Origin of the sequence: Bacillus paranthracis, from assembly GCF_001883995.1 — a bacterium.
Lineage (GTDB): Bacteria > Bacillota > Bacilli > Bacillales > Bacillaceae_G > Bacillus_A > Bacillus_A paranthracis.
The window spans coordinates 691,135-748,805 of the sequence record NZ_MACE01000018.1; the positions used below are offsets into that span (position 1 = coordinate 691,135).

Sequence of the window (57,671 nt, forward strand, 5' to 3'; positions counted from 1 at the left end):
ACCGTTATATTCACTGAACCTTCTATGGCATTTTCTAGTGGTACCACTGCATAATCTACATTTCCATTTGCAGCTGCATCCATACAATCTGGGATCGTTCGATACGGTACATGCTCTGCTTCCGGAAAAAAACGACTCACCGCCATATTTGTAAATGTTGCTTCTGGTCCTAAATATCCTACTCGAATCATCGTCTTTTCCCCTCTTTTTCGTTTTCTTACTGTTATACCATACTTTTTTATATTCTTCTATGTAAATTTCGAATATTAAAAAAAGACTAGCATTTGCTAGTCTAAATGTTTCCTATATTCTCTTTGAGCAAAAAAGAAATAAACGATGCATGCAACAATATAAAATAGAATAAACAAGCCTACTTTTCGTAATGAACCATCCATAAAGATTGTATTATGAAATGTATATAACGCAACCGCACTATGCATACTTCCTACTATAATTGGCGCAAAAAATAGCATACACAATTGCCAGCGAGAAATCTTCCACACTTCTTCTTTCGTCATTCCAAGCTTAGAAAGCGCCCCGTACTGCTTTCGATCCGATGCAATATTATGAAACCATTTAAAGTATACGATACTACACGATGTAAGGAAAAATAATATACTAATGAATGAGCCTACAAATAGAGTAATATCGCCGCCCTTTTTCATAGTTACATAAAATTCCATATTACTTCGAAATGCATGATCTTTATCTTGTTTCATATGTTTCCGTAAATCTTCATTTAATTCTTTCGTATTTTCGATACTTGGTAATGTATAGCCTATATATATCATTTTTTCAGAATCAGGAACCTGATTTGCTATACTGTCAAAGTCTTTATCATTCATGACGAAGAACAGACCGTTAATGTGCGAAGGATGATAGTTAAATTGGACCCCTTCCTTTTGACCGTTAAATACGAAGGAATAAGTTTGATTCATTACTTGTAGTTGAATCTCTTTTTGATCATATACATTCGGATGATTGTATTTATTATAATAAACAAGTGTGACTGTTCCTTTTTTAGGATGATACGTTTTCTGTTTTTGTTTTCTCGCCTCTTGATTGTATTCACTTTGTTTAATGAGTGGCGCTACTTCTGTTTCTCCCTTATTGGTCTGAAAAGATGCATACACTCCAACAAAACTCATAGATTGAAAGTCATCATATCTATATTGGTGCAGTAATTGTTCAACCGTACCTTCCTCAAAGACTTCATGGGTAGAAACACCTTTTTCTATGTATGAAAATGAGTGTGCGCCCCCATCTCGCCACATATCTTGCATGCTAGAAAAATATAAAAACACCGTACCTGTTGCTGTAACTACAAACGTCGTTGCCATAGACATCAGAAAGAAAAAGCGACCATTTTCCTTCATTCGATGTGACAATTGATTCACTATAAATAAATACGGATATGTATACATAATCTTTTTATTTCGTTTTATTATTTCTAATATTTGAGCAGTGCCGTGTGTAAAAGAAAAATACGTTCCGAAAGAGACAAGTATAGACACAGGGAAAAAATAGACCGCTATCGTTAGTATGGTCGCTTGTAACGCTAACGTATATCCTATACCTAAACAAATAAATCCAAATATACAAAGCCACATTGATGTTTTCTTCTCTTTTTTATCTGCTCGAAATTCTTTCAATAACCGAATGATTTTTATATTCCATATACGTAAAGCACTTATAAATGATAAGACAACAAATACGACCATATACGCAATAAATGTTCCCCCAATTGCTCTCAAGTCAAATATGACAGGGAGTTCTTTCGGAAGCCCCAGTAACATACTAAACACCATAAAGAAGAGCTTTAAAAAAATCATGCCAAGCCCAATACCAAAAATATTAGCAAATACCCCGATCAACATTTGCTCGGTCATAATTACGCCAATTACGTTAGATTTCGTTGCTCCCATTAACATATATAATCCTAATTCTTTCTTACGTGCCTCTATGAAAATAGAAGTAGAATACAAAATAAATATGACGAAAAAAGAAATGATAATAACATTACATATGATCAGTCCCCAGCGTACGTTTTGATACCACATCGTCTCTTGCATATACGGATGTACAATGACGGACATGTATGCAAAAGACGCAAATATCGCAAAACAACTACTTAAGAAAAATACTTTATAATTACGCCAATTTCCTTTTATATTTTGCAGCGCTAGTTGCCGAATGTTCATCTATCGTCCTCCTGTAACTTACTACATAGGCAAAAAGCTAGAGGTTCCCCTAGCTTTTTACGTGTTTTAAATATCCTCTTTGCGCGATCATAAAGTAAATCGCAGAAGCTAAAATGTATGCTCCAATTACAAGCGCACCTGATTTCCATAAATCGAGATAAAGCATTTTTCCTAACGTATGAAGAGCAAATCCACTATGAATAGCGCCGATGACAATTGGGATAAAGAAGATAACGCCCATTTGTCGAATTGCAATTTTACGAATTTCTTTATCTGTCATACCGATTCTCTTTAACGATTTAAATTGAATACGATCTTGTTCTTTATCGTTAAACCATTTAAAGTATGTCATACTACAAGCGAAGAAGAAGAATAGTACAGCTACGAAGAAACCGATGAACATTGTAATTGCACCACCTTCTCTTATAGCCTTATACGCAAACACTGAATTTCTCAATTCCCCTTGCTTTTCTGGTGCAATTTCCTTTTTCAAATCTAGCACAAGATCTTCGGTACTTTTCCAATCTTCAATATAATAACCATAATATTTCGTCTTTTCTTCATCTGGTACAAGCTTTGCATATTTCTCAAAGTCTTGATCATTCACAATAAGATATTCGCTATCGTTAAAAACAGAATATGACGTTGGCTCGTTTAATTGAACAGACTGCTTTTGTCCGTTAATCTTAAATTCATACGGTTTCGTACGATCTATTTTCATAAGTTCATTTGCTGCATCAACCATAACCATCGTCGCGCTACCTGGTGCATTATGAACCTCTGTAATTTGCTCTTTCTTTTGTTTACGCACTTCCGCGTTATATTCTTTTTCTGAAATAATCGCCATTGGTACTTCACGTTCACTGTTAAACAACATTATTTTCTGTGTTGCAGGTAGTTTTACATAGGTTACTTTTCGTGCATCTTCAAACCCATTTCTTTTTACAATCTCTTGTACTTTTTCTTCATTAATAAGGCTATGCGTATTTAATCCCTTTTCCTCATATGAAATAGCATGTGGCGTAAGCTCTATCGTTTTCGCACTCATATTTTCAAAATATACGTACAGTGTACCTACTGCTGAAGATACTACCGCCGTAATGATAGAAATTACAAATAAAAAACGAGCATTATCCTTCATTTTATAAATAAGATTGCTAAGTACGAACATATTTGGGTATGTATAAAAAGATTGTTTTCGTTTTTGCAATGCTTTTAATACAACTGTACTTCCTTGTGTAAATAGTAAATACGTTCCGCCAATGGTCAATCCTACAATTGGTAAGAAATATATAATAAAATTCATAATGGTTACTTGGAAACAAAGAACATATGCAGCAATAATACATCCTATACCAACTATACATAACCATGTAAATGCAAAAGGCTCTACTTTTTGTTTTCTTGCTTCTCTTAATAAATCAATAATTTGCAAGCGCCCTACTGTCCAAACACTAAACAATGATAGGATTAAAAAGAGAATAAAGTACACACCAGCTGTAATAAGAACTGCTTTACTATTCCATACGAGCGGTAGTGTTTTATCAATTTTTAGTAATACACTCAGTGCTTGGAAAAATAGTTTTGAGCAAAGCATTCCGACCCCAATACCAACTACAATTGCAATACTACCTAACATCAGTTGCTCTAATATAATCATTCGGCCGAGCTGCGATTTCGTTCCGCCTATTAATGTTAGTAGACCAAACTCTTTTTTTCTTGCTCGTAAAAACGTTGAATTTGCATATAAAATAAAGAGTGCCGAGAAGATGACGACAATATAATTCATCGATTCTAACCCTTTTGAAATCATCTCCCTCATACTAATATTACCGCCTACAACATCTGGATGATAAATGAAGGAAGCATACATGAAAAATACGACTATCGATAAACAACTACTTATAAGAAACGCTTTATAATTACGCCAATTTCCTTTTACATTATTAAGCGCGAGCTGGCGAAAGTTCATGATATTCCCCTCCTAGCATCGCAAGTACGTCCAGAATTTCTTGGAAAAAGGCTTGTTTCGTTCTTCCCTTATGTATTTCTGAGAAAATCTCTCCATCACGTATGAAAAGAATACGTTCGCAATAACTCGCCGCTACTGGATCATGCGTTACCATTGCAATTGTTACTTTCTTTTGTTCATGCAAATCTTGCAACGCGCTCATTAATGATTTTGCCGACTTAGAATCTAAGTTTCCAGTTGGCTCATCTGCTAAAATTAGCGTCGGTTCATGAATAATCGCTCTCGCAGCTGCTGCACGTTGTTGTTGGCCACCGGATACTTCATATACCTTTTTATTTAAAATGCCCTCGATATTTAAAAACTTTGCAATCTCAAGCACTTTTGCATCGATTTCATTTACAGATTTCTTCGCCATTACAAGTGGTAAAATGATATTTTCTTTAATCGATAACGTATCAAGTAAGTTAAAATCTTGGAAAATGAATCCTAAATGTGTACGGCGAAACTCCGCCAATTTTGCAGCACGCATTTGATTAATTTCTTCCCCATTTACAAGCACATGACCTGAAGTTTGCTTATCAATTGTTGCTAATAAATTTAAAAGCGTTGTTTTTCCGCTCCCTGAAGGACCCATAATCCCTACAAATTCGCCTTCTTCTATTTTAAAATTTATATCATTTAAAGCAGTCGTTGCTACTGAACCTTTCGATTGGTACACCTTCGTTAATCCTTTTACTTCAAGAACACTCATTTCTAATCCCCCTATGTGTTTTCTTCTTACATTTACTATAAGAAAAATAAGAAAAAGAAACGAGTGATTTCCCTTACAAAACGTTTTGTTATCTTACAGTTTTGTCATTTTTCTCATTAATGTATGATATTCTTCATCTTTTGCAAATTGGAACGTGAATGTTGTCCCTTCCCCTTCAGCCGATTGCACATACATACCGTGATGTAAATTATCACAAATTTCCTTCGTAATATATAAACCCATTCCAGTCGCTTCTCTCGTTTTCCGGCCATTTACCCCTGTAAAGAATGGATCAAATATACGCTTTACATCTTGCTCTGGAATACCGATTCCATTGTCCTTAATATGTAATAACACCTTTTGATCTTTCTCTTCAATTTGAAATTGAATTTCCTTTTTCTCTGCTTCCGAAATTTTTGTATACTTAATTGCATTTACAACAATTTGTCCTATAGCAATACTGAGCCATTTTCTATCAGAGGCAACCATACAAGTATCTTCCTCAAACATCACTTTCGGAAATACAGACGATTGAATGAAGGACTTTCTATTTTCATTAATAATACCTCTAATAATATCTATCACATTTACTACTTCTACTTTATAATCTTTCGCAAACTGCTCTAACCTTGCCATATGTAACGCTAAATCTAAACCATTTAGTATGCGATTATTTTCTTCACGAATACTTTCAACTGTTGCCCTTGCTTCACGATGCTCTTTACCAAACTTCTGTAATAGTAACTCAATAACAGATACCGGTGTTTTCATTTGATGAATCCATTGGTTCATAAATATCATTTGCTGTTGTTCTTTTGCATGTTGTTTATGAACTTCATTCATATATTGCTGTCTTAATAGCGTAAACGATTCAACGACCATCTCTTGCTCTGCCGTATAAGAAGTATCAATAAGTAAGGAATCATGTAATGTATTTCCGCCAGTAACATACTTTTTAATCCTCTTTAAAAACACACTCCGTTTTCGGTAATCGTAAATGAGATATACAGTAAAAACAACTGTCCCTAATAAAAGTCCGTATAACCACGTATTCCAATCAATAGATCGCTTTTCTAAAAGACTTTGCAACTGCAAAACGAGCCCAAATAAACAGAGGCTAACAATGTAAGAAAGAATTAAAGAAAAGCGGTCCATGAGGTAATCTTTAACCTTCATGGCCTTCTCCCCACTCTGTAAGAAGCGCATAACCGTATCCACGTTTCGTTACAATTGCATTTTTAATGCCTAGCTCCTCTAGTTTCTTTCTTACACGTTTTACATTTACGGTTAATGTATTATCATCAACAAAAGCTACCTCATCCCAGAGGGCTTCTAACAATTCTTCGCGCGTTACATATTGATCTGCTTGTTTCATTAAACACTCTAATAAGTAAAATTCATTTTTTGTCAGTTCTGTTTGTTGCCCTTGCCACTCAACAACGTGCTGAGATGGGAATAACAACAGTCCATTTACACCTAAACAATCGCTTTCTGCCGCAGAAGCATATTCACCATACCCACGACGAAGTGCACTTTTTACCTTAGCCATTACAATGTCTAAATGGAATGGCTTCGTAATGTAATCATCTCCGCCATTTTCAATTGCCATTACTTGATCCATTTCCCCCGTTCTTGCAGAAACAAAAATAATTGGTGCATTCGATACAGTGCGGATTTGACGACACCAATAGAAACCATCAAAATACGGTAAATTAATATCAAGTAACACGAGATGTGGATTTACTTTTACAAACTCATCTTTTATATGTCGTAAATCACTTGCTCGAAATGACTGATAGCCATACCTTTCTAAATGCTCCTCTAATATCCCCGCGATTTTTTCATCGTCTTCTACAATTAATATTTTATACATGTTCACTTTCTCCCCATAAAAAGTTCTTATAAAACCACTTCTTTTTCTATTATAAATTGAAAATTTAATTAGTGGGGATTTTTTCCTGTATAAATCAGACTTTTACGATATAAAAAAAGACTGCCATATTTCGGCAGTCTTAGTCGATAAATTCAAATTCATATTCAAGAATTTTTACAATATCTCCGTCTTTTGCACCACGTGCACGAAGCGCTTCATCAATACCCATTCCGCGCATTTGGCGAGCGAAACGACGTACAGATTCATCACGTGAGAAGTCTGTCATCTTGAATGTTTTCTCGATATCGTAACCAGAGATAACAAACGTGCCATCACTTTCACGTGTAATGTCAAATTTAACACCTTCAGTCTCAAGTTTGTACATTACACTTGTATCAGACTCATCCGCAACTTCATGTATTGGGAATTCAGGTGTTGTTTCTAATAAGTTCGCTACTTCAAATAGTAAATCACGAACACCTTGTTTCGTTACAGCTGAGATTGGGAAGATTTTTACTTCGTCTCCCACTTTCTCTTTAAATGCTTGTAAGTTTTCTTCTGCATCTGGCATATCCATTTTGTTTGCAACAACAACTTGTGGACGCTCCGTTAAGCGAAGATTGTATTCTTTTAATTCATTATTAATCGTTACGTAATCTTCATATGGATCACGGCCTTCTAAACCAGACATATCAATTACATGCACGATTACACGTGTACGCTCAATATGACGCAGGAATTGATGACCAAGTCCAACGCCGGCATGTGCGCCTTCAATTAGTCCAGGAAGGTCAGCCATAACGAAGCTGCGGTTATCACCTGTTTCAACAACACCAAGGTTTGGAACGATTGTTGTAAAGTGATACTCTGCAATTTTCGGACGTGCTGATGATACGACAGATAATAATGTAGATTTACCTACACTTGGGAATCCAACAAGTCCAACGTCTGCTAGTACTTTAAGTTCTAGAATGACATCACGTTCTTGACCTGGTTCCCCATTCTCAGCAATTTCTGGCGCTGGGTTCGTAGCTGTTGCGAAACGTGAGTTACCACGGCCACCGCGGCCACCTTTTGCAATTACAGCTGTTTGTCCATGTGTTACTAAATCCGCAAGAATTTGACCTGTTTTTTCATCTTTTACTACCGTTCCTGGCGGAACTTTAACGATTAAATCTTCAGCTTTACGACCGTGCTGCCCTTTACTCATTCCGTGCTGACCACGATCAGCTTTGAAATGACGTTGGTAGCGGAAGTCCATTAATGTACGTAAGCCTTCTTCAACAACGAAAACAACATCTGCACCTTTACCACCGTCGCCACCTGCTGGACCACCTTTTGGAACATACTTCTCACGACGATACGCAACCATTCCGTTACCACCGTCGCCGCCTTTTACATATATCTTGACCTGATCTACAAACATTATTTCACCACACTTTTTTCAATTGGTTGTAATATAACTAAGACTTCTTCGTCTCTTACTGTATAAGAAATGGAATACCATTTATTGTTTTGGTTCGCAAGCCAATTCTGTAGTTCTTCTACACTCGTTAGCTTACCACGAAAATCAAAAAAGAAACGAGCATTCTCCGCGTCACATTCAATTGTGATACAAACATAATTTTCAACATATACGTCTAAACTATGCTGAAGCATTGAGAAAAATTGATTCGTCCATGTACATACAGTCTCATCTAAGTGAGATAAGTTATGTAAATTCCCTAATACTTCGTACTCCAATAAGCACGGCTGCTGTTTCCAATTATATGTTAAAATCCACTCTGAAAATAAAGGCATTGATAGCCCCATCAGATTGGATTCTTGTCTCGCTTCTTGGACAAAACGATCGATGAGACTATGAATTTCTTCCACTTTTCCAAGGGAAAGGTTTCCTTTCACCATCTGCATACGATTGAGCCAATCATGTCTTGAATGGCGCAATGCATCTATAATTGTCCATTTTTTATTCATTTAGATACTCCTTAATATAGAAAAACTCTAACCTGCACTCAGGTTAGAGTTTTCCGTGAGTTCTTATGCTTCTTGAGCAACAGGATATACGCTCACTTGTTTGCGGTCACGGCCAAGACGCTCGAAGCGTACTACGCCGTCAACTTTCGCGTATAAAGTGTCATCGCCACCACGACCAACGTTAACACCTGGATAAATTTTTGTACCGCGTTGACGGTAAAGAATTGAACCACCTGTAACCGTTTGACCATCTGCGCGTTTAGCACCAAGACGTTTTGACTGAGAGTCACGACCGTTCTTTGTACTACCTACACCTTTCTTAGATGCGAAAAACTGAAGATCTAATCTTAACATACGTTACACCTCCTGCACTTTTTCTATTAAACGGATATACTTTCCGTAATCAAGTTCGATCGTCTTAAGCGAAACAACCAATCCTTCTAAAAGTATCTGTGCTTTTTCTGCTGTATGAACGTCTAAATCATTAGGCAATTCATACGTTAAGAATCCACCATCACTTCCGAGTTCAATAGTTGCCTGCACATTACAAAGTTCTTCCACAGCATTTATGGAACCAAACACAACCGCTGTAGTTCCAGCACAGACAAGATCTTGTCCATGTGGCGCATAATCGGCATGTCCAGTCATTTTAAATGATTGGATACTTCCTAATTTCGTGCGACTTATCGTAATTTTAATCATGTTAACCAGAATTAAGCGTTGATAGCTTCAACAACTAGCTTAGTGTAAGGTTGACGATGACCTTGTTTCTTACGATTGTTCTTTTTCGCTTTGTATTTGAAAACGATGATTTTCTTAGCGCGACCGTGTTTTTCAACTTTCGCAGTAACTGTTGCACCTTCTACAACTGGGCTACCAACTTTCACGTTTTCGCCACCAACGAAAAGAACTTTGTCAAAAGTAACAGTTTCACCAGCTTCAACATCTAATTTTTCAATGTAGATTTCTTGACCAGCTTCAACTTTGATTTGTTTTCCACCTGTTTCGATAATTGCGTACATACTTGCACCTCCTCTTAATTACTAAGACTCGCCAAAAACGAGGTAGACATAAATGCCTTTAAGGAACCTGTCTTGTGCGGTTGTAGCATATAGCCGTTTAGGTGCTATAAACTATAACATAAAGATGTTATCATGAATCATAGACTATTGTCAATGAAAGTTCTAATAACTATTTTTTCCGTTCTATAATTTCTTTTTTACTTCCAAAACGGATAATAGCGTACTTTTCGATCATATCATCTTTGAAATAAATTTCAAATGGAATATTTTTTTGTAATTCTTTTTGCAAAAATTGTTTTTGTAATTCTTTAGGTGCAGAGATTAATACTGCCTCATCTTCTATATTGCCATATGTAATTAGCTCTCTCTCTAGCTCATACGCAATCGTTTCATATGACATGACATAACCCGTCGCTTTGCACGGTGCACACTCTTCAAGTAATACGTCACGTAAAGAATGTTTTTTACGTTTACGTGTCATCTCTAAAATCCCTAACTCTGTGAACCCGAGCACTCTTGTATATGTGCGATCATTTTGCATAGCAGCGATGAGACATTCTCTTATCTTTTCTTTATCTTCTCTTCTTTTCATATTAATAAAGTCAATTAATATCATACCACCAATATCACGGAGTCTTAATTGACGCGCTATCTCTTCAGCTGCTACTTCATTTGTACGAAGGACTGTATCTTGTAAATTCTGTTTTCCAGTAAACTTACCCGTATTCACATCAATTACAGTCATCGTCTCCATTTGTTCCACAATTAAATAAGCACCATTTGGGAGCCAAACAATTTTTTGAAGTGCTTTCTCAATCTCACGCTCTATGCCAAAATGGTTAAATATTGAAGACTTTTCATTATAAAAAGATATTTTTTCTTTGCCGACTTTTTCTTCTAATTCTTTTACTATACTTCTTGTATCTACAACTACTTTTTCAATCGTTTCAATTGGATTCTCTTGAAATACACGATCTAAAAAGGTTGCTGGTCGATGGACTAGTAACGGTGCCTTTCCTTGGCCCTCTTTTCTTTTTAACTCTTCATATAACTGCTGTAACCTTTGCATTTCAGCTTGTATTTCTTCAATTTCTCCTTTTTCAGAAGCTGAGCGGAAAATATAACCTCCTTTCCCTTCTACTTCAATTTGGAGTAATTGTTGCCTTCTTTTATTGTTTTTTATTTTCCGAGAAACCGCACGCATTTCATCATATGGCATATAAACGACATATTTCCCGGTAAATTCTATATTTGCTGTCAATTTTGGCCCTTTCGTATCAATTGCCTCTTTTACAACTTGTACGAGTACCGCTTTTCCTTCATGTATATGATAAGAAGATGGTACATCATCGTACGAGAGATAAGCATGTTTTTCTAAACCTATATTTACAAAAGCTGCATTCATTCCAGCAATCGTTCTTACGATACGTCCAACATAAATATGCCCAACAATCTCTTGTTCTTCATTTCGTTTCCATAAAAACTCAACAATTTTCTTCTTCTCTTCAATTGCAACGCGTTTTTCCGATCCAGCGTAGTTTATATATAACGTTTTCAAAATACTTTCCTCACTTTATAATCTTCTTTGCTTTTACAATAATAAAAGGTTAGTGCTAACGTCAACACTAACCGATTAATTCTTCAACAGATGAAGTTGTTCGTTTTTCAGTAAAATACGCATAAAGCAATTCATTTTCATCCAATGTGTAATGTTCTTTATATTTTCCGCGGACGATAATAGAATGCTTATAGCCTCTACGAAATTTTGTGAATATCTTATATAAATGATCTTCTGATTGCACCTCAATCGGTGCAATCTTTTCAATTCCTCTTTTGTTCCCATAATAACGTTCTAATAAAAAACGCATAAAGGCATACCGTCTTTGCTTCCATTCTTGATATAACGACACCGCTAAAAATATGAGTAGTACCCACATCATAATATTGTTACTATTCCAAAGTAACTGCCATCCTAGTATGACACTAAAAAAAACACATGATAATTTCATCATCTTTTCATGTGCTTGTAAATAAGGAAAACGATATGATAGTACGTTAAACAATACTTTTCCACCATCAAGAGGCCAAATAGGTAGTAAATTAAACGCTAAAATAATTATATTATTCCACATAAAGAAATAATATAATTCCGCATGAAGCCAACCAGCTTCAAACAACATATAGCCTACCGCCATCATCCAAATATGTTGAATAGGTCCTGCAATTACAACAACTAGTTCCTCTTTCAATGATTTATTCCCATGTTCCTCAAGCTCAGCCACACCACCAAACGGCAAAAGTTGAATCTTCTTAATACGCCAATTATAATGTGCCGCTGCAAAAGCATGCCCAAGTTCATGGATGAGAACGATACAAAATAACAGTAGTAACTCTTTAAAACGTGCCGTGAAAATACCAATGACAATAATAACCCAAAACAACGGATGTACTGAAATCTTTGTTAAAACATCTCTATATTTAATCAAATGAAATCACCTGAATCGGATCAATAAATTTTTCATCCTTTTTTATTGCGAAATAAAACTTACCATTTTTATTATTCGCATCATTATTCACTGTTCCAATTTTTTGTTTCTTTGAAACGTAATCATATAATTTCACTGACATATCATTTAAATTTGCATACCATGACTCCGTACCATCTGCATGCTGAATTTGAACTGTATTACCAAGTTCCTCTTTCTTGCCCGCAAAAACTACTAGCCCTTCATTCACTGACTCAACAGTTGCATTTGTAGCTGTTTGTACAAATACACCTTGGCCATTTTTTTGAAACCCTTGCATCACCTTTCCGGAAGCAGGAATGGCATAATCTTTTTGCTGAATCTTTTCTTCTTTTTTCTCATTAGGCGAATAGAACACGAGCGGTTTTCCAAACTGTTTTTCGTACCATTTCGCTACAGTAGCAAACTGAAATTCTTCTTTCATCACTTTTTCTGTAACAGCTTTAGCACCGTCGAAAGAAGCTGGTGCATTCTTATATAAAATAGCGACAGAAAGAACTAATATTGCTGATAACAATACTTTGAAGAAAAACACTTCTTTTCGAAATAAAGGATGAATTTCCTTTTCTCCATCTTCAATAAACACTGTTTCACTATCAAAATTCCCTCCAGCAAAATACTGCTCTTCCTCCATCCTTTCTTGCTCTGCCTTCCTCTTCGCAATCCGTTTTTTAATTTCTTCTACACGTCTATTCTTCATACTGTCTCCTTTCTTTCGTTAAGCTAATGTACATAGAAACAGTTGTATACAGTTTGTACATATGTATGAGCTAGGTATGGAAGATATTCGTGTGAAGAAAAAAGAAAGCACTCCGCAAATATGCGAAGTGCTTTTAACGGATTCCAAAGAAGTTTTTCACCTTTGTAAATACCGATACCTTTTCTTGTTCAAATGCTTGTAATGGGACATTCTCACCCAACAAACGTCTTGCAATATTACGATAAGCTAACGCTGCTTTTCCGCTCGGTTGCAACGCTACAGGCTCACCTGTATTTGTAGCACGAATAACTTCATCATCATCTTCGACAACACCAAGAAGCTCGATTGACAATGTACGTACGATTTCATCAACATCTAACATATCCTGTTCATGAAGCATATGACTACGCACACGATTAATAACAAGTTTCGGTGGTTCAATATCCTCTTTTTCTAAAAGCCCGATAATACGATCCGCATCGCGCATTGAGGATACTTCTGGCGTCGTAACAACAATTGCTTTATCCGCACCAGCTACCGCATTTTTAAATCCCTGCTCAATCCCCGCAGGACAATCAATTAATATGTAATCATAATCTTGACGTAATACTTGTATTAATTCATCCATTTGTTCAGGTGTTACCGCTGATTTATCACTCGTTTGTGCTGCAGGTAATAAATAAAGATCATCAAAACGTTTATCTTTAATAAGAGCCTGAGGTAAACGGCAACGCCCTTCAACGACATCAACAAGATCAAATACAATACGATTTTCCAGCCCCATTACTACGTCTAAGTTTCGAAGACCGATATCTGTGTCAATTAAGCACACTTTCTTTCCAGATAACGCTAGGGCTGTCCCAATGTTCGCAGACGTTGTAGTTTTACCTACACCGCCTTTTCCAGATGTAATTACTATTGCCTCTCCCACAGCTATACAATTCCCCTTTCTAACTTTGTTAAATTAGGTCTAAGATGAGTGAGAAGTTGCAGTCGATCGACAACAATGTGATTGTTCTCATTAATATACGCACATTCTGCCGCCTCCGCTCCGTCTTCTTTCTCTTCCGGAGCCCGCATTGCCACATCACTAATTCGAAGTTGCATCGGGTTCATAACAGATGCAGCGATTACAGCATCTGAATCCCCATAATAGCCCGCATGTGCAATTCCTCTTAATGATCCTACGACAAAAATATTCCCCCCAGCGATAACCGTTCCGCCTGGATTAACATCACCAATTAACAATAAATTTCCTTTTACATGTAAAACTTGTCCAGAGCGAACAATTTTGGAAATAGGGACGATTTCTGTTTCTTCTTTCCAAGCTATTGCTTCCTCTTTCGTTATAACATCACTTTCAATCGAATCCACAACGAGATTCTTTTTATTACGAATTAACGTACGAATCTCTTCTTGTTGGACTTCTGTTAAATAACGGTTTCCTACTTTCACATGCACTTCAATTAAAGAGCGTCCATCACCATCATAGTAATGTGTAGAAAGCTTTTCATCCAATTCCTTCAATAATTCAGAGAATGAACAACAATCATCTAAATGAAGGGTTATTCCGTCTTTTGTCCCTTTTATTGTTACATTTTGTTGCTTTTTTTCTTCCACTAAAGTTCACCCCACCGATTCAATTCGACATAAAATTAGAAAATCCTTTTTTCTTTTTCTTCCATCGCTTTTGAAAGACGCACTAAATATCGTCTCAGTGGGAAACAAACTATCAATAAGAAAATTGCATTTAGCAATAAAGTAGACAGGAGACGATCTGTGAAAAAGACATACGCCGACATATGAGTACGTCCTAACAAAGTTAAAAATCCATACACATAATACTCTAATGCTACTATGCTAGCTAGTACGATAGAAGTAACAATAAATAAATTCAATTGTAGTACCTTCATCACACTATAAACTAAATAAACTAAAATCGGATACGCAAAAATATATATACCAACAAGTTCCGTGTATACGGTATCAAATAAGAAACCAAATAATAGTCCGTAATAAATCCCTTGGACCGGACTATAGTACACAGTAATAAAACATAACACAATGATAAAGAAATGAGGTGATGCTATACTGTCTTTCCAAAAAACCTCTGTTGGAACAATAGTAGCAAACATATTTTCAAATAAAAAAGCAAAAAGGAGCAAAAGAGGAAGAGCTGCTCTTTTTAAAATCTTCATCATCTCTTCTCCCCCTCCTATTCTAATGGCGCTGAAGGCGTTTCACGTTTCGCAACTACAACATGCTCTACGTCATTTAAATCAGCGGCTGGCTTTACATAAGCTGTTTTTGTTAAACCGTATGGATCCTGCTGAACTTCAACGATTTTTCCAATTACAAGACCTTTCGGGAAAATATCACCGAGCCCAGATGTTACAACTAGTTGATCCTTATCTACCGGTGCATCAGAACCAATCTTTGTGAAAAGAAGTAAGTGCTTTTCTTTATCGTAACCTTCAATCAATCCAAAGATTTTCTCATTCCCTTGTACGATAGCAGAAACACGATTTGTTCGGCTCATAGAACTTAACAATTCTACTGATGATGTAAACTGAGATACACTTTTCACTCGTCCCACTAAACCTTGTGGAGTTAATACAGCCATATCTTTTTTTATTCCTTGCTGTGCCCCTTTATCAAGTCCAACTAAATCGTACCATTTATCTGGATTACGAGAAACAACAGTCGCTGGAATTTCAGTATAACCGCTATTTAACTTATCTTTACCCGTTAACTCTTGTAACTTCTTGTTATCATCTTCTAATTGTTTTACTTTCCCTGATAGACCTGCATAATTGTCTAATTTTGCTTTTAATTCTTTATTCTCTTCATACGTGCGCTTTACATCCTCTACATTTTCGAAGAATCCAGCTACGTATTTCGCTGGCTTTTGGAATACACGTTCTACAACACCGACAGTGTCTTTAACAAACTGCTCTGGCCATGTTAAACTGTTCCGTTCTTTCAATGAGATTCCAATCAATGCCACGAGAAGAATAATACTAACTAACAAAACAATTAATCTTTTGTTTAAGAAAAACTGTGGCACGTTCACACCCTCTTAATTTCATTGATTTTTATTTTGCAATATTATCGAGCAGCAGTTTTGAAAAGATCGATATTGTCTAATGCTTTACCCGTTCCAATTGCTACGCAATCTAATGGGTCTTCTGCAACAAGAACTGGCATATTTGTTTCTTCACTAATTACTTTATCTAAGTTACGTAGTAATGCTCCGCCACCTGTTAATACGATACCACGGTCCATAATGTCTGCCGCTAATTCAGGTGGAGTTTTCTCTAACGTATTTTTAACAGATTCTACAATGGCATCTACTGTATCTTTTAATGCATCTGCAATTTCTTCTGGCTGAATTAGTACTGTTTTTGGTAAACCACTTACTAAATCACGACCGCGAATTTCCATAGGCTCGATACCTTCTGGCTCGCCTGCAGAACCGATTTCTAATTTTAATGCTTCAGCTGTTCTTTCACCGATCATTAAGTTGTAGCTTTTCTTAATGTACTGAATGATTGAATCATCCATATCATCACCAGCAACACGAACTGATTGACTTGTTACAATACCACCTAAAGAAATGATTGCAACTTCTGTTGTACCGCCACCAATATCAACAACCATGCTACCAGTTGGTTCCCAAACAGGTAAGTTTGCACCAATTGCTGCTGCAAATGGTTCTTCGATAGGATAAGCATCACGAGCACCAGCTTGACGAGTCGCATCGATTACTGCACGTCTTTCTACAGCTGTAATACCAGATGGTACACATACCATTACATAAGGCTTACGTGAGAAGAATCCATTTGATTTTTGAGCTTGTTGAATGTAATATTTCATCATTGTTGCTGTTGTTTCGTAATCAGCAATTACACCGTCTTTCATCGGGCGAAGTGCCACAACGTTTCCTGGTGTACGACCAATCATTTGTTTTGCATCGCTACCTACAGCAACGATTTGTTTCGTATCAGTTTGTAACGCTACTACTGAAGGTTCACGTAAAACTACACCTTTTCCCTTTACATATACAAGCGTGTTCGCAGTTCCTAAGTCTATTCCAAGATCGCGAGTAAAGCCACCAAATCCAAACATATTATTTATCTTCCTTTCTTGTTTTCACGGACTCATTTTTTCTTACTTTATATTATAAAAACAGTACGTTTTTTATATCTTTATCCTTTTTGTAGATAATTTTCTACAAAAAACTCATAAATCACATTATAAAACAAAATAAGTAAAAAGCATAGTCTTAAATATGACCTTTTTCCTTTAAACTCACGAATTTATGGTCACCTATTATAATATGATCGAGCACTTCAATTCCGATAATCCGACCGCATTCTACTAAGCGTTTTGTTACTTCAATATCTTCTCGGCTCGGCGCAGGGTCTCCTGAGGGATGGAAGTGCGTATGTTTTCTTCAGTAAAGTTCGTTGATACCTAAATAGCAATTGTCACCATAGGGTATCCGTTTAAACTAAATTCTTACCGTCACACTAAAAATTCACTGTTGCGAAGCAACATTATACCGTTCTTTCGTTTTTATATAGTGTGTAGCTTTTGAATAAAGTTTGATCAAAAGTTTTCATAAAACTTGCTACAATAATGTTTTCTATCCCCCCTCTAAAACCGTGCAACTTTCTTTTAAATTTACATTTAGACATATTTTTATCACAATTAACCCCATTTACTATTGTTTAAATGTTCATGTAGCCGTTATTATCCACTACTGGATATCGCTCGATAACCCCTCTTTTTACCATACGCTCATATACCCTATCTAAATACACATAATGAATTCCGTGACCACATCTCTGACACGGTGCTAATGTTCTTCGCTGCGATTGTGAATGAGCACTGGAAGATCTACACCTTTGTTTTTCTGTGTCGTATAAAGAAGGATAAGAGTTACGATATCTACGCCCCTCACGAGTTCCGCATGGGGGTGCAAATAAGTATGTTTTATTTATTACCCGTTCAATAACATAGTCTATGTCCTTATTTGAAACTCGGTGGTCACAAGATAATTTCCCCTCTGTTAAACGACAATCAAAATGCCCCTTATTATGTAACTTTTTCAAATGTTCAATTGCTTTTGTTTTATCAATCCAGACTGAGTTTGTAATTTTCCTACCTTTAGAATCAATTGAGTAAATGCTGTAGTAACCATTTAATTTTTTACATTGCATACACGTACACTTTTCAATACGTGGAACATTTAAATTACTATTATCATTTAAAGCTTCAATTGCTTTTGTTCTATCACTACAGGTTTGTTGTGGTAGTAGTGTGATTAAATTACGTTCAATCCTTTCATCATCATAAAATGGCATAATCGTTTCAATAACTTTTTTTCGAACATGTTCACCTTCTCCGAAGTAATACAGAGCATAAACATAACTGTCTTTGAATGTTTCTAAATCTTTTATTGTAACTTCTTTTATTCTTTCTCTTCTTTCCTTATAAAAAGTAGAACTTGGAACGCCCTGTTTCATAATCTCTTTTGAGTTACCAACCTTGATACCTTGGCTATCACACCAGAGCATAACACTATCATTTGTAAACTTAATATCCGGTTTCACATAGTCAGTATACATGTTGTACATATTCTTTCCAAATACCGGGTTACTTTCAACTACAAAACCGTTTTCTAATTGCATGTTATCGCCTCTCTCTTTTCAAGTTAACCTTCTTTAACTATTTTTATTTTGTGTTTAATTCTCTAATTTTTTCATACTTCTTGCCCCCTCGATTTCTTGTAACTTTTGAATAAAGTTTGATTAGGAATGTTTTGAAAATCCTTATTTAGTGAGAACCAAAAGAATTTATTTCGAAAAAATTTTTCATGAAACTTACTACAGTAATGTTTTTTTAACCTTCCCTAAAACGGTTAAACTTTTTTAAAACATCGCGGCTTACTTGCAAACCTAAATACTGTATTTGAATCCTTAATTCATTGTTAAAGTATGATACGATTATATTAATAACTTAAAAATACGGAGGATAAATACATGAACAATCAATTAATGTCACTATCTTTTTCAATGGAAGCAAATAAGGGGGGTATGCCTTATTACTAGGGTCTGGAATATCATTCTCCGCTAACATCCCCACTGGATGGGTAATACTTAAAGAATTGTGCAGAAGAATAATGGAAGTAAATGGTGATACACATGAAAATCCTATTCAATGGTACCATGATTATTTTAATAAACCAGCAGCATATGATGAAGTAATTGAAATGTTGGCTAAAACCTCTACTGAGAGAGTCGGTTTACTCGCCGAATTCTTTGAACCGAAGGATGATGAGGAGGATGTAAAAAACCAACTAAAGCGCTCTCTCCCCATTAGTAAAAGAATGAGATTCTAAAATATAATTTTTAGAGAGGGAATTACTAATAAATTTGGTATAATTTTTTAGTAATCATTTATTTAAGGGGGAGTTGAAATGAACAATATGAATATTATGAATAATTTGTATCAAGGATTAGGATATGAACAGCAAGCAATGGGACAGTTTTGGAAAATGGGTTACGAAGCATTTAAATTTAATGCTGATTTTGGATTTGATATTTTAGTACATAACTTACAACGCTGTTTTGCTAAAGTCGATTCTAGTAAAGAAAATTACTATTTTCAAGTCAAATCTCGTCAATGTAAAGCGGACGGCTTTGGCTTTAAACAAACAAATGATGGGTTAGTTAGAGTATTATATGCTCAGTTGGATTTTAAGAAAGAATACCTTCAAAAAATCTTACAAGAAGATAATTCATTTTTATTATGTTATTTATATGATCCAACTAAACCCAAGCTAGATTCTATAATTACCTCTTTTTGGCTTAATAGTAAGAACCTTAAATGGATTTTTGAGCAAAAAAAATACTTTGATGAATATAACGAAAAATACTACCTAACCTTACAAGTATTATATAACGCAAATTTAAAACATCTGACAGAAATCATTAAACACCAAGCCGTTGAGAAACTCGGACTAGAAGAATCAGCAGAGATTCGCAATTCAATTTCAACGCTAAATACCAAAGCTCATATAATTAATCACCAATTCACTCCTGTGGTTAACGTTTTACCAAATAACGAAAATAAAGATAATGTTAATATGTATATTCTTAATGAAGAATTCTTTGACCTAACATTATTTAAACAAGCATCTTATTCAGATTTTAATGAAAATCCTTTTACTGTTAAAAAATATGTCGAATTTGAGGCTGATTCTGAATTAATTGATCAATTACGTGATTATGCTATGACAGATATATCTTATGAAGTCAGTAACATTTATCTTTAAAATCTAAAAAGGAGGAGATTTACCCTCTCCTTCCTTTTATACCTTTTTTAGAAAGTCCTTCTTTAACTGAACTATGCTAAGTTATATACACAGTAGAAACTCTATCTCATAATAAACTTTATAAAGGTTCAGTCCCTGATTCTTGAACCTTCAACAGTATAAACTTCAATATTTACTTCTTTATCTTCTAATTCAGTTACATTTCCTTCATGCCAATTAGCTTGAATATAATCCACCCACTTACTATAATTACGACGTATCTCAGCATTTTGGTAGTCTTTTTGCTGTTCATACATTACTTGCTGATATTCATAATCATCTTCTATTTCATAACGAGCTTCTTCAAATTCTCTACGTTCTTCTAGGGCTACTAAATCTTCTCCATGATTATTCCTTTTAAAATATAATCCCTTTCCATTAATAGGCCTACCTTCACAAATCTCTCCGGTAAACTCTTTAACTTCTTCTGATAAAGAATATTTAGTCACCAATCCATTCCATGGATTCCCATTTTTATATTCACCGTTGAAATATTCTATCCCCTTAATGTAACCAATTCCTTTAACTCGCATTTCATCTTCCAAAATACCTTCAAATGTCTTATATCCTTTGTTACTATAAGTGATTCCATATCCAGTTATTTCACCATTTTCAATTTCTCCCTGATAGTATATCTTCATATTCTCATTAAAAATGGTTGTAACTCCATTAATTAGCTCCCCTTCATGAAATTCGCCATTATAAAAATATGGATTATCTTCAATAGCAGTTAGCTTATATAAAATACCATGTTTAATTATTCTAACTAATGATGATGTTTCATACTTAATTTGATAACACTTGCTTTCAGAATTATAATATCCATAAACAACCCCAGACTTAAATTGATTCGATTGAAATTGACCAGAACATTTTAATTGTCCTTTAGTTGTATAAAGTTCTCCGTTTCCTTCAAATGCTTTTTTATTATCCCCAACAAACATAAGTACTCCATTTAAACACGTTTCATAAACAACTTTTCCATTTACCACCTTTTCTTCAGGTTCAATCTTAGAAGGAGTAAATGTTAAACAATAAATCTTTTGCAAGATGATATACAAATCAATACCGATTAATTCATCTATTGAAGACACCTCTAGTTTATCCAATAGAGGGAGTGGAATAAAATCAGCAAATACTTCTTTAGATAGTTCTTCAAGATATTCATTTAATTCACCCGTTTGCTTATTCCCTTTGTACTCTTCTAAAATATTTTGCAATGTGAAAAATTGTTCATATAATTTGTACACCTTATTTAATTCTTGATTTGTAAGCTCTTTTCTTAAATTAGCTACATTTTTAATCCAGTCATCACTAAAATAAATCCTATTTGGTTTAGGCGTACTCACTTTTAACAAACTATTTACATATAACTCTCGTAAATTGGAAATACCTCGTTGAAGATCATAATAAACAATAAGAGCATTTTCTTTCACCATTTCTTCATCACGATTAATCTCTAATTTTTGTATTTGTTTAGATACCTTCAGATTATTTTCACTTACCATCCATACTTGGTAACTAAAAAATATTGTGGCAATTAAAGCATAAACTGCAACTAGAATTGTAAAGATATAGGAAAGCGATGTTATCGAACTAGCTGTCACGTTAGGTTTACCACGTAATTCCCACATTTTCTGTATAGCTTCACCTATATCACCAAAAATCATATAAGCGACCGCTATGCTACTAACAAATGGAACTAAAAAAGCATAAATTAGGATTTTTTTTGTCTTCCTAGAAATTTTAATTTCACTATTCATTCCGTCCCTCCAAAAAAGGTTTCTTATGTAATAATTGAGTACAATAATTAACCAATAGTAGAAAATCAGTTCAAAAGGTCTGCTTAGATGAGCAGACCTTTTTGTAATAAATTAGGTATTAAAAAAATTTCACATACAGTGATCATGTTTTTTTATTTTATGGCGCCTCTATTTCAAATACAATTTTAAAAACTTGTTTAAGCACTTGACTACTTCGAGCTTGATTTAATAAAAAACTTAATTACCTACCGAGCTCTTCAAGCTAAAAATAAATAATTTAACTTAAACTAAAACCAACGTTATCTTTGTTTATACGCTCTAGTTATATAATGCTCTTTACACGCATCTATCCCTGCTGGCTCTAACAAATACTTTAAAACAATTGGTGAGGAAAAATTAAGACTACCTGCTGATAACTTTATTTCCCTTATTACCAACTCCAATAAAATATCCATATTAGGATTTATTTTCTTTTCATACATTTTATAAATAACATTACGTAATACAGGTAAGTATTCTTTAAAAGTCTCTTCGTCTGAAAGGATTTCCCTAATGATATGTTTAAGCTTATCACAATCTGTTCCCACTCCAACTATCAACGGTTTACTTAATACATAATCAATTAGTTTTAAAAGAATAATTTCATTACATACTTGAAAATATTTTTGTTTGGATAGTTCCAACACAGCTTCTAAAATTTCTTCAGGTGAACATATTTTCTCCACTAATCCCATTGAATTAGTAATAACAACACTAGGATTCAATACTTTAACCATCTGTCCAATTACTTTATCTTCGCAGATAACAATATCTCCAACCTTCGGTTCTATTAAAATAGGGTCCATCTCAAAATCGCCAATAATCTCCAACATTTTCCCTTGCAATTCCTCATGTTTAGACTCATTTATCTCTACAATATCTATATCTTGTAACAATAGTACAACGTTTCTCCAAAAATTAATATTTTCTTCTCGATACTTTTCACTTTCATGTATAAACAGGGGCCTCCCATTTTCATCTACCGTAAGTGTCCCACTCCTATTTTCTCCTTGCTCACATAAATCTCGAAAAATCATCTGAATTTTCTTTAAGGTTTTCCTAGTAATGTATACACTATCTTTTATATTTTCGATTTTATCCAATAACCCCATGTGTTGTAAGAATACAATTGATGAAAAAGATAAAATCACTCTGTTATTTAGTACTTCTATAGGATTAAGTTCTCCTGCACGAAACAACTGGTTCGGCATTGAAAGTAAGTTTCGTATTAAACCAAGATAATTTTTATAATCCTTGTTACCCAGGGCCACCATTGGAATACCTATCCCATTCCCCAAATTATATTGTTTTAAAAGATATTCACTTCTCTCCTTTTGAGCTACCAATATAGGGAGTAGCGGTGTCAATGGATCTTCCTCACTTATATGGAAAGTCTGAAAGTATTTTGAAGATGGGCAATAGATTTGATACTTCTCCATACAATATCGAAATGCATACACATGTTTTTTTACAATACTTGTAATATGATATTGCTGGCCATCTAATTCAAGTATCTCATCTTTTTTCAAGTGTAATAATCTTGTACCTATTATTGACTCACTTGAATATTGTTCACATCCTATAACCTCTTTACCTTCTTCTACACTAAGACTATTTTGGTTATTAATACAAATATACCTCTTTGGTCCAAAGGGATTATTAAGCTCAATTACACTATCTTTTTCTACTTTATCAAGATCAACAACTTCTTGTGTATTAGTAGATACCCTTTGAACTTGATTAAAATGCATCGCTACATATTGCATATAAACTTTCTCATCAAATTCGTTCCCTAATAAACTTAAAGCCTTATAGCTTATCTCATTAGCAATTTCTACCTTATCCATTGCACTTTTAGCTAATGCCCCCATCATTAAATCCTGAGGATTATCACTAGTAACTAAAAAATCTATATATTGATCTATCTCCTGCAACTCTTCTTGTTGTAGTTTTATAAAAACAATATTATATGCTGCATATGTATTTGGTTTTAAATCAAATGACCTTACTAAAAAATCTAAAGCACGTGTTAACTTATTTTGTTGTAGCAAAACGTCCGCTTTCATCCGAAAAGTGCTCTCTCTTCCCTCTCCTTGTTCTATGATATTCGCTAACAATTCTTCAGCTCTTTTCAAATGTCCATCCTGTCCCAACTGCAAAAGTACCTTTACAAAAAACTCTAAAACTTCTAGTGTATATTCTTTACAAGATTCGAGGATCTCTATAGCATCATCAAACATCCCCATTCTATAACATGAGCGTGCAATAATAAATCTTTCATGATCATCTGCTTTAATACATGCTTTAGATTTTTGTATATACTCGTTAGCTAAATCTTTTTTATTATTTTTATAGAAATAATAAGCGATACTTTCAAATAAAATCGCATTATCAAAAAATTCACTTTCAAGCTCTTTGATTTTCTCACTTACTAAATCATGCTCATACGTCTCATAATATGAGCAGAAGTACATTCCAAGTATATATCCAATTGCTGCATCATTTTTATAACTCTTATAATCTGTACCCTCTACCATCTTCAACACTTGAGAATAATTACTATTCTCGTAATATATCGCCACTATTTTCAATAATAGTTCCAATCGAGGTAACTCTTCATATATTTGTTCATATATTCTAACAGCTAACTCATCCTTACCTTCCAAAGCATACGCTTCCCCAAGTATATACTTTAATTTATCAGTCTGTTGTAATGTAATAGGGAGTTGCTCTATATCCTTAATTACTTCTAACTGGTTCAAAAGAATTTTAATTGAAAAGATATTCGCCCAGAAATCTTCTTGTAATTCTATACTTTTCTCCTCAAAAAAAACTTGAAGCCTCAACATATTTTTCAATTTCTCTTCAAGCAAAGTTTTTTCCTGTGACGAAATTAGAGCCACAATTCCTCTTCTATTTATAACAGGCCAAACTTCACTTAAAATAAGCAAATATTCTTTATACGAAGAATAGCTTATCTCATTTGAATGTTTTAAATACCCCCTTGCCAATGAGTACTTACCGAGATTGAAATAAGCAATTCCTAAGTAATATTGCATCTCCTGATTTTCTTTATATACTTCTTTAATTTGTTCCAACTTTGTAAGTTGTTGAATTGTACCATCATAATCTTCTTTAAATAATAAAAATCTAATTTTTTTGATTTCTATCTCTAATTCTGTAGTATTTATTCTTTTAAAACCTTCAATAGATTCTTGGAATAGCTGTTCATCTTTCTTTATGCATGCCAAACGATTCATTAATTCCAATCCATACTTATTATCCTTTTCTAACATATTAATAAGCTCTAACATAGCCTCTGCTTTAGAGAATTCATTCCCCTCTAATAACATAATACCTTTAAAATAATAAATTTGTATTTGAAATGAATGACCAATGTTTTTGAAACCTTCAGTTTTAATTAACTGTTCAACAATCCCCTTTGCATTTTCAATTTTCCCGTCATCTATAGAATTTTTAATATCTTGAAGTGTTGTTTCCATTAACTGATCATAAAAGTCAGTAGAATTTGGTTGATAATCAAAATTACCATTATCCTTTTCTATTTGCTTATTTTTTTGCATCGATTCCAGCAACTCCTTAAATTCATCTGGAAGTTGCTGATTGATGATGATGTTCCCTCCCGCTTGATACACGTGCGAATTCATTATTGAATTGACATCAATTGCCTGTACTACTTCTTCTCTCTTAAATAAGCTCTTAATCGTTTTTATGATCCTCATTCAAATTTCCCCCAACCATATTAATAGTTGAACCTTCTATTTTTTTTGCATTGATACTTTGCTTAACACTTTTCGTTCCTTCTACATCTTTTGTACTATCATTTCTCAATGAATAAAAATAATAATAAATTACTAAACCAATATATAAAATTAATAAAATTAAAATACCACCAATTAAGGACCATGGAAGATGTTCTTTAAACCACGTAATAATATTAAATTGCGTTAACGTAGCTACATCTGCAAAGACTCCCAAAATCATAATACCAACTACAAAAATTATCGTTTTTAACGGTTTTAAAAAAATGTTATTCATAGTACTTCCTCCCTTAAATATCTACTCTAAAATTTTTCTTTGTTCTTTTATTAATTCTTCTATTAAATAATCCTCTAATTTCCCATATCGTGAAGCCTGAGTTAACGAAAGCCCAAAGCCTTCAACAAGTAACTGCGGGCCAAAATTAGCCGCTATCATATTAAAACAAGTAATCCGTAACACCTTAGGTGTAAAATTAGTTATTTTTTTCACTTTCTCCCTAATAAATTTATTACTCACTGGATCATTCCTATAAATCTCAGATGAGCTCGTACTAACAAAAAGATAGGGTTTATTAATTATATTCTTAATCTCTCTTCTTATCCTAGCATATGCTTCGAGCATTATAAGATCATCTTTAAGTAAATATACAGGAGGTCTGTTTTCAAAATTAATCTTTTTCTCATCAACATCTATATCTTTTATTTTTATATTTTTGATATCTGATGTACTGAGCCCATGATAAAAACATAAAGACACTAATAATGATTCTTGAGGGTAATTAAACATACTTTGTTTAATTATTTTCCCCACACTTTTCTGTTCATCTATAGTTAAAGGCATGTGAGTTGGAGGCAATTCTTTTGATACTATTTCTGGCAAAGGAACATGTGTCAGAAATTTCTTTCGCTTTGCTAACTTAAATAAAACCAAAAGGTCCTTTCTCACAACCTCTCTATTTTTTGGAGTTAAAGTAAGTAAAAAATCATATATATCATCTTGTTGAATCATCTCCCATGAAAGAATGTGCGGTTTAAATTCTACAATAAACCTTACACATCTTGTAAATACCTCAATATCTGTTTTAATTGTTATCAACTTCAAAGGATTACGAGCATTAAAATCAATTTGTCTTTCTCGATACCGCATCCGTTCATTAGTATACACCTCTAAAAGGCGTCTAAATTCTTTGGGTATACTGTTTATAAGCCTATCTATACTATCAACCAACGGTTTTTCATTATCCACTTTTAATAACTTTTCTTGTTCTAAAAAAGCTAATAAACTCCTTCGAATTTCTTTGACGTTAACTTTTTCCAAACACTTCAACAGCCAATCTTCTGTAATTTGAGTAGGAACTAAAAACTCTTTCTCAGCTATACAAAGTACTTCTCGAGTTCCTCTCGTTAACTTACACATTGTATCATAACGTATCCCCAACGTTTTCAAATATAATATGTACTTAACAAACAAATTTGCACTCCATTTTTTACAAAACACTTCCATTAAGAATTTCTGTGATTGTTCTTTTTGTATCCTTTTTTCAGAAGCACAATAGCTACAGTTTTTTGTGTTTTTCTTTATATAAGAGAGACTTAATATTCTTCCACACGATATACAATTGGTGTTTTTCATATGCCTTCCCATCACCTCCAAATAATTAAATTGGTGGTAGCTTCTTATCTAAATTCAAACCATTAACTACTTCCGTTTCTTGAATATGATTAGTTTTGTCCACCATATACATGTATGAAGGCGTATGTTTCCACAATTCATTTGGAGTACATTCTAGTGCTGTACATAATGCATCCATTGTATTTGTTTTAACTTGTTTAGGTTCACTCGTTAGCAAAGCACTAATAGAAGGTGCAGAAAGCTTAAAGCCCGCCTTATCCTCTAGAAGCCTACCCAATTCTGCCCCTGACCATATCCCTCTATCCGCCATCACCTTTCTTAGTCTCCATTCTAAAGCCATCTTCTTTCACTTCCTCATCGTATTGCTGTAGTTGCCTTTTCCATTTATCTTGTGCCATTCGAACTCTTTTTTCTACATGATCCGAACCAGGTTTTGCATAATTAAATGTAGTAGATACTTCTACATGTCCCAGTAATTCTTTTAATGTAAGTAGGTCTACCCCCATCTCTGTTTGTCTCGTTGCAAAAGAATGTCTCAATTGATGCGGACTAAAAATTTCTTCCTCATTAAATCCTAATTTTTTCTGTCTTCTCCTCAGAGCACTACGTGCTGTATCTCTACTTAAACGATTTTCAGATTCAGCATAGAATAAAGGACCTTGAATTTGTTTAGTGAACAAGGTGCGTATGTTCTCTAAATACCATTTCAGCAATACGTCTGCATTATCTAACAAAGGTACCCATCTAGGTTTATACCCAGATCCTTTTGAGCCCTTTCCATATCTTACATGTATCTTGCCGTTTTCTCCCAAATCAAATCGACAGTCTTTTACATCTAACATTACTATTTCAAAGCTTCTCAATCCAGTGAGTTCCATCAATCTGAATATTGTGTAATCTCTAGCGACAGTTGAATATTTCCTTGCATTTTGCATTTCTAACTTTAATCCATTCCAAAACCTATCTAGTACACCCGGCAACGGCGGCAATACCTTTTCCTCATGATCATCATTTCTATGATAATATTTATTAAATTTATCGATTACCACCGGCACTTGTATCCCATATTTCTCCCATATTTCATGACTGTGACGTGTCCGTAAATAATCAAGAAAACTTGTAAGCGTCGATTGATATTTCCTCCTAGTCGAATAGGCCAATCCTCTTCCTACTAAACCCAGATAAAACTTGTCTGCATCATGAATAGTAATTTCCCAAATAAACTTATCTGCAAGTTTCAAAAATTCATCAATACACCTTACTCCCAATGCTATAGTTTGTTCTGTATACCCTAAAACCCTCTGCTGCTTTTCCCACGCTCCAATTAATTTAGCTTGATACTCTCTTGACTCATCAAATGTAGGTAGTCCTAATTCATCATTAGGATGATTAATAAGAGTAAAAGAAGAACGTTTCCCCATATAAGCACATCCCCTTTTAGGTAATAACTAAAAATATTAGTTATTACCTAATATAACACTATAATTAACAAAAAGAAATATACATGTTCCTTTTCCCTTGAAAGACAAATAAAAAAGTCGTTCGTTTTTCAACCGATGTCTTTTTTTACTTGTTGAGGAACATACCCGCTCCCCGTTGGTTATGAAGACATATGATAGAGGCTGCTGCACGGCGAAATGCTTCTTTAAAAACTTCCCTGGGATGTACAATTGAAGAGTTTAAACTTCCAATAAAAATCGTTTGCCTATGTATAACTTGATTCTTTGTGTTCAAATAGAGACATACAAAATGCTCCTGTTGCAAGAAGCGCATTTCTTCCATCATATATCTGGCGCAATCTTCCGGGCTTCGAATGCTGTATCTATTTTGATATTCTAAACGCACCATTCTTCTACCGAGTTCAAAAGCAGCGATGAGCTGTGATGCCTTCGCAACTCCAACACCATGTATACTCACTAACTCTTCTAGCGTTGCGTCTTTCAACATACGTAAACCATCAAAATGATGCAAAATTTTATCCGATAACTTTAAAACTGTTTCTTCTTTAGAACCTGTTCTGAGTAACACTGCAAGAAGCTCCCGATTGGATAAACTTCCAGCCCCTTCTAACAATAAACGCTCCCGTGGCTGTTCTTCTTTGACAACATCACGAATACCGTTCATTTCTCCACCCCTTTATTTGTTCTCTCAAAGAAAATCCCATGCAGTTTTACGCATGGGTTACATCAATATTAAATTGTTTTAATTCCCGAACAAGACGTGAAATTGGTAACCCAACTACACTATAGTAGTCCCCTTGAATATGTTGAACAAAAATAGATCCTTTACCTTGAATCCCATAACTTCCTGCTTTATCCAAAGGCTCTTTTGATGCAATGTATGTGTCAATTTCCTCTTCTGTTAATTCCCAAAACGTAACTTCTGTACGCTCGTAAAAAGTGACTGTTTTGTCCTTTGCTATAATTGCAACACCTGTATACACCTCATGTGTTTTCCCTGATAATAATTGCAACATTTCTTTCGCCTCAGCCCCATTAGATGGCTTTCCAAGAATACGCGACTCATATGTAACAATTGTGTCTGCACCTAACACAATATAATCACTGTTGTTTTCTGCTACCGCAGATGCTTTTTGCAGGGCAAGGGACATAACAATATCAGAAGGCGATGAATACGCACCAATCGTTTCTTCTACTTCACTTACAACAATTTCAAATGGTACACCCGCTAACTCAAGCAATTCCTTCCTGCGAGGTGATCCTGAAGCTAAAATAATTTTTTTCATATTTTCTCCTTCCTTTCTCACATGAAGCAGAATCATTTATATCAATCGTATCAAAGGAATAGTTTGTCCACAAATAAAAGAAATATTATTTTCTCTAAACAAAATAATACTTCCTTACCAAAACACGATTATATTCCTGTCATAGAGAAAGCACTTTACTCTAAATTCAAAAGAAAAGAAAGAAGCCTCTACACTTCTTCCTTCGTCATTTCATTATCCTATTATTTCACCTTTTGTGAAACAATTTTTTCGTATGAAAGTATACCATCAATGATAACTTGATTTAATTTCGCTAATGATTCCTTATCATCTTTTCCATCCTTCACTGTTTGCACAGCTACCGACGTATACATATACAATTTCTTCGCTTCTTCCTGCTTCATACTTTTCCCTTCTTTTTCAATCGCTTTCCACTCTTTTTCGATTGCACTTATATCTTTTGCATTACTTTTTTCACTAGCTTGTACGCTAGAAGCATATTTTGCTAAATGAGTATATAATGGCTGTACTTTTGTTAAAAACGCCCCGATTTCTTTATCATCTTTAAGTAACGCTTTATCTGTTATATCCCAGTCCTTTTTCAATACGGAGACATTATCTTTTTTATACTGCGTCATTAATTGGTTTATGCCTTGTTCATCGCTAGCAATACCAACAACTAATGCATACTTATCACCGCTCGGTTTTAAGGCTGCTACACCTCCATTACCTTTCCACTCTTCAAGAGCGGCCTGTCCCTTTTCTTCAGAAGAATAGATTCCTCCTTGAACAAAAAATAATTTCATTGGATCTAATGACGTTCCTGTCTGTGCTTTTGTTTTTCCCTCTTTTGGTGCTGGTGTTTGTTCTGCCGTTCCACCCACCTTTGATTCTTCCTTTCGCATCTGCTTCGAAGCTGTTACTTCACTTCCTCCTGTCGCACCTTGTCCTTTCAGTAACTGTAGCATCCCCATCCCAAACGCCGTACCAATAATAATTGCAGTTGCAACGATTGCAATTAACGTATTGCTCCACTTCTTTCGATTTTTTTCCGTAGACGCTACTTTTGATTTTTGAAACGGAACAACGTTTTTTGGCCTTTCACTTTCTACTACCATCCAGTCAAATTCATCTTTCTTCTTCTCCTCATACTTCGCTTCTGTTCCATTCACTTTCACTGAGATCGTTCGTGATTGCTTGTCCATACACTCACACCTCACCTCTTATCGTTGTCCGCATCATATCATATTCATTTCACAAAAAAACGAGATATTTGTCAGAGGAATTCGCCAAATAACCCTATATATTTATCTTATATGTATGCATTTGACTTCATTTGTAGAACAAAAAAACTAGATAGTACAGACTATCTAGTTTTTTTCGCGAATATATTTTCGAACTTCCGAAATGAAATAAAGAGAACCTGTTATGATAAAAACATCATTTTCTCCAAGCATTTCAACCTTCGTATCAATTGCCTCTTTCCAATTTTCAAAAACTAATTTTGACTCTTCCTTTGCATACGATGCAAGCTCGCCTGCTGAAATAGCACGATCAAAGGCGAATGTTGTAAAAATAATTTCATCGGCGATGCTTTCTAATTGACCTACCATATTGTGCAATTGTTTATCACCAAGGGCAGTAAATAAAACTATTACATTTTTATCTTTGTAATGTGATTCTACCGTTTTCACAAGACTTTCAATACCTTCTGGGTTATGAGCACCATCTATAATAATATCCGGATTACTTTGCAGTTTTTCAAAGCGCCCCACCCAATACGCTTCCTGTAATCCCGTTCTTATTTCTTCTTCCTCAATTAAAAATGATAAGTATGTTTTTACATACATGACTGCCATAAGTGCAAGTGCTGCGTTTCCTACTTGATGGCTGCCTTTCATTGTGATTCGCACATCTTCAAAAGAGGCGAAAGGACAAGTGAAATCGAACTGTTCTCCATCTTCACTAGACTGCTTATGTAACGCTGTAAAATGGTTGCCCATCTCGTATAAGTTTGCCTGATTTTCCTTTGCAACTTTTTGAATGACTTGCAACGCTTCCTCATCTTGCACACCAGTAATAACCGGAACACCAGACTTAATAATTCCCGCCTTTTCATATGCAATTTCTCCTAATGTATTACCTAAAATATGCATATGATCGTGACCGATATTCGTAATAATCGTGAGAACTGGATGAATCACATTCGTAGAATCAAAGCGCCCTCCAAGCCCTGTTTCAAATAAAACAACATCACAGAAATTAACTTTACCGAAGTAACAAATTGCCATAACAGTAATAATTTCAAACTCAGTCGCTTCCCCTAAATCCGTTTCATCTAGTTTTTCAACGACTGGCTTTACCATCTTTACAAGTTCAGTAATCTCTTCATCTGCAATTGGTGTTCCATTCACACTAATACGCTCGTTAAATGTTTCAATATAAGGGGAGGTAAATGTTCCTACCTTATATTTTGCATTTTCTAACATGTAGCGCATATATGTTAACGTTGAACCTTTTCCATTTGTACCAGCAAGGTGAACACATTTTATGTGACGCTCCGGATTTCCGAGCTCTTCTAGCATCCATCTCATTCTTTCTAATCCCGGTTTAATACCAAACTTCAATCGGCTATGAATCCACCCTATCGCTTCTTCGTATGTATGTATCACGTATGCTTTCCCCTTTCAAAAAACAACCTTCATAACCCTATTATACGCAAAGAAAAGAGACTCACCAATATAGTGAGTCTCTAAAAAGCATTTTATTTCTCAAGATCTGCTAGACGTTGGCGAACTGCTTCGCGTTTTTCTAGGTAATCTTGCTCTTTCGCACGCTCTCCTTCAATAACTGCTGCAGGAGCTTTCGCTACGAAACCTTGGTTTGAAAGTTTCTTCTGTACACGTTCTACTTCTTTGTCGAACTTCTCAAGCTCTTTCTCAAGACGCGCTCTCTCTTCATCAAGATTGATAAGATCAGCTAACGGTAAGAATAACTCTGCACCTGTTACGATTGCAGTCATTGCTTTTTCTGGCGCTTGTAAGTCCGTTTGAATTGTTAATTCGCTTGGGTTACAGAAACGCTCAATGTAAGAGCTGTTTTTCGTAAGTTGAGCAAGTACAGCCTCGTCTTTTGCTTTAATTTGCATTTGAACTTTTTTGCTCATTGGCGTATTAACTTCTGCACGGATATTACGAACAGAACGAATGATATCAACTAGAAGGTGCATTTCTGCTGCAGCTTCTGCATCTTGTAAATCTTCGCGTACTGTTGGCCACGCTGCTACTGTAATAGATTCGCCTTCGTGCGGTAAATGTTGCCAAATCTTCTCTGTTACGAATGGCATGAATGGGTGTAATAGACGCATTGTTTGGTCTAATACGTAAGCTAAAATAGAACGAGTTGTTTTCTTAGCTGCTTCATCTTCACCGTATAGAGGAAGTTTCGCCATTTCAATGTACCAGTCACAGAAATCATCCCAAATAAAGTTGTATAATGAGCGACCAGCTTCACCGAACTCATATTTATCCATGTTACGTGTTACGCTTTCGATTGTTTCATTTAAGCGAGTTAAAATCCACTTATCTGCAACTGATTTTTCACCAGTTAAATCGATTTCTTCATATTTCATGTCATCCATGTTCATTAATACGAAACGTGATGCATTCCAAATTTTATTAATGAAGTTCCAAGTAGATTCTACTTTCTCCATGCTGAAGCGTAAATCTTGACCTGGTGCACTTCCCGTTGATAAGAAGAAACGCATTGCATCTGCACCGTACTTCTCGATAACTTCCATTGGGTCAATACCGTTACCAAGAGATTTACTCATTTTACGTCCTTGCTCATCACGAACTAAACCGTGAATTAATACATCTTTAAATGGACGCTCGCCTGTAAACTCTAAACCTTGGAAAATCATACGAGATACCCAGAAGAAGATGATGTCATAACCAGTTACTAGTGCATCTGTTGAATAGTAACGCTTGAAGTCTGCTGCATCTTCATTTGGCCAACCAAGTGTTGAGAATGGCCATAGTGCTGAACTGAACCATGTATCAAGTACGTCGTTATCTTGATTCCAGTTTTCAATATCTGCTGGTGCTTCTGTACCTACGTATACTTCACCAGTTTCTTTATGATACCAAGCTGGAATGCGGTGTCCCCACCATAATTGACGAGAAATACACCAGTCGTGAATATTTTCCATCCAACGTAAATATGTGTTTTCGAAACGCTCTGGTACGAACGTTACTTTCTCTTCTTCTTTTTGCTGAAGCGCTACTGCCTTCTCAGCAAGTGGAGCCATTTTTACGAACCATTGTGTTGATAAGTAAGGCTCAACAACTGCACCACTACGCTCACTATGACCTACTGAATGCATATGAGGCTCGATTTCTACTAATACGCCCGCTTCTTGTAAATCTTTTACTAACGCTTTACGGCACTCGAAACGATCCATACCGTTATACTTACCAGCTTTTTCGTTCATCGTTCCATCTTCGTTCATTACTAAGATACGTGGTAAGTCATGACGGTTACCTACTTCAAAGTCATTCGGGTCATGAGCTGGCGTAATTTTTACAACACCTGTTCCGAAATCTTTTTCTACATACTCATCAGCAATAATCGGAATCTCACGGCCTACGATTGGAAGTGTAACTGTTTTTCCGATTAAATGCTTGTAACGATCGTCTTCTGGATGAACCGCTACCGCTGTATCACCAAGCATCGTTTCTGGACGAGTTGTTGCAAGACGAATGTGGCCAGATCCATCTGTTAACGGATAGTTCATATGGTAGAATGCACCTTGAACTTCTTTATGAATTACTTCAATATCAGAAAGAGCTGTGCGTGTTGCCGGGTCCCAGTTGATAATATATTCACCGCGGTAAATTAAGCCTTTTTCGTATAATTGAACGAATACTTTATTAACCGCATCAGATAAACCTTCGTCTAATGTGAAACGTTCGCGAGAATAGTCTAGTCCTAAACCAACTTTCCCCCATTGTTGACGAATGTGAGAAGCGTATTCTTCTTTCCATTCCCAAGCCTTTTCAAGGAATTTCTCACGGCCAAGATCGTAACGTGAAATACCTTCTTCACGAAGTTTCCCTTCTACTTTCGCTTGTGTTGCGATACCCGCATGGTCCATTCCTGGAAGCCACAATACATCGTAACCTTGCATACGCTTCGTACGAGTTAAAATATCTTGAAGAGTTGTATCCCAAGCATGACCTAAGTGTAACTTACCAGTTACGTTCGGAGGTGGAATTACAATTGTATACGGTTGTTTCTTCTCGTCTCCTGTTGCTTCAAAATATTTGCCTTCTAACCACCACTGATAAAGGCCTTCTTCAACGGACATATGATCATATTTAGTTGGTAAATTCTTTTCCGTGTTTGACATTATTTTCCCTCCTTAAAATAAAAAATGCCCCTCATCCAAAAAAGGACGAGGGACATCGCGGTACCACCTTTATTTACAAACAAATTCAGGAATTTGCTTATACTCTTAATTTGATAACGGACAAATCCGTCTTTTCCTAATGAGAACTATTCCGTTCAGAAAAGATGCTCCAGGGCTACCTTCTAACATAACTATCTAGAGAATCTCCCAGCTAATGATTCTCCTCTCTGAAGACGTTTCTTGTTATACTCTTCCCCTTCAAGGCATTTATATGATTGTTAATTATTATATACAATAGTGTAAAAAACGAAACCTTATTCGTCAAGATAAATTTAATACTACAGCTTTTTGAGTAAAAAAAAGAAGATAAGTAACATCCTCTACTTATCTTCTTTATCCGTTCCCTTGCTGGGCAGCTTGTAATTGCGAAAGAAAATATTCTATATTACTAACGAGCCAATGCGCTTGTTGCAAACTCTTTACTCCGAGAAGTTCATTTTCCTCATTACGCCGCTCTCTTCTTTTCTTATAAGACTGGATTTGCCGAATAAATTGCGATGGATACGTCATATACGCAAACATGAGTAGTTGCTCTTCTTTCGTAAAAGGGAAATTTTTTTGATACATTTGATACCATTCAAACCGATCACTTCGCGCAATTGGATATGTGTTTAAAGACCGAGAATAAAAGCCTACAATATCTTGCACAGGTGTTGCAAACTTCGATTTTTCTAAACTAATAAAATAGCCATTCCGTTCATAATCAAATAAAAAATGATTAAGCGATACGTTACCATGTACAAAAGTAATGCGCGTTGTTTCTTTTTCTTTCATTGCATCGTTCCACTCATTTAATTGCTTCGTCGCAAACTCACGCGCCCTCATTACATGATGATAGTACGTACAATATTGCAATTCAAACGGAGACATATACCACTTCGCTTCCGATTCTACAAGAAACTCTTCTAACATCTCTCCATCACTTTCCCAGCGATCGGATATATTTGTATAATGTTTTTCTAAATCCTCTTCTGTATACGTTTCTTCTTTTACCGTTTTTTGATGCAACGTTCCGAGAGTCTGAAACATTTTATGGTATTGATCATTATCCTCGCCGTTCCCTTCCGCACGCTCTAACCAAGGCATTAAATAATAATTATACGTACCGTCACTTAAAATATAATTTCCGTCCGTCGCATGATATATAGGTACATAATTTGAAAAACCTTTCTCCTTTAAATATTGAATATGATGCAAAAAGTTATTCCGCTCTAACTTCCTGCCTTCTATTTTCTTGAGCGCATATGGACCTTGATTCGTATAAATTTTCGTCACACTTCCGTGCTCTTCCATATGCTGCGTATCCAATCTATATTGCCTTACAATGGGTTCATAACGATTTCGTAATTCCATATCCATACGAATAACCCTTTCTATTCAAAACATAGCCTTTAGAAAAATAAGTGAGTGAAAACACTCACTTATTTCGCTTTTGCTCTTGAAACAGGAATATAAATAATTTGTCCTGTAGTTAAATATATATCTTCTGTTTGATTGACACGATATAAGTTTTGTACAGATGTTTCATAACGTTCTGCAACAGATTCGATCGTATCTCCTTCTTGCACGAAATACATTCTTAACTTTGTAAATTCTTCTTCCGGTTCTTTCGTAAATAATTTCGTTAAATAAAGCGCATTTTCATCTCGCTGTGAATACGTTTCTTCTTCTTGCTCTTCTTGTTTTTTCGCTTTTTCTTTCTTGAAATCTTTTCGTCCGAACAATTCAAATTGCGGCGTTGTTTCTTTCTCCTCTTCACGCTCTACAAATTCATGTTCTTCTATTTCCTCTTCTTCTACTTCCTGCTCTTTTCTTTCTTCTAGTTGGAACGGTTCAAACGCGTAATCTTCCCACTCATCTGATTCCTTATAAACTGGTTCTTCTACTTGCGGCGTCGGTCTATTTTCATCCTCTTGCGCTGAATCAACTTCCAACTCAGCATACGCCGTTTCTTTCTCTTCCTCTTCATCCTCGATGCGTTCTTCATCACATAATCCTGTAATAGATATATCCGCTAATAATTGTAAGCAACCATTTTCCTTTAATTCATAATCAAATTCCTCGATGGATACATATAGTTCTTCAATTACTTTCACACGGTTTCTTGGGATCGATATTTCAAGCGGAAAGGAATGAACAAGTTCATTAACCCCATCTTCTCTCGTTTCTACATAATCAATTGACTTCGCTGGCGATAAATCTCTTAATGAATAAGCTGAATCATCTTGCCTTGCAACATACTCTCCCGTTAAATCTAATTGCCCTCTCACAATAACCTCATGATCAAGCTCTTCTATCTCAACGTCTGGATCTAACGAAATTGACAAAAGTTCTTCGACTTCCTGTCCTTTTTGGAACCAAACAGATTCTTTTAATGAAAAACGTAATGAATGATCTGTTGCCACTTCTTTTCCCCCTCCCAAACTATATGTCATTACAGATTTATGTACGGAAAGCTGACTTTATGAATAAAAAAAATCGCTCTCCTTACGGAGAGCGATTTTCTTTATTCAATTAAGCTTTTAATTTTGACATTGCAATTTCAGCCGCTGCAATCGTCGCTTCAATATCAGCATCACTATGTGCTGTCGATAAGAATAAACCTTCGAATTGAGATGGCGGTAAAAATACCCCTTGTTCTACCATTTCACGATAGTAAGCCGCAAAGAACTCTAAGTTTGAAGATTTTGCTGCATCGTAATTAATAACTGGTTCATCTGTAAAGAAGATACCAATCATAGAACCCGCACGATTGATATGATGTGGAATGCCATGTTTTTCAGCCGCTTTACGTAAGCCAGCTTCTAACATTTCAGCTTTACGCTCAAATTCTACATACGATTCTGGCGTTAACTGTACTAACGTTTCATAACCTGCTGCCATTGCTAGTGGGTTACCTGATAAAGTACCTGCTTGATAAATCGGTCCGCTCGGTGCAACTTGGCGCATAATTTCTGCTTTACCACCGTATGCTCCTACCGGTAATCCACCACCGATTACTTTACCTAAACAAGTTAAATCAGGTGTTACACCGTAATAACCTTGTCCACAATTATAAGCAACACGGAATCCTGTCATTACTTCATCAAAAATAAGCAATGCGCCATTTTGCTCTGTTACTTCACGAAGACCTTCTAAAAATCCTGGTTGCGGAGGAACAACACCCATATTCCCTGCTACTGGTTCTACAATGACACAAGCAATATCATCACCGAATTGTTCGAAAGCGTATTTCACACTTTCTAAATCGTTATACGCTACTGTAATCGTATTTTTCGCTACACCTTCTGGTACACCAGGGCTATCTGGTAAACCTAGCGTTGCTACACCAGAACCCGCTTTAATTAATAACGAGTCACCATGACCGTGATAACAACCGATAAATTTCAAAATTTTGTTACGCCCTGTATAACCACGAGCTAAACGTAGCGCACTCATTGTCGCTTCTGTTCCAGAGTTAACCATACGCACAATCTCAATTGATGGAACACGCTCAATAACAAGTTTCGCTAATTTATTTTCAATTTCCGTTGGAGCACCGAAGCTCGTACCTTTTTCAGCAACAGCTTTTAAAGCCTCAACAACACGATCATTTGCATGACCATGAATTAACGGACCCCATGATAATACGTAATCGATGTATTCATTTCCATCGATATCATATACTTTAGAGCCTTTTCCACGCTCCATAAACAACGGATTCATACCGACAGACTTAAAAGCACGAACTGGGCTATTTACGCCACCAGGCATTAAATCTTGAGCCTCTTCAAACGCTGCAATCGACTTATCAAACTTTTTCATTATTTAGCGCCTCCTTCTTGTAACCATCTTGCTGCATCTTTCGCATGATACGTAATAATTAAATCTGCTCCTGCGCGTTTCATACTAATTAATTTTTCAAGTACAACTTCTTTTTCATTAATCCAGCCATTTTGCGCTGCCGCTTTAATCATTGAATATTCACCGCTTACGTTATAAGCAACGACTGGTAAATTAAAGTTATTTTTCACATCACGAACGATATCTAAGTAAGAAAGAGCTGGCTTTACAATTAAGAAATCTGCCCCTTCCATTACATCTGATTCTGCTTCACGGAATGCTTCCATGCGGTTCGCTGGGTCCATTTGATATGTTTTACGATCACCAAATTGCGGTGCACCATGCGCCGCATCACGGAATGGTCCGTAAAATGCTGATGAATATTTAACAGCGTACGACATAACTGGTACATGTCCAAAACCATTTTCATCTAATGCGTGGCGAATTGCTGTTACGAATCCGTCCATCATGTTTGATGGCGCAATAATGTCCGCTCCTGCTTTCGCTTGGCTTACAGCTGTTTTTGCAAGAACTGCAAGAGACTCGTCATTTAAAATAATACCATCTTCAATTACACCGCAATGACCATGGCTTGTGAATTGGCATAAACATGTATCCGCAACTACTACTAGATCAGGGAATTCACCTTTAATTTGCTGAATCGCACGTTGCACAATTCCATGATCACAATATGCTGATGATCCAACTTCATCTTTTTCAGCAGGTAAACCAAATACAATAACAGAACGAATACCTAAATCAACAACTTCTTGCATTTCAGCTTGCAATAAATCTAAAGATATTTGATATACGCCTGGCATAGAAGGCACTTCATTACGAACATTCTCTCCTTCTAATACAAAAATAGGGTAAATAAAATCTTCCGTATGTAAAAACGTTTCACGCACAAGCGCACGCATGCCTCCACTTTGTCTTAAGCGACGATGACGATTAAATTGTAAAGAGTTCATAGATTTCTATCCCCATTCTTTTATTTTATAGATTCACAAACACATTGTAGTAATGCTTCTACAGTGTACTCTTTCGGCATAATAATATGCGGAAAATAAAGGCTCGCCTCTTTTTCCGTAATAGGCCCTATACAAGCAATTGTACATTTTTTTGTCCATTCTCTCCAGTTTGTATCCTCAAGTAAACGAACAAAACTAGTAACAGTGGAAGGGCTCGTAAATGTAATAATATCTACTTTCCCTACTTCTAACGCTTCTATAAGCTCTTGCTTTTTCTCTACATTTTCTTTCGTACCATATACGATAAGCTCATCTAGAGAAACACCCATTTCACGAAGCGCAACTGGAATTACGTCTCTTGCTAAATTCCCTTTCGGAAATAAAATACGTTCGTTTCCACTTAATCTTTTTACAAACTCTTCTGCAAATACTTCTGCAACAAATGAAGTTGGAACAAAATCCACTCGATAGCCTCGCTTTTCTAACTCTAACTTTGTTTTCACACCTACTGCAGCAATTTTAGTCGTTACAGGTAGCTTCTGTCTCAAACGATCTAGAAAAAAAGCTACCCCATTTTTACTCGTAAAAATAACCCAGTCATACGAATGTAACTGCCCTGCTATATGTTGAATTTGCCTATGAGACATACCTTCCATACGCAAAAGCGGAATTTCCAATGGAATTCCGCTCTTTTTTTTCACCGCTACACTCATTTGTTTTGCTTGATGCTGGGCACGTGTAATCAATACCGTTTTGCCAGCGAGAGCGTTCATATTTATTGTTGCCCCTTATTTGCAGCAAGAATGAGTTCTTTTGCGCCTTGGTTAATTAAACGGTCCGCAGCCTCTAATCCTACTTTCTCTGGATCAGTTCCTACTACTGTCTCTTTCAATAAAACCGAACCGTCCATAGACCCGACAAGAGCTGTTAATTCGATTGCATCATTTTCCGTAAGAGTTGCATATCCAGCGATTGGAACTTGGCATCCACCTTCAAGTTTATGAAGAAATACGCGTTCTGCTGCCACTGTTTTTTCTGTTACTCCATCATTCATATGAGCTAACAACTGCAGTAAATCTTTATCATCCTCACGACACTCAATCGCTAATGCACCTTGTCCTACAGCAGGTACACATAACGTCTCATCTAAATGTTCTGTAATAACTTCATTATCCCAGCCCATTCTTTGTAATCCCGCTGTCGCTAAAATAATTGCATCGTAATCTTCTTCTTTTAATTTGCGTAAACGTGTATCGATATTTCCGCGAATCCACTTCACTTGTAAGTCTGGTCTCGCAGCGAGTAGCTGTGCACTACGTCTTAAACTACTCGTACCTAAAATAGCGCCTTCTGCTAACTCTTTAAACGACGCTCCGTTTTTTGAGATAAAAGCATCACGAGGGTCAACACGCTTTGGTGTACAACCAATCATTAATCCTTCTGGAAGTACGGCCGGCATATCTTTCATACTATGTACAGCCATATCAATTTCTTTCGTAAGTAGCGCATGTTCAATCTCCTTCACAAACAAGCCTTTGCCACCTACTTTTGAAAGAGTAACATCTAAAATTACATCGCCTTTTGTGACGATTTCTTTCACTTCAAATTCATATGGTAAACCTAGCGCTTTTAACTGATCAATAAACCAATTTGTTTGCGTTAATGCTAATTTACTCTTTCGTGACCCTACAATAATTTTGCGCATAATTTTCTCTCCTCATTATAAATACCAAAAGTGGAAGTTGGATAAACTGCTTAATAGAAAAATATTAATTAGCATTACGAGAAATGCTCCGATGTTCCACTGCACGATTTTCTTCCCTTGCAACACATCTGCCGCTCGTAAATATAGGCCAGCACAATATACAAATAGAACGACAAAGGACCCGATTACTTTCGTATCATACCAATGGAAATTGTCCAATTTTGTATATCCCCATATGCATCCTAATAAAATAGCTAGTAAGAAAAATGGAACAGAAAATAAATTTAATCCGTAAGACATCGATTCTAGCTTCGGTAAATTCCCTAATCTTCTTAATCTGGCATTCCATTTTTTCTTTTTTAATAGGCGATATTGCAATAAATACATAATAGAAAAAATGAACGATACAGTAAAAGTTGCATAAGAAATAATAGCCATACCGACATGTACATATACAAGCTCCGAAACTAATTGCTCTGCAAGTATCGGCGACATCTTTCCAAGCGGCGTAAAAATAGAAAAAGCGCTTACGCCAAATGCAACAACATTTGTAAAAAAGACTAAAAAATCGATTCTCATAAATCGATTAATGACTAACGACATCGTAATCAATAGCCAAACATAAAAATAAATACCTGATAATAAGGTTAAAAGGGGGTTCGTTTCTGAATCTGTAGCTCTAAGCAACATAAAAATAGAATGCAGAACCCATACAATCGAAAGTAACCAAAAAGCAAATCGGTTCGCCTTTCGGTTACTTTGGAAATAATCTATAAAATATAAACTAATGCTACAAGCATATAAAATAATTGCAATATGATAAATAATACTGTTATTTAAAAAACTCATCCGATCATCCTTCCAAATTATAAAGATGGAACGGATGGTGTCCACGCTCTTTTATGTTCTACTTCTTCCGCACGACTCTCTACGTCTTCCATTTCTAAATCGAAAATCTTTGCAAATAACGCTAATTTTTCGTCTGCTCCCTCTTCAGCAGCTATTTCTTTCGCTACCAAAATTGGGTCTTTTAATAATTGATTAATAATACTTTTCGTATGCTTACTAATTACTTTTCTCTCACGATCACTAAGATTCGGTATTTTTCGTTCCAGACTTTCCATCGTTTCACTTTGAATAGCAAGTGCCTTATCACGAAGGGCTGATATTAACGGAACGACACCAAGTGTACTTAACCACGTTTTAAATACAACAATTTCCTCTTCAATCATAAATTGAATTTTCTCTGCTTCTTTCAAACGCTCAGCACGGTTCGCTTCCACTACTCCTTGCAAATCATCAATGTCATACAAGAAAGAACCTTCTAGCTCATCAATTGCTGGATCAATATCACGCGGCACTGCAATATCAACCATAAATAATGGACGACCAGAGCGCATTTTCTCTACCTTTGTCATCATCTCTTTCGTAATGACATAATCCGATGCACCAGTTGAACTAATTAAAATATCAGCTTCTAATAATGCACATTGTAATTCACTTAAAGGTTTTGCGTGTCCCATATATTTCTCAGCCATTATTTCTGCTTTTGAAAGCGTTCTATTCATGACTGTTACTTTACGAGCACCACTTCCATATAAGTTTTGTAGTGCAAGTTCACCCATTTTACCAGCACCAAGAATAAGTACGTGACAATCTGTTAACTCGCCAAATATTTTCTTCCCAAGCTCAACAGCAGCATAACTAACAGACATCGCGCTTTCACCAATTGTCGTTTCTGAGTGAGCACGTTTCGCCAATGTAATAACTTGCTTAAACAATTCATTAAAAATTGTCCCTGTTGCTTTTACTTGTTGCGCTTCTAAAAAGCTATCTTTTATTTGACCTAAAATTTGCGTCTCTCCAACTACCATAGAATCTAAACCGCACGTTACGCGGAATAAATGATCGATTGCACCATCTTGTTCAAAAATAGTTAAATATGGTGCGACTTCTTCTATTTCAAGCTGAAACCAATCAGCTAAAAACTTCTTAATATAATACCGTCCCGTGTGTAATTGATCGACAACAGCATAAACCTCAGTGCGATTACAAGTTGATACAATGACATTCTCTAACACGCTCTTTTGATTTTGTAATGTAGTCATTGCTTGCTCTAGCTCTGCTGCCTGAAATGTGAGTTTCTCACGAAATTCTACAGGGGCTGTTCGATAATTTACACTAACAACAAGAATATGCACGCAGCATGTCCCCCTTCACCCGTTTTATCACTTTATCTACTATCATAATACAACTTTCCTCTTATGAATCTGACAATCGTGTGAACAACCGATTATTTTTTTATTTATTCTCCATATGTAAGAAAGGAGATTCAGTAAAATGAATAAAATTTTTCTACTTTATAATGATTATAAATTAATAACTCTATTTGTACGTTACCAAAAAAAGCCCTCATAATCAAGTGATGGAAACTATTCCATATAAATTATAACATCATCTTTCCTATCTTCTTTCATCATGAAGGAAAATATGTATGATTGTTCCAAATTGTAGCACAAACTTTCTCAATACAATGTATTTGACATTGTATTTCTTTTTCGTTATATTGATTTTACAAAATTAAATTGTGCACAACCTAATTAGAAAGGAGTCATTCATGACAGAAGATTCTTTGCATCTAGATAATCAACTTTGTTTTTCTATTTACGCTTGTTCTAGAGAGGTTACACGCTTTTACCGACCATATTTAGAAGAAATGGGCATTACGTATCCACAGTACATTACTTTACTCGTACTATGGGAGCAAGATGGATTAACAGTAAAAGAAATTGGAGAACGTCTATTTTTAGATTCCGGTACGTTAACACCTATGTTAAAACGAATGGAATCATTAAACCTTGTAAAACGCGTTCGTTCCAAAGAAGATGAGCGAAAAGTGTGTATTGAATTAACAGAACAAGGAAAAGATTTACAAGATAAGGCTTGTTCATTGCCGACAACGATGGCAACAAATTTAGGAATTACAGAACAAGAATATCGTTCTTTATTAATTCAATTAAATAAACTAATTGAAACAATGAAAACAATTAATGATAGAAAAGGGGAATAAACATGGATAAATTATATACTGCTTCAGTAACTGCTACAGGTGGAAGAAATGGAAAAGTAGTATCAGATGATGGCATATTAAATCTTGATGTGAAAATGCCGAAAGCACTAGGTGGTGCAGGCGGAGAGGCAACAAATCCAGAACAACTATTTGCTGCTGGTTACGCTGCTTGTTTTGATAGTGCATTACAACTTGTCATTCGTACGAAACGTGTGAAAGTAGAAAGTACAGAAGTAACTGCTCACGTTTCTATCGGAAAAGATACAGATGGTGGTTTCGGCCTATCTGCTGTACTTGATGTACATGTCGCTGGCGTTTCACATAGCGAAGCACAAGAACTTGTAGAAGCCGCTCACGGTGTATGTCCTTACTCTAAAGCAACACGAGGAAATATTGAGGTTACATTAAACGTACGCTAAAAGTGTATAAAGAAAAAAACGCGCGACATTCGTCACGCGTTTTTTGTTTTTGTAAATTTATGAATTGCTTTCCATGCTTCTTCTTTCCCAAGTCCTGTTTCAGAAGAGAATAGAACGACTTCATCGCCACTTTCAATATCAAGCGTTTCTTTTACAACTTTTAAATGCTTTTGCCATTTCCCTTTCGGAATTTTATCGGCTTTCGTTGCAATAATAATGGTTGGAATGTCATAATGCTTTAAGAAATCATACATCATTACATCATCATTTGTTGGTTTGTGACGTAAATCAACTACTAATACAGCTGCATCTAATTGCTCACGTGTTGTAAAATACGTTTCAATCATTTTACCCCAAGCCGCGCGCTCTGTTTTAGATACTTTCGCATATCCGTAACCTGGAACGTCCACAAAGTGCATCATCTCATTAATTAAGAAGAAGTTTAATGTTTGTGTTTTTCCTGGTTTAGAAGAAATACGTACTAACTTTTTACGATTTAAAATTTTATTAATAAAGGAAGACTTCCCGACATTTGAACGACCTGCTAATGCAATTTCTGGTAAGTCACCGTCTGGATATTGTTCTGGTTTAACAGCACTAATTACAATGTCTGCTTTTGTTACTTTCATTGTTTCACTCCTACTAATGCGTGCTCCAATACTTCATCTAAATGAGATGCAAGCACAAACGTAAGGTTTTCTTTTACGCTCTCTGGAATATCATCTAAATCTTTCTCATTTTCCGCTGGTAAAATAATCTTTGTTAAACCTGCGCGGTGAGCACTTAATGTTTTTTCTTTTAAACCACCAATCGGTAATACACGACCACGAAGTGTAATTTCACCTGTCATCCCCACTTCTTTACTTACAGGAATACCTGTTAGCGCAGAAATAAGTGCCGTTGCCATCGTAATACCTGCTGACGGTCCATCCTTTGGAACTGCTCCTTCTGGAACATGAATATGAATATCATTTTTCTCATGGAAATCAGGATCAATCTGAAGCTCTTCTGCACGAGAACGAATATAGCTAAACGCTGCTTGTGCGGATTCTTTCATAACATCCCCAAGTTTCCCTGTTAAAATTAATTTCCCTTTACCTGGCGCTACGGACACTTCGATCGCCAGTGTATCGCCACCTGCTGCCGTATACGCTAAACCTGTCGCCATACCAACTTGGTCTGTTTTTTCAGCTTGCCCATAACGGAATATGTGCTTACCAAGTAAATCAACAACGTTTTTCTCTGTTACTACAATACGCTTACGTTCTGCTGTAACGATAATCTTTGCTGCTTTACGACAAACCTTTGCAATTTGGCGCTCTAATGTACGAACACCAGCCTCACGTGTATAATAGCGGATAATTTCAAGAAGCGCTTCATCACGTACTTGTAAATTACCTTTTCGTAAGCCATGCTCTTTTAATTGTTTCGGCAATAAATGCTCACGAGCAATGTGAACCTTTTCAAGCTCTGTATAGCCAGCAATCGAAATAATTTCCATACGGTCAAGTAACGGACCTGGAATACTGGAAAGTGTATTCGCAGTTGCTACAAACATAACTTTCGATAGATCATATGGTTCTTCAATATAATGATCACTGAAGTTATGGTTTTGTTCTGGGTCTAACACTTCAAGTAATGCTGCTGAAGGATCTCCACGGAAATCGTTAGACATTTTATCAATTTCATCTAATAAGAAGACTGGATTAACTGATTTCACCTTTTTCATACCTTGAATAATACGTCCTGGCATTGCTCCAACGTACGTACGACGGTGACCACGAATTTCAGATTCATCACGCACACCACCAAGGGATACACGGACAAAATTACGATTTAATGATGTTGCAATAGAACGCGCTAACGAAGTTTTTCCGACCCCAGGTGGTCCTACTAAACAAAGGATAGGCCCTTTTAATGAATTCGTTAACTTCTGTACCGCTAAATATTCAAGTACGCGCTCTTTCACTTTCTCAAGACCGTAATGATCTTTGTTTAAAATCTCTTCAGAATGAGCAAGATCAATCATATCTTCTGTTGCCTCTGTCCACGGAAGTGCTAATAACCAATCGATATAATTGCGAATAACACCGCTCTCCGCAGAACTTGCTGGTAACTTTTCATAACGATCTAATTCTTTCAGTGCGGCCTTCATTGTTTCTTCAGGCATTCCTGACTGTTCAATTTTCTCACGAAGTTCTTCAACTTCCCCGCCCTTACCTTCTTTATCGCCAAGTTCAGTTTGAATCGCCTTCATTTGCTCACGTAAAAAATATTCTTTTTGCGTGCGCTCCATTGAACGTTTCACTTTTTGTCCAATTTTCTTTTCTAAACTAAGTAATTCTTGTTCATCTTGAATAATTGAAATAAGTGTATGTAATCGTTCTTTCACAGATATGATTTCTAAAATCTCTTGTTTCTGCTTCGTTTTAATTGGCAAGTGAGAAGCAATTAAATCCGCTAATCTTCCTGGCTCTTCTACATCAGCTACCGTTGCAAATGTTTCATTTGAAACTTTTTTCGAAACTTTAATATATTGTTCGAAATGCTCCAGTAATGTGCGCATAAGAGCTTTCTCTTCTAAATCAGCTTCCACTTCTTCCGTTATCGTTTTAATAGAAACTTGCACTACATTTTCTTCTTCGATAAACTCTACTACTTCTGCTCTATGTAAACCTTCTACAAGGACACGAAGCGTACCGTTCGGCAATTTTAACATTTGCTTCACTTTCGCCACTGTACCTACACTATATATGTCATCTTCTTTCGGATCATCGATATTCATTTCTTTTTGCATTGCTAAAAAGATGATATTTTCATCCATTGCCGCCTGCTCTAGTGCTTGTATCGATTTATCACGTCCTACATCAAGATGCAGAACCATCGTTGGATATACGAGAACGCCTCTTAATGGTAGGAGGGGCACGATTCTTTCATTCGTATTCATACTAGACATAGCACCTCCATAATAAATTAAACTCCTGTTCAACTATTTTATATTACAATACATCTAGATGCAATTGCAGAGATTCTCCGCAACTGTAAATCCCTCGTTTTTTCTCCCTTATAAAAGAAAAAAGACTCCGCTTAAGCATACAAACTTAAACGAAGTCTGGCAAATACTATTATCGTTCATTCTCACATTGATTGTGCATCTGTTTCGTCTATCGTAGTATGTACATCGAGCTCTCGATGTATATTTTCCTGTATAAACGTTAGCTCAAATACTTCCTTCAACTTCCGAACAGGAATAATTTCAATTCCTTTTATTGTATACAAAAATGGTTGCATGTTTTCAGCAGGAATGATAACTTTCTTAGCTCCTGCCTTTTTCGCAGCTTTTATTTTTGCGTACACACCACCGATAGGTTTCACTTCCCCGTGTATACTTATCTCACCAGTCATCGCTACTTCATTATTCACATACGTATGATGCACTGCTGAATACACACCTGTTGCCATAGCAATTCCCGCCGAAGGCCCATCAATCGGGATACCACCTGGAAAATTAATATGTATATCGTACCCTTCTGGCAATACATCTAGAGATCGAAGCACTGTTAATACATTATCTACAGAACCTTTCGCCATACTTTTACGACGAATGGATTTCGTTTGACTACCAATACTTTCCTCTTCAACAATTCCAGTAACATTTACCGATCCTTTATCTTTCGCCTTGATTGCTGTTACTTCAATTTCTAATAACGCGCCTGTATTTGGTCCGTATACAGCAAGTCCATTTACAAGACCGATTCTCGGAATAGGGTAAATGCGTTTTTCATACTTCGGTGTAAGTTGACTAGAGTGAACAACCCACTCTATATCTTCATCTTTAATGAAAGGACGTTCTTCATTTATTGCCATTCCAGCAGAAATTTGTACAAGATTAATCGCTTCTCGCCCATTTCTTGCATACATCCCGATCATTTCAATACCATTTTCACCGATTTGCATTTCCACTTTGTCAGCCGCATTCTTCGCTACTTTTTGAATTTCTTCTGTATCTAACTCACGGAAGAACACTTCTAAACAGCGCGACCGAATAGCAGGAGGAATCTCCTCTGGCGAACGTGTCGTCGCCCCAACTAAGCGAAAATCGGCTGGTAAACCTTTTTGAAAAATGTCATGTATATACGTTGGAATCATCGTATTCTCTTCACTGTAGTATGCACTTTCCAAAAACACTTTCCGATCTTCTAGCACCTTTAACATTTTGTTCATTTGAATCGGATGTAATTCACCTATCTCATCAATAAACAAAATACCACCGTGAGCATCTGTTACCGCACCTTTTTTCGGTTGCGGAATACCTGCTTGCCCCATCGCACCAGCACCTTGATAAATTGGATCATGCACCGAACCAATTAAAGGGTCTGCAATACCACGTTCATCAAACCGAGCTGTCGTCGCATCCAGTTCAATAAATGTTGCATTTGTGCGAAATGGAGATTTTGGATTTCGTTTTGCTTCTTCTAATACGAGACGCGCTGCCGCTGTCTTTCCGACACCTGGCGGACCATATATAATCACATGTTGCGGGTTTGGACCACAAAGAGCCGCTTTTAACGACTTAATCCCGTCCTCTTGCCCTACAATATCTAAAAAGGATGTAGGACGCACCTTTTCCGCAAGCGGCTCTGTTAAAGAAATCTCGCGCATTTTACGAAGCTGTTCTAATTCTTTTTTCGATTCTCGATCAATTGAAACTTTTTGTGTTCGCTGATTTCGAAGTAAATGCCAAAAATACAATCCGACAATTACACCAAAAACAAGTTGAACAAGTAAAAATATATTTGTCCAGCTCATCATTTATTTCCTCCCGCAATGTTTTATCTCTTAGTATTTCCGCGGAGGAACATAGCTAAACATAAAGAAAAACAGCAATTATAAAAATTGCTGTTTCTCCTTCGCATTATGCAGATGTTTTTGTATCAAGTACAGTACCGTCTTGTAACACCAATTTTGGTGCTGCATTATCAGCTACTGTTTCTTTTGTAAGAATACACTTCTCGATATCTTTGCGAGATGGTAGCTCGAACATTACCTCAAGCATTAAGCCTTCAATAATAGAACGAAGTCCACGAGCACCTGTTTTACGTTCAATTGCTTTTTTCGCAATCTCAATTAGTGCGCCTTCTTCAAACTCTAACTCAACATCGTCAAGCTCCAATAGTTTTTGGAATTGCTTAACAAGTGCATTTTTCGGTTTCGTTAAAATATCAACAAGAGCATCTTCATCAAGCGGCTCTAGGTTCGCAATAACTGGAAGACGACCGATAAACTCTGGAATTAAACCAAATCTTAAAAGGTCCTCTGGTAATACGTGAGATAAAACATGCTTCTCATTTACATCAGCATTTTTCTTCTCAGAACCAAATCCAATTACTTTTTCACCAAGACGACGTTTAATAATTGGCTCGATGCCATCAAACGCTCCACCACAGATGAATAAGATATTCGTTGTATCAATTTGAATAAACTCTTGATGCGGATGCTTACGGCCACCTTGAGGTGGAACGCTTGCTACAGTACCTTCTAAAATTTTCAGAAGTGCCTGCTGCACACCTTCACCAGATACATCACGTGTAATTGATGGATTTTCGGACTTACGTGCCACTTTATCAATCTCATCAATATAAATGATTCCTTTTTCCGCTTTCTCTACATCATAATCAGCTGCTTGGATTAATTTAAGTAAGATGTTTTCTACATCTTCCCCAACGTACCCAGCTTCAGTTAAAGATGTTGCGTCCGCGATTGCAAATGGAACATTTAAAATACGCGCTAACGTTTGTGCCAGTAATGTTTTACCACTACCTGTTGGCCCGATAAGTGCGATATTACTCTTCGCTAATTCTACATCATCAATTTTGCTGTTAGAATTAATGCGTTTGTAATGGTTATATACCGCTACCGCTAGTGCTTTTTTCGCGTTATCTTGTCCGATGACATACTCATCTAAAATTTCACGAATTTCTACCGGTTTCGGTACATCTTTGAATTCTACTTCTTCGTCTTTCGCAAGCTCCTCTTGTACAATTTCAGTACAAAGTTCGATACACTCGTCACAAATGTAAACACCTGGACCTGCAACTAACTTTCGGACTTGCGTTTGTGTTTTACCACAGAAAGAACATTTTAATTGCCCTTTTTCATCATTAAATTTAAACATATTTTCACACCCCTTACAAAGTGCTAACCTCTTGCCTTCGTATGTACACGATAAATGTATCGTATGTAAATACATATTATGTCACTACGTGGCGAGAAATACAAATAATATGACTAGTTATGTACAAATAAAAAGTTTTTAAAACTTTTGAAATATGTATATTCGACTTATTAAGGAAGTTTTCCTTCTTCATCGAAAAGTTTTATAAATATATTTCTATATTTATAAAACAAGGCACGATTAAAATCGCGCCTTGTTATTTTATTATGCAGCGTTTTCTACTAAGAAGTCTACAGCTTTACGAACTTTAAGATCTTCAGCTAAAGCGTCTACGCTTCCAAGAGCTTGCTTGATAGCGTCTACTGGCATACCGTACATTTCAGCCATTTTTTCAACTTCTGCAGTTACTTCTTCTTCAGTAACTTCGATGTTTTCAGCTTCAATGATAGCTTCAAGAACAAGGTTGATTCTTACGCGTTTTTGAGCGTCTTCTTTCATTTGCTCTTTTAACTTGTCAGCATCAGTACCTGTGAATTGGTAGTAAAGCTCAAGGTTCATACCTTGTTGGCTTAAACGTTGCTCGAATTCACGAACCATACGATCTAACTCAGTGTCGATCATAGCTTCTGGAATGTCGATTTCAGCGTTAGCAGCAGCTAATTCTACTACTTCGTCACGTACTTTGTGCTCAGCTTCGTGCTTTTTGCCTTCTTCTAAGTTTGTGCGAAGTTTTGCTTTTAATTCATCAAGAGTTGCAACCGCTTCGTCAGCTTCTTTAGCGAACTCGTCGTTTAACTCAGGAAGTTCTTTTGTTTTGATTTCGTGAACTGTTACTTTGAATGTTGCTGGTTTGCCAGCTAATTCAGCAGCATGGTACTCTTCTGGGAATGATACTTCAACGTCTTTAGACTCACCAGATTTAAGACCAATTAATTGCTCTTCGAAACCTGGGATGAATGTACCAGAACCGATTGCTAGAGAGTAGTTTTCGCCTTTTCCGCCTTCAAATGCTTCGCCATCAACGAAACCTTCGAAGTCGATTACAGCTGTATCACCGTTTTCAACAGTTCCTTCTTCTTTAACAACTAGCTCAGCTTGACGCTCTTGTAAAGATTTTAATTCGTTCTCTACATCTTCGTCAGTTACAGTTGTTTCAACTTTTTCTACTGCTAAACCTTTGTACTCACCTAATTTAACTTCAGGTTTCACTGTAACTTTTGCAGTGAAGATAAGGTTAGCATTTTTTTCGAACTTCTCAATGTCGATTTCAGGATGAGCAACTGGGAAGATACCAGCTTCATCGATTGCTTCACCGTATGCTTTTGGTAAGATGATATCTAAAGCATCTTGGTATAAAGATTCAACACCAAAGCGTTGTTCGAATAACGGACGAGGCATTTTTCCTTTACGGAAACCTGGTACGTTGATTGTTTTTACTACTTTTTTGAACGCAGCGTCGATAGAGTTGTTTACTTCTTTAGCATCAACTTCGATTGTTAAAACGCCTACGTTACCTTCTAATTTTTCCCATTTTGCAGCCATTTATTCTTTCCCTCCAACTATAATAATGTATGCACATACCTCTATAGATTAAGATCTTCATTATCTCTTTTTTGAAATAACAAAAGTACAAATAATCCTCTAGCAAAAGCTTTCAGATATAATGTTCCAATCTACTAATTGCCTAAAAGACAACTACGGTATATTTTGTTCGAGAATAATATGAAACATATTAAGTAAGAGAATTACACTTCTCTTCTCTTACAAACAGGCAGATTTCTGCCTTTTGCAACCCTTACATTATAACATAGAATATGCTCGTTTCAAGAACCGAACGATTCTTTTTCATAATTATACGGGCAAATATCCTTCTCTTTCGACACGTAATAACCATTGATAGGCAATATGAAACTCTTCTAATTCAATATTATACGCTGTCATAAGCTCTTCTTCATCAATAGTCAACCCGAAACGCTTTCTACCAATTCTCTCTAAAACAGCAGCCCAAATCTCCACTTTATCCATTAATAGAGCGAATGGGAAAATGCTAATTTGCAATTCTTTCCAATATGTAACCATCGCATCAAATATATCAGGATAATTTTGCTCTAATCGACTTGATAATCTATGTATAATGTTATCGGATTGCTCCTCATTATGACCTGTAAATGCCGGAATTACCTTGATCGTATTCCCAAACTTTTCTACCTCTATCTCTTCTTCTATTTGATTTTCTATCATTTTATATAAAATAGAAGTTTTCAAATAAGGGTGCTGTTTTTCGTCTATTAAAAATTTCTTTAAAATAGGTAATGCAAGATCCAAGTCTTTTAACGAAAGTTGCTGAATCGCTCTTAGCTTTTGCCCAAAGTTTTCTCCAAATATTTCATTAGTAAATTCATCTAACTCAAAATTCGAATCAACTCGTGATGTATCTACTTCATGTAACATACCTTCTGCAAATAAAGCGAGCTGTGCTAATTTTTCCTTTTGCTCAGGCATTACATCTTTCGTTTGCAAAACTTTTTCAACAGTTTCAATAACGCCTTCATAATCATTTGTTTGAACTAAAATTGTCACATACGTTTCAAGAATATCACCAAATAAGACCGCTCCTGTTTCCAGTAACTGTTCACATTTCTCTTTCGCTTCTTCCATATGTTTTAATTCTAACAAACAAATAACCGAAGCTAGTTCCGTTTGTTCCGTTTCTGCATTATACTGACGTAATATTTCAAAGCAGCGCAATGCATCTTCGAATTTCCGCTCTTTCAGCGCTAAAAAACCTTCATCAATATAGCGCTCTGATAGTTGCGGAAACAATACGACCGTATTTTCTTTTTTATCCATACGTCCGCCTCTTTTTCTAGATTTTAATTATCTTTAAAGTAAATATATCAAATGAGTAATGAGAACACAACATCCCGAAACCCTTTGTTTGAAATATAGAAATATTTAATTTTTATATTTCAATACAAGTGAATTCCTACTCAAAATTAAAAATATGCAAATAAAAACCCTCAGCAATTCAAGCAGAGGATTCATCATTAATGGAAAGCTTTTATAATAGTGGGGTATATAACAAGGGTAATAATTTGGAGAACAATAATTGCCATAACAATCATGCTAAAGTAGAAGATTGGTTTACTTCGCTTCATTAAAAACATAATGATAAGCATCGTACAAGCAAACAAACTTAAGAAGAACAAACTCGTTGTCGAACTAAGTATACCACTCGGGACAAAGAACAATAACACTACACTACAAGTACCTATAATTCCAAATAACCATTCCATTCATTCACTCATTCCCTTTCCCTCTCATGGTAGTTTCCTCTAAGCGATTAAATGTTTTACAACATCAACTACATACGTTAATTTCTCATACGCTACAAATCCAAAAGCAACTGTTAAACCCGTTACGATTAATCCCTTCATTATTTCTTCCTCCTCGTTTTATCGTTGTTACCTTCATTATAGAGGATTAACAATTTGTTACCATCGAACTACCTTACAGTTACCTTACAGAATTGTAAGATTTCAAAGAGAGATTGAAAAACACCCCATATCGCTTGAGGTGCTTTCACGGAATTTCTCTATAATCACTTGCAAAATTAACTTTTTTCTCTTGTTTATTTTTCGGAGAATCCACTCTTAAACTAATAGATTTACTAAATAATTTCGGATTGAAATAATAGCAAAAATCCGTTTGAGGACAATATACACAATACACATCTATTTCTTCTTTATTCACTTCTTTTGTAGCGACTCCGCTTGCTGTAGAATAACTAGATCGGAATCTTACTTCCAGTATCCCTCTTGCATTCAACTCTCTATATTTCACTTGCACCCTTTTAAATCCCCCGCCCTTATATACTACAAGATCAAAGGGCGAATGCTCTGTTTGTGGTATTAAAATCATATATCCTTTTTCATACAAATCAACTTGTGCCTTTAAAACAGCTAAATCTCCTTTTGTTTTTGTATGATGGTACACTTTTTCTCAGCACCTTTTTACATATTTTCAAAATAATATTCGTTCCTTTTCTTAACTTACCTCCCAACATTTTCTCATTAAAAGAAAACTCTTTGTTAAAACCATGTTAATATATTTTTGTATAATTAAGAATTTAATTTACAAGGGGGATTATATATGTTCAAAAAAGTAGCTGCTGATGTTTTAGGGTTAAGTGATGTAGGTTCTGTCATTACACCAAAAGATTATGACAAGGTTGATGCTGATGATTACGTAATGCATGAAGATGGAGAGAAAATTTATTTTCTAATTAAATCGAAATCAGATGAATATTGCTTCACAAACAAAGGATTACTTCACCTAGATGGTACAAGTGCGACAAGCAAAAAACGTACACTACGCCGCTTTAGCTATAGTAAATATCAAATTAAAAACGTATTGCTTGAAACTGCGGGAACGATTGATTTAGATGTAGAAATTAAATTTCAAATGGGAGATGAACATTATTCAATTGATGTTCATAAAAAACATATCGAGGAATTAAAAGATTTATATAAAGCTTTACTTAAAATCGAAGAAATTTCATACGACAACGATATTACATTGCAGTATGCACATAAAAGTTTAGATATGGCATCTAACGCTTTTAGCCGTATTTCAAATGCACAAGTAAATTTAGCAGAGCAATTTAAAGAAATGAACGAAATCGCCTTTAACTGGCTCGTTGATACGAAGAAACAATATAATGTGAAAGATTATGGTTTTGTATTTGAGAAGTTTATTAATAACTAAACAGAAACCCTTGTTATCAAAAGATAACAAGGGTTTTTCAGCGTCCTAGAAGATGTTCAAACTCTCGGCCTGCTCATTTCCGTACTATTTTATATATTTTGATCGCAGTCTTAATATATCTTCCTCTTCTCGAATACCTGCCGATCCTTTCCTCACATTTTTTACGATAGTCCAATCCGGGTTGGTTTCATCACCGATGTTCTGTACTGTAAAGTTGCCATCACCATATTTTCGGTGACCTTCTGCCAATTTCTCCGTTAAATCGTTCTCATTTGATCTCGCCATCTTTGCGCCATCTCCCTTTTTTATACAACCTTCTTAAACTGTCTAACCAATCACAGGTCTAGTCAATTGGAGATTCTCGTTTTCCGCTTCTATTCATTGTAACACACTAACGGGGATAAGTTTCGATAACGGTTGCTCAATCGTACGAGGGCGGTAAAAAGTTTTATAATATTGTAAGTGAACAGTTAGGAGAATCTGGATATGGATTTGAGTTCCATCATAAACCTATTGATTCTTGAAATGAAATAAGAGGAATAGGGCGCATAAATGGCGCTCTTTTCTTCATGCACTTTAATCCGTTACACATAATAATTACCATATATTACGTCATATTTTTTACACCTTTTGCACATACATCAATTTGTAGACAAACAAAAAACCTTGTTATCAAAAGATAACAAGGTTTTTTTTAGCGTCCCAGGAGAGATTCGAACTCCCGACCGACGGCTTAGCTTACCACCATAGCTTTCGCTACCAGCAATTACTGTTTGTAGTCTGGACTATATCTTCACCATTTCAGGTGCGACACGTGTAGTCTCTACGGAACCTCACGATGATTTTCATCATACTTCAGAGTCTTTACCATTAAGTTTCACTTAATCATTCAAAACTCCTTAATCTTTTTCAAGATCGTAAGTTTCCTCGG

Annotated in this window: 51 protein-coding genes, 4 pseudogenes and 2 other annotated features (1 of these 57 running past the window's edge); of the genes and pseudogenes, 6 read left to right on the plus strand and 49 right to left on the minus strand. The window is 35.7% G+C overall.

Translation table 11 applies throughout. The annotated features are described in order from the left end of the window. From pheA to BAQ46_RS09970, 21 genes and pseudogenes are all read right to left on the minus strand, one after another. Window positions 1-191: the start of a prephenate dehydratase gene (gene pheA / locus BAQ46_RS09870; RefSeq protein WP_000621727.1), read on the minus strand. It extends 661 nt beyond the left edge of the window; only the first 191 of its 852 coding nucleotides appear in the window; its start codon is at window positions 189-191; its stop codon lies beyond the left edge, outside the window. A gap of 96 nt (window positions 192-287) precedes the next feature. Next, entirely contained in the window at window positions 288-2,201 is a 1,914-nt protein-coding gene (locus BAQ46_RS09875) for an ABC transporter permease (RefSeq protein WP_071741866.1), read from the minus strand. 49 nt (window positions 2,202-2,250) lie between these two features. Then, window positions 2,251-4,173, minus strand: a complete 1,923-nt coding sequence (locus BAQ46_RS09880) for an ABC transporter permease (RefSeq protein ID WP_001011383.1) — start codon at window positions 4,171-4,173, stop codon at window positions 2,251-2,253. After that, entirely contained in the window at window positions 4,148-4,924 is a 777-nt protein-coding gene (locus BAQ46_RS09885) for an ABC transporter ATP-binding protein (protein ID WP_000114533.1), read from the minus strand. Before BAQ46_RS09885 ends, BAQ46_RS09880 begins: the two co-directional genes overlap by 26 nt. A gap of 93 nt (window positions 4,925-5,017) precedes the next feature. Beyond that, window positions 5,018-6,100: a HAMP domain-containing histidine kinase gene (locus BAQ46_RS09890; protein ID WP_071741867.1), complete on the minus strand. Its 1,083-nt coding sequence runs from the start codon at window positions 6,098-6,100 to the stop codon at window positions 5,018-5,020. Beyond that, a complete protein-coding gene (locus BAQ46_RS09895) occupies window positions 6,090-6,797 on the minus strand; it encodes a response regulator transcription factor (protein ID WP_000276715.1) in 708 nt (235 codons plus the stop codon). The genes BAQ46_RS09890 and BAQ46_RS09895 overlap by 11 nt, the downstream gene beginning before the upstream one ends. A 139-nt stretch (window positions 6,798-6,936) precedes the next feature. Then, window positions 6,937-8,223 (minus strand): GTPase ObgE, encoded by a 1,287-nt coding sequence (obgE, locus tag BAQ46_RS09900; RefSeq protein WP_000497115.1) that lies wholly within the window; start codon window positions 8,221-8,223, stop codon window positions 6,937-6,939. Continuing rightward, window positions 8,223-8,771 carry a sporulation initiation phosphotransferase B gene (locus BAQ46_RS09905; protein ID WP_071741868.1) on the minus strand — a complete coding sequence of 183 codons (549 nt, stop codon included), beginning with the start codon at window positions 8,769-8,771 and terminating at the stop codon, window positions 8,223-8,225. The genes obgE and BAQ46_RS09905 overlap by 1 nt, the downstream gene beginning before the upstream one ends. A 63-nt stretch (window positions 8,772-8,834) precedes the next feature. After that, the gene (gene rpmA, locus BAQ46_RS30885) at window positions 8,835-9,125 is read right to left on the minus strand and encodes a 50S ribosomal protein L27 (RefSeq protein WP_000944958.1); all 291 of its coding nucleotides are present in this window, start codon (window positions 9,123-9,125) and stop codon (window positions 8,835-8,837) included. 3 nt (window positions 9,126-9,128) lie between these two features. Then, window positions 9,129-9,473: a ribosomal-processing cysteine protease Prp gene (locus tag BAQ46_RS30890; RefSeq protein WP_001993153.1), complete on the minus strand. Its 345-nt coding sequence runs from the start codon at window positions 9,471-9,473 to the stop codon at window positions 9,129-9,131. An 11-nt stretch (window positions 9,474-9,484) separates the two neighbouring features. Next, window positions 9,485-9,793 (minus strand): 50S ribosomal protein L21, encoded by a 309-nt coding sequence (gene rplU, locus BAQ46_RS09920; protein ID WP_000270908.1) that lies wholly within the window; start codon window positions 9,791-9,793, stop codon window positions 9,485-9,487. A 14-nt stretch (window positions 9,794-9,807) separates the two neighbouring features. Continuing rightward, window positions 9,808-9,885 (minus strand) — a sequence feature (ribosomal protein L21 leader region). Between the two features lie 77 nt (window positions 9,886-9,962). Next, window positions 9,963-11,351, minus strand: coding sequence for an Rne/Rng family ribonuclease (locus BAQ46_RS09925; protein WP_071741869.1), 1,389 nt, complete (start codon window positions 11,349-11,351; stop codon window positions 9,963-9,965). Between the two features lie 67 nt (window positions 11,352-11,418). Continuing rightward, window positions 11,419-12,279: a stage IV sporulation intramembrane metalloprotease SpoIVFB gene (spoIVFB, locus tag BAQ46_RS09930; protein ID WP_000599049.1), complete on the minus strand. Its 861-nt coding sequence runs from the start codon at window positions 12,277-12,279 to the stop codon at window positions 11,419-11,421. Further along, complete coding sequence (spoIVFA, locus tag BAQ46_RS09935; RefSeq protein WP_000797467.1) at window positions 12,272-13,018, minus strand: stage IV sporulation protein SpoIVFA; 747 nt, start codon at window positions 13,016-13,018, stop codon at window positions 12,272-12,274. The genes spoIVFB and spoIVFA overlap by 8 nt, the downstream gene beginning before the upstream one ends. 133 nt (window positions 13,019-13,151) lie before the next feature. After that, window positions 13,152-13,949: a septum site-determining protein MinD gene (gene minD / locus BAQ46_RS09940; RefSeq protein WP_000503311.1), complete on the minus strand. Its 798-nt coding sequence runs from the start codon at window positions 13,947-13,949 to the stop codon at window positions 13,152-13,154. 2 nt (window positions 13,950-13,951) lie between these two features. After that, on the minus strand, window positions 13,952-14,638 hold the full coding sequence (minC, locus tag BAQ46_RS09945) for a septum site-determining protein MinC (protein WP_000391517.1): 687 nt from the start codon (window positions 14,636-14,638) through the stop codon (window positions 13,952-13,954). A gap of 35 nt (window positions 14,639-14,673) precedes the next feature. Continuing rightward, window positions 14,674-15,219, minus strand: coding sequence for a rod shape-determining protein MreD (mreD, locus tag BAQ46_RS09950; RefSeq protein WP_000975746.1), 546 nt, complete (start codon window positions 15,217-15,219; stop codon window positions 14,674-14,676). Between the two features lie 14 nt (window positions 15,220-15,233). Further along, window positions 15,234-16,085, minus strand: a complete 852-nt coding sequence (gene mreC / locus BAQ46_RS09955; protein WP_001135483.1) for a rod shape-determining protein MreC — start codon at window positions 16,083-16,085, stop codon at window positions 15,234-15,236. A gap of 41 nt (window positions 16,086-16,126) precedes the next feature. Then, the gene (gene mreB / locus BAQ46_RS09960) at window positions 16,127-17,146 is read right to left on the minus strand and encodes a cell shape-determining protein MreB (RefSeq protein WP_000466737.1); all 1,020 of its coding nucleotides are present in this window, start codon (window positions 17,144-17,146) and stop codon (window positions 16,127-16,129) included. A 157-nt stretch (window positions 17,147-17,303) separates the two neighbouring features. Then, a pseudogene (locus BAQ46_RS09965) lies at window positions 17,304-17,462 on the minus strand (JAB domain-containing protein); the annotation flags it as partial. 289 nt (window positions 17,463-17,751) lie between these two features. Then, window positions 17,752-18,714: a hypothetical protein gene (locus BAQ46_RS09970; RefSeq protein WP_071741870.1), complete on the minus strand. Its 963-nt coding sequence runs from the start codon at window positions 18,712-18,714 to the stop codon at window positions 17,752-17,754. A 351-nt stretch (window positions 18,715-19,065) separates the two neighbouring features. Between BAQ46_RS09970 and BAQ46_RS31665 the strand changes: the two are divergent. Together BAQ46_RS31665 and BAQ46_RS09980 are read left to right on the plus strand one after the other, a co-directional pair. After that, window positions 19,066-19,418, plus strand: a pseudogene (locus tag BAQ46_RS31665) (SIR2 family protein); the annotation flags it as partial. A gap of 84 nt (window positions 19,419-19,502) precedes the next feature. Next, the gene (locus BAQ46_RS09980) at window positions 19,503-20,360 is read left to right on the plus strand and encodes a hypothetical protein (RefSeq protein WP_071741871.1); all 858 of its coding nucleotides are present in this window, start codon (window positions 19,503-19,505) and stop codon (window positions 20,358-20,360) included. Between the two features lie 128 nt (window positions 20,361-20,488). On the opposite strand, the gene BAQ46_RS09985 is transcribed toward BAQ46_RS09980, so the two are convergent. From BAQ46_RS09985 to hemA, 19 genes and pseudogenes are all read right to left on the minus strand, one after another. Further along, entirely contained in the window at window positions 20,489-22,162 is a 1,674-nt protein-coding gene (locus tag BAQ46_RS09985) for a hypothetical protein (protein WP_071741872.1), read from the minus strand. 299 nt (window positions 22,163-22,461) lie between these two features. Beyond that, window positions 22,462-25,944: a tetratricopeptide repeat protein gene (locus tag BAQ46_RS09990; RefSeq protein WP_071741873.1), complete on the minus strand. Its 3,483-nt coding sequence runs from the start codon at window positions 25,942-25,944 to the stop codon at window positions 22,462-22,464. Further along, window positions 25,922-26,260 (minus strand): hypothetical protein, encoded by a 339-nt coding sequence (locus BAQ46_RS09995; protein WP_071741874.1) that lies wholly within the window; start codon window positions 26,258-26,260, stop codon window positions 25,922-25,924. The genes BAQ46_RS09990 and BAQ46_RS09995 overlap by 23 nt, the downstream gene beginning before the upstream one ends. 21 nt (window positions 26,261-26,281) lie before the next feature. Beyond that, window positions 26,282-27,628 carry a site-specific integrase gene (locus BAQ46_RS10000; RefSeq protein ID WP_249024547.1) on the minus strand — a complete coding sequence of 449 codons (1,347 nt, stop codon included), beginning with the start codon at window positions 27,626-27,628 and terminating at the stop codon, window positions 26,282-26,284. A 13-nt stretch (window positions 27,629-27,641) separates the two neighbouring features. Beyond that, window positions 27,642-27,956 carry a helix-turn-helix domain-containing protein gene (locus tag BAQ46_RS10005; protein ID WP_002203274.1) on the minus strand — a complete coding sequence of 105 codons (315 nt, stop codon included), beginning with the start codon at window positions 27,954-27,956 and terminating at the stop codon, window positions 27,642-27,644. Beyond that, entirely contained in the window at window positions 27,916-29,037 is a 1,122-nt protein-coding gene (locus BAQ46_RS10010) for a tyrosine-type recombinase/integrase (protein ID WP_071741876.1), read from the minus strand. The genes BAQ46_RS10005 and BAQ46_RS10010 overlap by 41 nt, the downstream gene beginning before the upstream one ends. A 178-nt stretch (window positions 29,038-29,215) precedes the next feature. Next, a pseudogene (gene radC / locus BAQ46_RS10015) lies at window positions 29,216-29,740 on the minus strand (DNA repair protein RadC); the annotation flags it as partial. Window positions 29,741-29,786: 46 nt separating this feature from the next. Next, window positions 29,787-30,362 (minus strand): Maf family protein, encoded by a 576-nt coding sequence (locus BAQ46_RS10020; RefSeq protein WP_061132104.1) that lies wholly within the window; start codon window positions 30,360-30,362, stop codon window positions 29,787-29,789. A gap of 221 nt (window positions 30,363-30,583) precedes the next feature. Next, window positions 30,584-31,546: a hypothetical protein gene (locus BAQ46_RS10030; RefSeq protein WP_061132103.1), complete on the minus strand. Its 963-nt coding sequence runs from the start codon at window positions 31,544-31,546 to the stop codon at window positions 30,584-30,586. A gap of 165 nt (window positions 31,547-31,711) precedes the next feature. Continuing rightward, the gene (locus tag BAQ46_RS10035; protein ID WP_000582084.1) at window positions 31,712-33,013 is read right to left on the minus strand and encodes a bifunctional folylpolyglutamate synthase/dihydrofolate synthase; all 1,302 of its coding nucleotides are present in this window, start codon (window positions 33,011-33,013) and stop codon (window positions 31,712-31,714) included. 92 nt (window positions 33,014-33,105) lie between these two features. Then, entirely contained in the window at window positions 33,106-35,751 is a 2,646-nt protein-coding gene (locus BAQ46_RS10040; protein ID WP_000072229.1) for a valine--tRNA ligase, read from the minus strand. A gap of 38 nt (window positions 35,752-35,789) precedes the next feature. Next, window positions 35,790-36,022 (minus strand) — a binding site (T-box leader). 122 nt (window positions 36,023-36,144) lie between these two features. Further along, the gene (gene ysxE / locus BAQ46_RS10045; RefSeq protein ID WP_000367001.1) at window positions 36,145-37,170 is read right to left on the minus strand and encodes a spore coat protein YsxE; all 1,026 of its coding nucleotides are present in this window, start codon (window positions 37,168-37,170) and stop codon (window positions 36,145-36,147) included. Window positions 37,171-37,232: 62 nt separating this feature from the next. Further along, window positions 37,233-38,216: a stage VI sporulation protein D gene (gene spoVID, locus BAQ46_RS10050; RefSeq protein WP_071741878.1), complete on the minus strand. Its 984-nt coding sequence runs from the start codon at window positions 38,214-38,216 to the stop codon at window positions 37,233-37,235. Between the two features lie 109 nt (window positions 38,217-38,325). Beyond that, entirely contained in the window at window positions 38,326-39,615 is a 1,290-nt protein-coding gene (hemL, locus tag BAQ46_RS10055; RefSeq protein ID WP_000712926.1) for a glutamate-1-semialdehyde 2,1-aminomutase, read from the minus strand. Then, window positions 39,615-40,604, minus strand: a complete 990-nt coding sequence (gene hemB, locus BAQ46_RS10060) for a porphobilinogen synthase (RefSeq protein ID WP_001087058.1) — start codon at window positions 40,602-40,604, stop codon at window positions 39,615-39,617. Before hemB ends, hemL begins: the two co-directional genes overlap by 1 nt. A 20-nt stretch (window positions 40,605-40,624) precedes the next feature. Next, a complete protein-coding gene (gene hemD / locus BAQ46_RS10065; RefSeq protein ID WP_061132101.1) occupies window positions 40,625-41,377 on the minus strand; it encodes a uroporphyrinogen-III synthase in 753 nt (250 codons plus the stop codon). 2 nt (window positions 41,378-41,379) lie between these two features. Next, window positions 41,380-42,309, minus strand: a complete 930-nt coding sequence (gene hemC / locus BAQ46_RS10070; protein ID WP_001226412.1) for a hydroxymethylbilane synthase — start codon at window positions 42,307-42,309, stop codon at window positions 41,380-41,382. A 15-nt stretch (window positions 42,310-42,324) separates the two neighbouring features. Then, window positions 42,325-43,158: a cytochrome C assembly family protein gene (locus BAQ46_RS10075; protein ID WP_000008993.1), complete on the minus strand. Its 834-nt coding sequence runs from the start codon at window positions 43,156-43,158 to the stop codon at window positions 42,325-42,327. A gap of 17 nt (window positions 43,159-43,175) precedes the next feature. Further along, on the minus strand, window positions 43,176-44,510 hold the full coding sequence (gene hemA, locus BAQ46_RS10080; protein ID WP_000547851.1) for a glutamyl-tRNA reductase: 1,335 nt from the start codon (window positions 44,508-44,510) through the stop codon (window positions 43,176-43,178). Between the two features lie 416 nt (window positions 44,511-44,926). Here hemA and BAQ46_RS10085 point away from each other — a divergent pair, with 416 nt between their 5' ends. Together BAQ46_RS10085 and BAQ46_RS10090 are read left to right on the plus strand one after the other, a co-directional pair. Then, window positions 44,927-45,379: a MarR family winged helix-turn-helix transcriptional regulator gene (locus tag BAQ46_RS10085; RefSeq protein ID WP_000133920.1), complete on the plus strand. Its 453-nt coding sequence runs from the start codon at window positions 44,927-44,929 to the stop codon at window positions 45,377-45,379. A 2-nt stretch (window positions 45,380-45,381) separates the two neighbouring features. Further along, the gene (locus tag BAQ46_RS10090; RefSeq protein WP_000359781.1) at window positions 45,382-45,798 is read left to right on the plus strand and encodes an organic hydroperoxide resistance protein; all 417 of its coding nucleotides are present in this window, start codon (window positions 45,382-45,384) and stop codon (window positions 45,796-45,798) included. A 32-nt stretch (window positions 45,799-45,830) separates the two neighbouring features. Here the strand turns inward: BAQ46_RS10090 and ysxC are convergent, their stop codons facing one another. The 8 genes from ysxC to BAQ46_RS10130 form a co-directional block, all read right to left on the minus strand. After that, window positions 45,831-46,427, minus strand: a complete 597-nt coding sequence (gene ysxC / locus BAQ46_RS10095) for a ribosome biogenesis GTP-binding protein YsxC (RefSeq protein WP_000869113.1) — start codon at window positions 46,425-46,427, stop codon at window positions 45,831-45,833. Beyond that, window positions 46,424-48,754 carry an endopeptidase La gene (gene lon, locus BAQ46_RS10100; RefSeq protein ID WP_071741879.1) on the minus strand — a complete coding sequence of 777 codons (2,331 nt, stop codon included), beginning with the start codon at window positions 48,752-48,754 and terminating at the stop codon, window positions 46,424-46,426. The genes ysxC and lon overlap by 4 nt, the downstream gene beginning before the upstream one ends. Window positions 48,755-48,936: 182 nt before the next feature. Then, on the minus strand, window positions 48,937-50,607 hold the full coding sequence (gene lonB, locus BAQ46_RS10105) for an ATP-dependent protease LonB (RefSeq protein ID WP_025991615.1): 1,671 nt from the start codon (window positions 50,605-50,607) through the stop codon (window positions 48,937-48,939). A gap of 106 nt (window positions 50,608-50,713) precedes the next feature. After that, window positions 50,714-51,973: an ATP-dependent protease ATP-binding subunit ClpX gene (clpX, locus tag BAQ46_RS10110; RefSeq protein ID WP_000472282.1), complete on the minus strand. Its 1,260-nt coding sequence runs from the start codon at window positions 51,971-51,973 to the stop codon at window positions 50,714-50,716. Window positions 51,974-52,237: 264 nt separating this feature from the next. After that, the gene (tig, locus tag BAQ46_RS10115) at window positions 52,238-53,515 is read right to left on the minus strand and encodes a trigger factor (protein WP_000729258.1); all 1,278 of its coding nucleotides are present in this window, start codon (window positions 53,513-53,515) and stop codon (window positions 52,238-52,240) included. A 309-nt stretch (window positions 53,516-53,824) separates the two neighbouring features. After that, entirely contained in the window at window positions 53,825-54,823 is a 999-nt protein-coding gene (locus BAQ46_RS10120; protein ID WP_000358268.1) for a hypothetical protein, read from the minus strand. A gap of 197 nt (window positions 54,824-55,020) precedes the next feature. Continuing rightward, window positions 55,021-55,269, minus strand: a complete 249-nt coding sequence (locus BAQ46_RS10125) for a hypothetical protein (protein ID WP_001983650.1) — start codon at window positions 55,267-55,269, stop codon at window positions 55,021-55,023. A gap of 286 nt (window positions 55,270-55,555) precedes the next feature. Further along, entirely contained in the window at window positions 55,556-55,969 is a 414-nt protein-coding gene (locus BAQ46_RS10130; protein WP_071741880.1) for a group I intron-associated PD-(D/E)XK endonuclease, read from the minus strand. Between the two features lie 156 nt (window positions 55,970-56,125). Between BAQ46_RS10130 and BAQ46_RS10135 the strand changes: the two genes are divergently transcribed. Continuing rightward, complete coding sequence (locus BAQ46_RS10135) at window positions 56,126-56,740, plus strand: PH domain-containing protein (RefSeq protein ID WP_071741881.1); 615 nt, start codon at window positions 56,126-56,128, stop codon at window positions 56,738-56,740. Window positions 56,741-56,824: 84 nt separating this feature from the next. On the opposite strand, the gene BAQ46_RS10140 is transcribed toward BAQ46_RS10135, so the two are convergent. Next, on the minus strand, window positions 56,825-57,025 hold the full coding sequence (locus BAQ46_RS10140) for a hypothetical protein (RefSeq protein ID WP_000124456.1): 201 nt from the start codon (window positions 57,023-57,025) through the stop codon (window positions 56,825-56,827). 152 nt (window positions 57,026-57,177) lie between these two features. Between BAQ46_RS10140 and BAQ46_RS31670 the strand changes: the two are divergent. Beyond that, window positions 57,178-57,264 (plus strand): annotated as a pseudogene (locus BAQ46_RS31670) (DUF6572 domain-containing protein); the annotation flags it as partial. Between the last annotated feature and the right edge of the window lie 407 nt (window positions 57,265-57,671).

What these genes read in the sequence shown, in the direction of transcription:
- BAQ46_RS09875 (WP_071741866.1), bottom strand. Translation starts at nt 2,201, where the DNA reads ATGAACATTCGGCAACTAGCGCTGCAAAATATAAAAGGAAATTGGCGT.
- BAQ46_RS09880 (WP_001011383.1), bottom strand. Translation starts at nt 4,173, where the DNA reads ATGAACTTTCGCCAGCTCGCGCTTAATAATGTAAAAGGAAATTGGCGT.
- BAQ46_RS09885 (WP_000114533.1), bottom strand. Translation starts at nt 4,924, where the DNA reads ATGAGTGTTCTTGAAGTAAAAGGATTAACGAAGGTGTACCAATCGAAA.
- BAQ46_RS09890 (WP_071741867.1), bottom strand. Translation starts at nt 6,100, where the DNA reads ATGAAGGTTAAAGATTACCTCATGGACCGCTTTTCTTTAATTCTTTCT.
- BAQ46_RS09895 (WP_000276715.1), bottom strand. Translation starts at nt 6,797, where the DNA reads ATGTATAAAATATTAATTGTAGAAGACGATGAAAAAATCGCGGGGATA.
- obgE (WP_000497115.1), bottom strand. Translation starts at nt 8,223, where the DNA reads ATGTTTGTAGATCAGGTCAAGATATATGTAAAAGGCGGCGACGGTGGT.
- BAQ46_RS09905 (WP_071741868.1), bottom strand. Translation starts at nt 8,771, where the DNA reads ATGAATAAAAAATGGACAATTATAGATGCATTGCGCCATTCAAGACAT.
- rpmA (WP_000944958.1), bottom strand. Translation starts at nt 9,125, where the DNA reads ATGTTAAGATTAGATCTTCAGTTTTTCGCATCTAAGAAAGGTGTAGGT.
- BAQ46_RS30890 (WP_001993153.1), bottom strand. Translation starts at nt 9,473, where the DNA reads ATGATTAAAATTACGATAAGTCGCACGAAATTAGGAAGTATCCAATCA.
- rplU (WP_000270908.1), bottom strand. Translation starts at nt 9,793, where the DNA reads ATGTACGCAATTATCGAAACAGGTGGAAAACAAATCAAAGTTGAAGCT.
- spoIVFA (WP_000797467.1), bottom strand. Translation starts at nt 13,018, where the DNA reads ATGAAGAATAGACGTGTAGAAGAAATTAAAAAACGGATTGCGAAGAGG.
- mreD (WP_000975746.1), bottom strand. Translation starts at nt 15,219, where the DNA reads ATGATGAAGATTTTAAAAAGAGCAGCTCTTCCTCTTTTGCTCCTTTTT.
- mreB (WP_000466737.1), bottom strand. Translation starts at nt 17,146, where the DNA reads ATGTTTGGATTTGGTGGCTTTACTCGCGATCTTGGAATAGACTTAGGA.
- BAQ46_RS09970 (WP_071741870.1), bottom strand. Translation starts at nt 18,714, where the DNA reads ATGCAATTAGAAAACGGTTTTGTAGTTGAAAGTAACCCGGTATTTGGA.
- BAQ46_RS09980 (WP_071741871.1), top strand. Translation starts at nt 19,503, where the DNA reads ATGAACAATATGAATATTATGAATAATTTGTATCAAGGATTAGGATAT.
- BAQ46_RS09985 (WP_071741872.1), bottom strand. Translation starts at nt 22,162, where the DNA reads ATGAATAGTGAAATTAAAATTTCTAGGAAGACAAAAAAAATCCTAATT.
- BAQ46_RS09990 (WP_071741873.1), bottom strand. Translation starts at nt 25,944, where the DNA reads ATGAGGATCATAAAAACGATTAAGAGCTTATTTAAGAGAGAAGAAGTA.
- BAQ46_RS09995 (WP_071741874.1), bottom strand. Translation starts at nt 26,260, where the DNA reads ATGAATAACATTTTTTTAAAACCGTTAAAAACGATAATTTTTGTAGTT.
- BAQ46_RS10000 (WP_249024547.1), bottom strand. Translation starts at nt 27,628, where the DNA reads ATGGGAAGGCATATGAAAAACACCAATTGTATATCGTGTGGAAGAATA.
- BAQ46_RS10005 (WP_002203274.1), bottom strand. Translation starts at nt 27,956, where the DNA reads ATGGCTTTAGAATGGAGACTAAGAAAGGTGATGGCGGATAGAGGGATA.
- BAQ46_RS10010 (WP_071741876.1), bottom strand. Translation starts at nt 29,037, where the DNA reads ATGGGGAAACGTTCTTCTTTTACTCTTATTAATCATCCTAATGATGAA.
- BAQ46_RS10020 (WP_061132104.1), bottom strand. Translation starts at nt 30,362, where the DNA reads ATGAAAAAAATTATTTTAGCTTCAGGATCACCTCGCAGGAAGGAATTG.
- BAQ46_RS10030 (WP_061132103.1), bottom strand. Translation starts at nt 31,546, where the DNA reads ATGGACAAGCAATCACGAACGATCTCAGTGAAAGTGAATGGAACAGAA.
- BAQ46_RS10040 (WP_000072229.1), bottom strand. Translation starts at nt 35,751, where the DNA reads ATGTCAAACACGGAAAAGAATTTACCAACTAAATATGATCATATGTCC.
- ysxE (WP_000367001.1), bottom strand. Translation starts at nt 37,170, where the DNA reads ATGGATATGGAATTACGAAATCGTTATGAACCCATTGTAAGGCAATAT.
- hemL (WP_000712926.1), bottom strand. Translation starts at nt 39,615, where the DNA reads ATGAAAAAGTTTGATAAGTCGATTGCAGCGTTTGAAGAGGCTCAAGAT.
- hemB (WP_001087058.1), bottom strand. Translation starts at nt 40,604, where the DNA reads ATGAACTCTTTACAATTTAATCGTCATCGTCGCTTAAGACAAAGTGGA.
- hemD (WP_061132101.1), bottom strand. Translation starts at nt 41,377, where the DNA reads ATGAACGCTCTCGCTGGCAAAACGGTATTGATTACACGTGCCCAGCAT.
- hemC (WP_001226412.1), bottom strand. Translation starts at nt 42,309, where the DNA reads ATGCGCAAAATTATTGTAGGGTCACGAAAGAGTAAATTAGCATTAACG.
- BAQ46_RS10075 (WP_000008993.1), bottom strand. Translation starts at nt 43,158, where the DNA reads ATGAGTTTTTTAAATAACAGTATTATTTATCATATTGCAATTATTTTA.
- BAQ46_RS10085 (WP_000133920.1), top strand. Translation starts at nt 44,927, where the DNA reads ATGACAGAAGATTCTTTGCATCTAGATAATCAACTTTGTTTTTCTATT.
- BAQ46_RS10090 (WP_000359781.1), top strand. Translation starts at nt 45,382, where the DNA reads ATGGATAAATTATATACTGCTTCAGTAACTGCTACAGGTGGAAGAAAT.
- ysxC (WP_000869113.1), bottom strand. Translation starts at nt 46,427, where the DNA reads ATGAAAGTAACAAAAGCAGACATTGTAATTAGTGCTGTTAAACCAGAA.
- lon (WP_071741879.1), bottom strand. Translation starts at nt 48,754, where the DNA reads ATGTCTAGTATGAATACGAATGAAAGAATCGTGCCCCTCCTACCATTA.
- lonB (WP_025991615.1), bottom strand. Translation starts at nt 50,607, where the DNA reads ATGAGCTGGACAAATATATTTTTACTTGTTCAACTTGTTTTTGGTGTA.
- clpX (WP_000472282.1), bottom strand. Translation starts at nt 51,973, where the DNA reads ATGTTTAAATTTAATGATGAAAAAGGGCAATTAAAATGTTCTTTCTGT.
- tig (WP_000729258.1), bottom strand. Translation starts at nt 53,515, where the DNA reads ATGGCTGCAAAATGGGAAAAATTAGAAGGTAACGTAGGCGTTTTAACA.
- BAQ46_RS10120 (WP_000358268.1), bottom strand. Translation starts at nt 54,823, where the DNA reads ATGGATAAAAAAGAAAATACGGTCGTATTGTTTCCGCAACTATCAGAG.
- BAQ46_RS10125 (WP_001983650.1), bottom strand. Translation starts at nt 55,269, where the DNA reads ATGGAATGGTTATTTGGAATTATAGGTACTTGTAGTGTAGTGTTATTG.
- BAQ46_RS10135 (WP_071741881.1), top strand. Translation starts at nt 56,126, where the DNA reads ATGTTCAAAAAAGTAGCTGCTGATGTTTTAGGGTTAAGTGATGTAGGT.
- BAQ46_RS10140 (WP_000124456.1), bottom strand. Translation starts at nt 57,025, where the DNA reads ATGGCGAGATCAAATGAGAACGATTTAACGGAGAAATTGGCAGAAGGT.